Origin of the sequence: Sphingomonas sp. Ant20 (assembly GCF_000783375.1) — a bacterium.
In the GTDB taxonomy this organism is placed as follows: Bacteria; Pseudomonadota; Alphaproteobacteria; order Sphingomonadales; family Sphingomonadaceae; genus Sphingomonas; species Sphingomonas aerolata.
Map to the genome: position 1 here is coordinate 1 of NZ_JRVI01000299.1, position 56,450 is coordinate 56,450.

The 56,450-nt window shown below is 62.1% G+C and carries 53 protein-coding genes, 11 pseudogenes and 1 other annotated feature; of the genes and pseudogenes, 29 read left to right on the forward strand and 35 right to left on the reverse strand.

The features are described from left to right. The first annotated feature begins 613 nt into the window (after positions 1-613). From NI18_RS21275 to NI18_RS21280, 3 genes and pseudogenes are all read left to right on the forward strand, one after another. Entirely contained in the window at positions 614-1,630 is a 1,017-nt protein-coding gene (locus tag NI18_RS21275) for an IS110 family transposase (protein ID WP_037533488.1), read from the forward strand. A gap of 282 nt (positions 1,631-1,912) precedes the next feature. Next, positions 1,913-2,131 (forward strand): annotated as a pseudogene (locus tag NI18_RS23925) (molybdopterin-dependent oxidoreductase); the annotation flags it as partial. Positions 2,132-2,378: 247 nt separating this feature from the next. Further along, positions 2,379-2,672, forward strand: coding sequence for a hypothetical protein (locus NI18_RS21280; RefSeq protein WP_037533342.1), 294 nt, complete (start codon positions 2,379-2,381; stop codon positions 2,670-2,672). 172 nt (positions 2,673-2,844) lie between these two features. Here the strand turns inward: NI18_RS21280 and NI18_RS27615 are convergent, their stop codons facing one another. The 11 genes and pseudogenes from NI18_RS27615 to NI18_RS21325 all read right to left on the reverse strand — a co-directional run. Further along, on the reverse strand, positions 2,845-3,684 hold the full coding sequence (locus tag NI18_RS27615) for a type IV secretory system conjugative DNA transfer family protein (protein WP_306286586.1): 840 nt from the start codon (positions 3,682-3,684) through the stop codon (positions 2,845-2,847). 56 nt (positions 3,685-3,740) lie between these two features. Further along, positions 3,741-4,760, reverse strand: a pseudogene (locus tag NI18_RS28205) (type IV secretory system conjugative DNA transfer family protein); the annotation flags it as partial. A 13-nt stretch (positions 4,761-4,773) separates the two neighbouring features. Continuing rightward, positions 4,774-5,796, reverse strand: coding sequence for a P-type DNA transfer ATPase VirB11 (virB11, locus tag NI18_RS21290; protein WP_037533344.1), 1,023 nt, complete (start codon positions 5,794-5,796; stop codon positions 4,774-4,776). Positions 5,797-5,800: 4 nt separating this feature from the next. Next, entirely contained in the window at positions 5,801-7,111 is a 1,311-nt protein-coding gene (gene virB10, locus NI18_RS21295; RefSeq protein ID WP_037533346.1) for a type IV secretion system protein VirB10, read from the reverse strand. 1 nt (position 7,112) lies between these two features. Next, entirely contained in the window at positions 7,113-7,430 is a 318-nt protein-coding gene (locus NI18_RS27625) for a TrbG/VirB9 family P-type conjugative transfer protein (protein WP_306286587.1), read from the reverse strand. After that, positions 7,427-8,119, reverse strand: a complete 693-nt coding sequence (locus NI18_RS21300; protein WP_306286588.1) for a TrbG/VirB9 family P-type conjugative transfer protein — start codon at positions 8,117-8,119, stop codon at positions 7,427-7,429. Before NI18_RS21300 ends, NI18_RS27625 begins: the two co-directional genes overlap by 4 nt. Position 8,120: 1 nt before the next feature. Next, the gene (locus NI18_RS21305; protein WP_037533349.1) at positions 8,121-8,798 is read right to left on the reverse strand and encodes a type IV secretion system protein; all 678 of its coding nucleotides are present in this window, start codon (positions 8,796-8,798) and stop codon (positions 8,121-8,123) included. Between the two features lie 436 nt (positions 8,799-9,234). Beyond that, positions 9,235-10,299: a type IV secretion system protein gene (locus tag NI18_RS21310; RefSeq protein ID WP_306286589.1), complete on the reverse strand. Its 1,065-nt coding sequence runs from the start codon at positions 10,297-10,299 to the stop codon at positions 9,235-9,237. 45 nt (positions 10,300-10,344) lie between these two features. After that, positions 10,345-10,617, reverse strand: coding sequence for a hypothetical protein (locus tag NI18_RS21315; RefSeq protein ID WP_037533493.1), 273 nt, complete (start codon positions 10,615-10,617; stop codon positions 10,345-10,347). 2 nt (positions 10,618-10,619) lie between these two features. Next, entirely contained in the window at positions 10,620-11,414 is a 795-nt protein-coding gene (locus tag NI18_RS21320) for a type IV secretion system protein (protein WP_306286590.1), read from the reverse strand. After that, positions 11,347-13,151, reverse strand: a pseudogene (locus NI18_RS21325) (transporter); the annotation flags it as partial. The gene NI18_RS21320 and the pseudogene NI18_RS21325, both read right to left, overlap by 68 nt. A 71-nt stretch (positions 13,152-13,222) precedes the next feature. Between NI18_RS21325 and NI18_RS21330 the strand changes: the two are divergent. Then, a pseudogene (locus NI18_RS21330) lies at positions 13,223-14,379 on the forward strand (IS110 family transposase). Positions 14,380-14,990: 611 nt separating this feature from the next. Here the strand turns inward: NI18_RS21330 and NI18_RS21335 are convergent. From NI18_RS21335 to NI18_RS21365, 7 genes are read right to left on the reverse strand one after another with little or no spacing between them, the layout of a single operon-like run. Next, the gene (locus NI18_RS21335) at positions 14,991-15,746 is read right to left on the reverse strand and encodes a VirB4 family type IV secretion system protein (protein ID WP_037533354.1); all 756 of its coding nucleotides are present in this window, start codon (positions 15,744-15,746) and stop codon (positions 14,991-14,993) included. Then, a complete protein-coding gene (locus tag NI18_RS21340; protein ID WP_037533357.1) occupies positions 15,739-16,074 on the reverse strand; it encodes a VirB3 family type IV secretion system protein in 336 nt (111 codons plus the stop codon). The genes NI18_RS21335 and NI18_RS21340 overlap by 8 nt, the downstream gene beginning before the upstream one ends. Before the next feature lies 1 nt (position 16,075). Beyond that, positions 16,076-16,396: a TrbC/VirB2 family protein gene (locus NI18_RS21345; protein WP_037533360.1), complete on the reverse strand. Its 321-nt coding sequence runs from the start codon at positions 16,394-16,396 to the stop codon at positions 16,076-16,078. A gap of 22 nt (positions 16,397-16,418) precedes the next feature. Further along, positions 16,419-17,747 carry an LPD7 domain-containing protein gene (locus tag NI18_RS22750; protein WP_052149417.1) on the reverse strand — a complete coding sequence of 443 codons (1,329 nt, stop codon included), beginning with the start codon at positions 17,745-17,747 and terminating at the stop codon, positions 16,419-16,421. Next, entirely contained in the window at positions 17,744-18,343 is a 600-nt protein-coding gene (locus tag NI18_RS21355) for a lytic transglycosylase domain-containing protein (protein ID WP_037533363.1), read from the reverse strand. Before NI18_RS21355 ends, NI18_RS22750 begins: the two co-directional genes overlap by 4 nt. Continuing rightward, complete coding sequence (locus tag NI18_RS21360; protein WP_037533367.1) at positions 18,340-18,693, reverse strand: hypothetical protein; 354 nt, start codon at positions 18,691-18,693, stop codon at positions 18,340-18,342. The genes NI18_RS21355 and NI18_RS21360 overlap by 4 nt, the downstream gene beginning before the upstream one ends. Beyond that, positions 18,690-19,346 carry a muramidase gene (locus NI18_RS21365; RefSeq protein ID WP_306286591.1) on the reverse strand — a complete coding sequence of 219 codons (657 nt, stop codon included), beginning with the start codon at positions 19,344-19,346 and terminating at the stop codon, positions 18,690-18,692. Before NI18_RS21365 ends, NI18_RS21360 begins: the two co-directional genes overlap by 4 nt. 330 nt (positions 19,347-19,676) lie before the next feature. Between NI18_RS21365 and NI18_RS27630 the strand changes: the two genes are divergently transcribed. From NI18_RS27630 to NI18_RS21380, 3 genes are all read left to right on the forward strand, one after another. Further along, positions 19,677-20,453 carry a hypothetical protein gene (locus NI18_RS27630; RefSeq protein WP_306286592.1) on the forward strand — a complete coding sequence of 259 codons (777 nt, stop codon included), beginning with the start codon at positions 19,677-19,679 and terminating at the stop codon, positions 20,451-20,453. Between the two features lie 51 nt (positions 20,454-20,504). Then, the gene (locus NI18_RS21375; RefSeq protein ID WP_037533373.1) at positions 20,505-20,828 is read left to right on the forward strand and encodes a single-stranded DNA-binding protein; all 324 of its coding nucleotides are present in this window, start codon (positions 20,505-20,507) and stop codon (positions 20,826-20,828) included. 252 nt (positions 20,829-21,080) lie between these two features. Then, the gene (locus NI18_RS21380; RefSeq protein WP_037533503.1) at positions 21,081-21,950 is read left to right on the forward strand and encodes a toprim domain-containing protein; all 870 of its coding nucleotides are present in this window, start codon (positions 21,081-21,083) and stop codon (positions 21,948-21,950) included. 42 nt (positions 21,951-21,992) lie between these two features. Here NI18_RS21380 and NI18_RS21385 read toward each other — a convergent pair whose 3' ends face one another. Further along, positions 21,993-22,616 (reverse strand): SOS response-associated peptidase family protein, encoded by a 624-nt coding sequence (locus tag NI18_RS21385; protein WP_084215403.1) that lies wholly within the window; start codon positions 22,614-22,616, stop codon positions 21,993-21,995. A 51-nt stretch (positions 22,617-22,667) separates the two neighbouring features. Further along, a complete protein-coding gene (locus NI18_RS21390) occupies positions 22,668-22,937 on the reverse strand; it encodes an HU family DNA-binding protein (protein ID WP_037533376.1) in 270 nt (89 codons plus the stop codon). A 61-nt stretch (positions 22,938-22,998) separates the two neighbouring features. On the opposite strand from NI18_RS21390, the gene NI18_RS25375 reads away from it, so the two are divergent. Beyond that, positions 22,999-23,154: a hypothetical protein gene (locus NI18_RS25375; RefSeq protein WP_198527091.1), complete on the forward strand. Its 156-nt coding sequence runs from the start codon at positions 22,999-23,001 to the stop codon at positions 23,152-23,154. Here the strand turns inward: NI18_RS25375 and NI18_RS21395 are convergent. Continuing rightward, complete coding sequence (locus NI18_RS21395; protein ID WP_037533379.1) at positions 23,151-23,594, reverse strand: hypothetical protein; 444 nt, start codon at positions 23,592-23,594, stop codon at positions 23,151-23,153. The genes NI18_RS25375 and NI18_RS21395 overlap by 4 nt on opposite strands. A 301-nt stretch (positions 23,595-23,895) precedes the next feature. Here NI18_RS21395 and NI18_RS21400 point away from each other — a divergent pair, with 301 nt between their 5' ends. The 4 genes and pseudogenes from NI18_RS21400 (at position 23,896) to NI18_RS21415 (ending at position 29,909) form a co-directional block, all read left to right on the forward strand. Further along, positions 23,896-24,657: a protein ImuA gene (locus tag NI18_RS21400; protein ID WP_306286593.1), complete on the forward strand. Its 762-nt coding sequence runs from the start codon at positions 23,896-23,898 to the stop codon at positions 24,655-24,657. Further along, the gene (locus NI18_RS21405; protein WP_347574900.1) at positions 24,572-26,356 is read left to right on the forward strand and encodes a DNA polymerase Y family protein; all 1,785 of its coding nucleotides are present in this window, start codon (positions 24,572-24,574) and stop codon (positions 26,354-26,356) included. The genes NI18_RS21400 and NI18_RS21405 overlap by 86 nt, the downstream gene beginning before the upstream one ends. Next, a pseudogene (locus NI18_RS21410) lies at positions 26,353-29,618 on the forward strand (error-prone DNA polymerase). Before NI18_RS21405 ends, NI18_RS21410 begins: the two are co-directional and overlap by 4 nt. A gap of 3 nt (positions 29,619-29,621) precedes the next feature. Further along, the gene (locus tag NI18_RS21415; protein WP_037533385.1) at positions 29,622-29,909 is read left to right on the forward strand and encodes a hypothetical protein; all 288 of its coding nucleotides are present in this window, start codon (positions 29,622-29,624) and stop codon (positions 29,907-29,909) included. Between the two features lie 98 nt (positions 29,910-30,007). Here the strand turns inward: NI18_RS21415 and NI18_RS21420 are convergent, their stop codons facing one another. The 3 genes from NI18_RS21420 to NI18_RS21430 form a co-directional block, all read right to left on the reverse strand. After that, the gene (locus NI18_RS21420) at positions 30,008-30,298 is read right to left on the reverse strand and encodes a DUF1488 family protein (protein ID WP_037533388.1); all 291 of its coding nucleotides are present in this window, start codon (positions 30,296-30,298) and stop codon (positions 30,008-30,010) included. 6 nt (positions 30,299-30,304) lie between these two features. Next, the gene (locus tag NI18_RS21425) at positions 30,305-30,592 is read right to left on the reverse strand and encodes a hypothetical protein (protein WP_037533391.1); all 288 of its coding nucleotides are present in this window, start codon (positions 30,590-30,592) and stop codon (positions 30,305-30,307) included. A 93-nt stretch (positions 30,593-30,685) separates the two neighbouring features. Continuing rightward, positions 30,686-30,892: a hypothetical protein gene (locus NI18_RS21430; RefSeq protein ID WP_037533394.1), complete on the reverse strand. Its 207-nt coding sequence runs from the start codon at positions 30,890-30,892 to the stop codon at positions 30,686-30,688. A gap of 335 nt (positions 30,893-31,227) precedes the next feature. Between NI18_RS21430 and NI18_RS21435 the strand changes: the two genes are divergently transcribed. The 9 genes and pseudogenes from NI18_RS21435 (at position 31,228) to NI18_RS21465 (ending at position 38,335) form a co-directional block, all read left to right on the forward strand. After that, positions 31,228-31,512, forward strand: a complete 285-nt coding sequence (locus NI18_RS21435) for a helix-turn-helix transcriptional regulator (protein WP_198527092.1) — start codon at positions 31,228-31,230, stop codon at positions 31,510-31,512. Between the two features lie 41 nt (positions 31,513-31,553). Then, a complete protein-coding gene (locus NI18_RS21440) occupies positions 31,554-32,795 on the forward strand; it encodes a type II toxin-antitoxin system HipA family toxin (protein ID WP_306286594.1) in 1,242 nt (413 codons plus the stop codon). A 122-nt stretch (positions 32,796-32,917) separates the two neighbouring features. After that, positions 32,918-33,025, forward strand: a pseudogene (locus NI18_RS27635) (integrase); the annotation flags it as partial. Next, positions 33,022-34,431, forward strand: a complete 1,410-nt coding sequence (locus NI18_RS21445; protein WP_128082377.1) for a hypothetical protein — start codon at positions 33,022-33,024, stop codon at positions 34,429-34,431. The pseudogene NI18_RS27635 and the gene NI18_RS21445, both read left to right, overlap by 4 nt. A gap of 267 nt (positions 34,432-34,698) precedes the next feature. Further along, on the forward strand, positions 34,699-35,364 hold the full coding sequence (locus NI18_RS21450; RefSeq protein ID WP_052149418.1) for a GIY-YIG nuclease family protein: 666 nt from the start codon (positions 34,699-34,701) through the stop codon (positions 35,362-35,364). Beyond that, a complete protein-coding gene (locus tag NI18_RS26015; protein ID WP_198527093.1) occupies positions 35,357-35,542 on the forward strand; it encodes a hypothetical protein in 186 nt (61 codons plus the stop codon). The genes NI18_RS21450 and NI18_RS26015 overlap by 8 nt, the downstream gene beginning before the upstream one ends. 89 nt (positions 35,543-35,631) lie before the next feature. After that, positions 35,632-37,155 (forward strand): IS21 family transposase, encoded by a 1,524-nt coding sequence (gene istA, locus NI18_RS21455; RefSeq protein WP_037533405.1) that lies wholly within the window; start codon positions 35,632-35,634, stop codon positions 37,153-37,155. After that, complete coding sequence (gene istB, locus NI18_RS21460) at positions 37,145-37,924, forward strand: IS21-like element helper ATPase IstB (RefSeq protein WP_037533408.1); 780 nt, start codon at positions 37,145-37,147, stop codon at positions 37,922-37,924. Before istA ends, istB begins: the two co-directional genes overlap by 11 nt. Before the next feature lie 51 nt (positions 37,925-37,975). Then, entirely contained in the window at positions 37,976-38,335 is a 360-nt protein-coding gene (locus tag NI18_RS21465) for an alpha/beta hydrolase (RefSeq protein WP_306286595.1), read from the forward strand. A gap of 230 nt (positions 38,336-38,565) precedes the next feature. On the opposite strand, the gene NI18_RS28210 is transcribed toward NI18_RS21465, so the two are convergent. Beyond that, the gene (locus NI18_RS28210; protein ID WP_347574901.1) at positions 38,566-38,754 is read right to left on the reverse strand and encodes a hypothetical protein; all 189 of its coding nucleotides are present in this window, start codon (positions 38,752-38,754) and stop codon (positions 38,566-38,568) included. Positions 38,755-39,558: 804 nt separating this feature from the next. Between NI18_RS28210 and NI18_RS26020 the strand changes: the two genes are divergently transcribed. The 4 genes from NI18_RS26020 (at position 39,559) to NI18_RS23935 (ending at position 41,734) form a co-directional block, all read left to right on the forward strand. After that, positions 39,559-39,822: a hypothetical protein gene (locus NI18_RS26020; RefSeq protein WP_198527094.1), complete on the forward strand. Its 264-nt coding sequence runs from the start codon at positions 39,559-39,561 to the stop codon at positions 39,820-39,822. Between the two features lie 16 nt (positions 39,823-39,838). After that, the gene (locus tag NI18_RS26025) at positions 39,839-40,306 is read left to right on the forward strand and encodes a cytochrome P450 (protein WP_198527095.1); all 468 of its coding nucleotides are present in this window, start codon (positions 39,839-39,841) and stop codon (positions 40,304-40,306) included. Next, positions 40,294-40,803, forward strand: a complete 510-nt coding sequence (locus NI18_RS26030) for a cytochrome P450 (protein ID WP_198527096.1) — start codon at positions 40,294-40,296, stop codon at positions 40,801-40,803. Before NI18_RS26025 ends, NI18_RS26030 begins: the two co-directional genes overlap by 13 nt. A gap of 196 nt (positions 40,804-40,999) precedes the next feature. Further along, the gene (locus NI18_RS23935; protein WP_306286596.1) at positions 41,000-41,734 is read left to right on the forward strand and encodes a fumarylacetoacetate hydrolase family protein; all 735 of its coding nucleotides are present in this window, start codon (positions 41,000-41,002) and stop codon (positions 41,732-41,734) included. A gap of 977 nt (positions 41,735-42,711) precedes the next feature. On the opposite strand, the pseudogene NI18_RS23950 reads toward NI18_RS23935, so the two are convergent. From NI18_RS23950 to NI18_RS21480, 3 pseudogenes are all read right to left on the reverse strand, one after another. Beyond that, positions 42,712-43,086: pseudogene (locus NI18_RS23950) on the reverse strand (transposase); the annotation flags it as partial. Further along, positions 43,059-44,632, reverse strand: a pseudogene (locus tag NI18_RS21475) (IS66 family transposase). The pseudogenes NI18_RS21475 and NI18_RS23950, both read right to left, overlap by 28 nt. A gap of 35 nt (positions 44,633-44,667) precedes the next feature. Beyond that, positions 44,668-45,024, reverse strand: a pseudogene (locus tag NI18_RS21480) (integrase core domain-containing protein); the annotation flags it as partial. Positions 45,025-45,178: 154 nt separating this feature from the next. On the opposite strand from NI18_RS21480, the pseudogene NI18_RS21485 reads away from it, so the two are divergent. Beyond that, positions 45,179-46,439 (forward strand): annotated as a pseudogene (locus NI18_RS21485) (IS110 family transposase). Between the two features lie 246 nt (positions 46,440-46,685). On the opposite strand, the pseudogene NI18_RS23960 reads toward NI18_RS21485, so the two are convergent. The 3 genes and pseudogenes from NI18_RS23960 to NI18_RS24855 form a co-directional block, all read right to left on the reverse strand. After that, positions 46,686-47,490: pseudogene (locus tag NI18_RS23960) on the reverse strand (transposase); the annotation flags it as partial. Between the two features lie 149 nt (positions 47,491-47,639). Next, positions 47,640-47,981: a hypothetical protein gene (locus NI18_RS24850; protein WP_128082378.1), complete on the reverse strand. Its 342-nt coding sequence runs from the start codon at positions 47,979-47,981 to the stop codon at positions 47,640-47,642. Further along, positions 47,978-48,415: a hypothetical protein gene (locus tag NI18_RS24855; protein WP_198527098.1), complete on the reverse strand. Its 438-nt coding sequence runs from the start codon at positions 48,413-48,415 to the stop codon at positions 47,978-47,980. The genes NI18_RS24850 and NI18_RS24855 overlap by 4 nt, the downstream gene beginning before the upstream one ends. A gap of 745 nt (positions 48,416-49,160) precedes the next feature. On the opposite strand from NI18_RS24855, the gene NI18_RS21500 reads away from it, so the two are divergent. Continuing rightward, positions 49,161-50,855 (forward strand): hypothetical protein, encoded by a 1,695-nt coding sequence (locus NI18_RS21500; protein WP_306286597.1) that lies wholly within the window; start codon positions 49,161-49,163, stop codon positions 50,853-50,855. Continuing rightward, positions 50,852-51,961: a hypothetical protein gene (locus NI18_RS21505; protein ID WP_198527099.1), complete on the forward strand. Its 1,110-nt coding sequence runs from the start codon at positions 50,852-50,854 to the stop codon at positions 51,959-51,961. Before NI18_RS21500 ends, NI18_RS21505 begins: the two co-directional genes overlap by 4 nt. 64 nt (positions 51,962-52,025) lie before the next feature. Here NI18_RS21505 and NI18_RS21510 read toward each other — a convergent pair whose 3' ends face one another. From NI18_RS21510 to NI18_RS21530, 4 genes are all read right to left on the reverse strand, one after another. After that, entirely contained in the window at positions 52,026-52,241 is a 216-nt protein-coding gene (locus NI18_RS21510) for a hypothetical protein (RefSeq protein ID WP_052149421.1), read from the reverse strand. Positions 52,242-52,900: 659 nt separating this feature from the next. After that, positions 52,901-54,139, reverse strand: a complete 1,239-nt coding sequence (locus NI18_RS21520; RefSeq protein ID WP_037533416.1) for a type II toxin-antitoxin system HipA family toxin — start codon at positions 54,137-54,139, stop codon at positions 52,901-52,903. Positions 54,140-54,149: 10 nt separating this feature from the next. Further along, positions 54,150-54,467 carry a helix-turn-helix transcriptional regulator gene (locus NI18_RS21525; protein ID WP_052149422.1) on the reverse strand — a complete coding sequence of 106 codons (318 nt, stop codon included), beginning with the start codon at positions 54,465-54,467 and terminating at the stop codon, positions 54,150-54,152. Positions 54,468-54,748: 281 nt separating this feature from the next. Next, a complete protein-coding gene (locus NI18_RS21530; RefSeq protein WP_128082380.1) occupies positions 54,749-54,979 on the reverse strand; it encodes a hypothetical protein in 231 nt (76 codons plus the stop codon). A gap of 62 nt (positions 54,980-55,041) precedes the next feature. On the opposite strand from NI18_RS21530, the gene NI18_RS21540 reads away from it, so the two are divergent. After that, a protein-coding gene (locus NI18_RS21540; RefSeq protein ID WP_128082025.1) for an IS3 family transposase occupies positions 55,042-56,270 on the forward strand; the annotation gives its coding sequence in 2 pieces (ribosomal slippage) (positions 55,042-55,330 and positions 55,330-56,270; 1,230 coding nt in all). Next, positions 55,323-55,439: a sequence feature (AL1L pseudoknot), on the forward strand. Its footprint overlaps the gene before it by 117 nt. Positions 56,271-56,450 lie beyond the last annotated feature (180 nt).

The window sequence follows — 56,450 nt, forward strand, 5'->3', positions numbered from 1 at the left end:
CAACCGCGCCAGAGCTATTACCAGTATAGAAATTCGATTGTACAGCGTCGGTAGCTATCGACGATCCTGTACTAATTGAAAGGAAATCTTGCAAGAACAGCAGTTGGTGTGATCGATCGATCTAAGGCTCGGGACACTCTGGTCACTACATTGGCCGTCAAAGGCCGTTTTCGTGTTAAGAACCCGTGCTGCGGATACCAGCTTGGCCAGCGACCATATGTGGCCGCACCCAAAGGCCGTACATATGAACGCAAGCGATCAAAATACCGCCGCTCATATCTTGCAAGAGGGAGCCGTCCACATATGCAGTGACCCCATGCCGGCTCGGAAAGCTGCCCGGGCGCTAACCACCGCTTTTTGCCGTCCGTAAGCCAACGGATCAGCATTGCGCGTCGGTCGCACCGAATGTGGTTTCTGTCTCACGGAGCGTGCGTTCCCCGCATCGATCCGTCTCACGCAATGCGAGCCGAAAACCGCCCTATATTGCAGTTCCGGGCGATCATCATTGCGAGATGGGGTGGTTGCCGCCCTCCCAGACGGCATCGCGATGTGCCAGAAAAGTGGAGTTTGAGGCCACTGAGCAGAAAGGACGGCAACCGTGACAAACGATACGATGATCGGGGTGGATTTGGCAAAGTCCGTTTTCCAGGTGCACGGCGCCTCGATGACGGGCGAGCTCAGATTTCGCAAAAAGCTATCGCGACAGAACTTCCCCAAGTTCATGGCCGACCAACCCCCGGCAGTGGTCGTGATGGAGGCGTGTGGCAGCGCGCATCACTGGGCCAGGGAGATGGTCCGGCTTGGTCATGAGGTCAGGCTGATCGCGCCGCATTACGTGAAGCCGTTCGTCAAACGTCAGAAGAATGACGAGGCCGACGCGGAAGCGATCGTGATTGCCGCGCAGCGGCCGGAAATGCGCTTTGTTCAACCCAGGACCGCCGATCAGCAGAGCAGTGCCATCCTGTACCGCTCACGGCAGCGTCTCGTCCGCCAGCGTACCGAACTCGTGAACGCGCTCAGGGCCAGTCTTTACGAATATGGCCACGTCGTTCCGTTGGGCATCCAGCATATCAAGCGCATTCGCGAGATAGTGGAGGCCCCGAACAGTGATCTGCCCGCGCTGATGCGGGAGGAATGCGTGGAGATGCTCGATCAGATCAGCGAACAGACGGACCGGATCGCGGGCCGGACCGCAAAGATCAAGGCGTTGGCGGCCGCAACGGATAGTGCTCGACGCCTGCAGACCGTTCCGGGCGTTGGGCCACTAACGGCGATGGCGGTGGAAGCCTTTGCGCCACCAATGGAGAGCTTTCGCAAGGGCCGGGATTTTGCGGCTTGGCTCGGCCTGGTCCCTCGCCAGTTTTCCTCGGGCGGCAAGGAAAGGCTTGGTCGCATCACCAAGGCGGGACAGGCCGATATCCGACAGATGCTGATCATCGGAGCAATGTCGCGGCTGAACTGGATGGGGCGAAAATCGATCCCGGAAGGTTCGTGGCTCGCTGGCATGCTGGGTCGCAAGCCCAGAATGCTCGTGGCGATCGCCCTGGCCAACAAGATGGCTCGGCAAATCTGGGCCATGCTGACCAGAAATGAGAATTATCGAGATCCGGCGCTGGCTATGACTGCTTGATATCAGAGTAGTCCATGCCACGCGGATGAAGGGAGTGTGAGAAGGCGACGACCCGAATGGGCAAAATGATCGAACAGATCTAGATCAGGAAAACCAGTTAGCGGCTCCGAGCTTCAAGCTCTCTTGCGAGATTTGGACCTGATCTGCGGATCACCATACCGGCCAGCGGTCTTTCGAAAATGCCGCGCATACAGGCCTTACAGAAGACCGCGCTCGATCACTCGCACATTGGTGTAAAAACCCTCTTGCATCACGGGCGGCAACCACAGAAGCCGCTACACCTATCATCCCCAGACGATCCTTGCCTGGGGCATGAACGATCAACTGTTGAGCGTCAGACACGGTGCACCATTGCGACTGCGGGTCGAACGCCAGCTCGGCTATAAGCAGGCGAAATACGTCATGCGGGTCGAATTGGTCGACAGCCTCGCCAGAATCGGATCGGGAAAGGGCGGCTATTGGGAGGATTCAGCCGGATACCAGTGGTACGCCGGCATCTAGCGATAAGGGGTCCGTTCGGCCATCTGACGCGGTCACGGCTGCCATCGTCAGAACGGAGATGTCATGATTTGCGGGCTGGAGCGCGAGGCGGCGGCGACCCGCGACCTCGACCGAAGGCACGATCTTCACGCCAGCACCGGTCTCCTGACGCAATCTACATCCAAAGTGATGGCCCAACTCGCGCACATGCACATGCACCTGATCTTATCGTTCATTCGATAAAGATCGGTTCCGAAAGGATTATGAAATGGCCGTCGGCAGCGTCAATTATGCATCGCCGGTGCAGGTGAACGGCTACGCCTGCAAGAATTGCAGTGACGTCGATCTCGCCGCCAAGAACATCGATCCTGCGCACCCGCGTTCAGGTCCGCTCAATCGCGATGCCGTTCAGGATCCTACTCGGCAAGATACGGACCCGGTCAAAATCGCTGCCGCTCGTAAGACGGCGGAAGCTATCCAGGTTCAAGTCGTGGCTTATTCGCCAGCGGGCGTTCGCAATGCCAAAGTCTCGCCAGGGGCGATATTCTCGCTCGTTGCATAAGTCGCTTCGACTCGGCTTGGCTTTGATCGGAATGACCGCTCGCGGCGGAAGCTGCCGTTTGGCATCGCTTTCGCGGATGGCGGGTTTGTCCAATTCGACGCCATTGGGGACAAATCGCTCGTTCCCAAAAACGATTCTCGCTGGAAAATCGCCGAAAAGGCATTCTCAATAATTACGCAGCTTTGCCTCGCACCATGAGGACGCCTTCGAAGAGCTTGGCGACACGCTCGTTTGGCGGAACGGCCAAAGCCGCGCTGATCGCGGCCTGATTCAATCCACGCAGACCAGTTGCACGAGCGCCGTTGGTCGCAGCAGGTTCTGAGGGTGTCGCGGCGCCTCGCATCGACGAGGCGTCGTCGACGGGAGCCTGCGTGGCCTCGATCACCCGAAGGCTGTTAGCAGCGACGGCTGGGTCCACGCGGATCTGGGGCATCTCCGGGGCCGGTATCTTGGTTCGCGCAGAGAGCTTTTTCTCGGCATAGTAGCGGACCTTCTTTCCATAGGTCGCGTACATGCCCCGCCGGAAAACGATCAGATCGTTCTCCGGCAGCAACTCGACTTCCTGAGGGAGCATCAGCGGCCGGCGCTGATCGGAGTCCGAAGTGGAGCCGCCCCCGCCGCCCCACGTTCCCATCGAGCGCGACCTCGCCTTGAAGGTGTAACTGCCGAGCTGGTCGGAAATCTTCTTCGCCTCGGCCAAACCGGCCGGACGAAGAACAAGCCGCACCGCGCAGTTTCGCTCGATGTCGGCCGCCACCTTGTCTCCATAGACGCCCTGGATCTGTTCGAGCGACTGGAACGCCGGCAGCATCCGCAACCCGTAGCCGGCGACATAGCTGAAGGCGTTCGCGAGCACAGTGCATTTGCCGAGGCTCGCGAACTCGTCCAATGCAAGCAGCACCTTGATCTGATGCTTGTCGCCTTTCGGCAGCTCGCGGACGTTGCGATCGATGAGTTGCTGGAAGAGCAGGCCGTAGATCGGCGCAACCCGCTCCAGGTCATCCGGCGACACGCGAGATAGAGCGAGATCCGCTTGTCCCGGAAGTCGCTCAGATCGAAATCGCTCTCTGAGGTCGCCGCATCTACATACGGGTTCAGCCAGCCGTTGATCTTGGACGTAACCGACTGGCGCAATCCGGAGAACGTGTTCGCCGACGAGCCGGTATAATCCTTGATCGCCGAGACGCACCCTTCCGACAGGGGCTTTCCAGCTCTTTTGCGGTCGGCGATAATCTTCGGGAAACGCCTTTGCGCATCGCCGGCCGCGAACTGGCGGTACACCTCGCCGAGCGTGAAGGGGAGGGCGTCCTCTCCATCGTCGACGGTCGCGGCGATATAGGCGGTGATACCGAGGAACGCGGTTCGTGCGCCCTCGGCCCAGAACTTTTCGCCCGTGAGCGGATCGGGATAGAGCATTGCCGCGATCTTCTGAAGCTCGTTGATGACCTCCACCGGATCATGCCGGTTGATGTAGCTCAGCGGGTTCCACCGCACGGTGCGGCCCGTGGGATCGAGCGGGTTGAAGAGCAGCACCTGCTGCCCGAGCGCCTTCAGCCGATACCCCGCCGTGTTGTCGTAATTCTCCTGCTTGATGTCGAGCACCACGAGAGAATCGAGCCAGTCGAGCAGGTTCGGGATGATGACGCCCACCCCCTTGCCGGCGCGCGTCGGGGCTTCGAGCATCACATGTTCGGGCCCACCGAAGCGCATCACCTTGCCGCCGAACTTGCCCAGCACGATGCCGGCCGAGGCGAGCATCTTGCCATTGCGGACCTCGCCGACTCGCGCGAAGCGTGCCTCACCATGGAGCTTTTGCCGCGTGAACAGCGTCGAGACGATGATGACGACCGTCAGGACGACGCCGCTCCCGAAGCCGATCAGGAACGGCTGATAGACGATCGGATAGCCCTTCAGCGCCCACAGCGCGGCCGGCACCTTGCGCCACGGGGTATGGGCGTTGAGGAGGTGGGCACGCCACAGGACGGCGAGGGCGCCGATCGCGGCGCTGACGAACATGCCGATGACGCCGAGGAACGCGATCGCGCCCGGCTGCGACCCTTCGTCGCTTCGCACCCATTTTCCGTTCATGCCGGCACCCCCTTCAGTCGGTCGGCTTGCTCGCCGGATCGAACCATACTTCGGTCATGCGATAGCGCGCCGGCTGGCCCTCGCCGGGTGGCAGGCGGTGCATCTGCACGACGATATCGACCAGGGAGCGCAGCAGCGCCCGGATGTCGTGGCGGTCGAGATCGTTGCCCCCTTCCGATTCCTTCACCAGCAGCGTTAGCTGCTCGAGCGCGCCCTCGGCCGTATTGGCGTGGACCGTGGTGATCGAACCGGGATGGCCGCTGTTGACGTTGCGCAGGTAGAAGAAGGCGGTGCCGTCCCGCAGTTCCTGCAGAAGGATGCGATCGGGCCGCATCCTCAGCGCCGATTCCAGCAACTCCTTGGCGCCCGCCTTCTGGAGGCTCTTCCCATCCTTGGCGTACATCATGTGGACGTGGTTGCGCTGGGGAACGACGAGCTCGCGTGTGTCCTCGATCGTCAGGATCCGCTCATAGTCCGGGATCAGCTTGATGAGTCCCTTCGAGAAGCTCGTCTTGCCGGAGCCTGTCGCGCCGGAGATGAGAATGTTCTTGCGGGCCTCGACCGCCAGCTTGAAGAAGGCACGCCAGTCGCCCGCCTCGCGTAGTCGCAGCAGATCGGGGTCGACCTGCTCGTACAGGCCGTGCGCGCGGACCTCGCTGAACAGGCCGGCACGCTCGAAATCGTCGATGTTCATCGTCACGCCCGACGCTTTGCGGATCGTGATCGAGATGAAGCCTTGCTCGACCGCCGGGGGAACGACGACCTGTGCGCGCTCGCCGCCCGGCAGGACCGAGGAGCATATCGGATATTCGGAGTTGATGTCCTGCTTGGTCAGCCCCGCAATCAGCTTCGCCAGCGTCATGAGGGCCGCATTGTCGAGTGCGGGCTCCTCATGCCACTCCCAGCCACCCCGCGTCTCGAGGCCGATCATCCCCGGCTCGTTGATGACCAGTTCGGTCACATCGTCGCGCAGAAGGTGCCGTCGGATCGGCTCGGCATTATGCTCGTAGATCAGCGACGTCGGACTGGATGCCACGGCCTTAACGCCTCAATCCTACGTCATAGACCGAGCGGAAATCGAAGTCCTTGGCGACGAAGATCGCCGCGGTGTCGCCCTGGTTCTTCTTCAAGATCGGCTTGATGTTCATAGTTTGCTGAAGGACCGTCTGCCCGGTTTGGCCGGGGACCTGCGTGGTGTTGCTCCCCTCATTGGCAACCGCTCGACCAGCAATTTGCGAGGCATCCTCCAGCACCGAGATGACGAGCCCAACGCCGAAACGTGCCCAGAACTGGGTATCGACGCCGCCTGGCAACCCGGCCCGGCCAAGGCTATCCGCTGCCGGCGACCCGAGGTCGATCGCGACGCCACGCGGCGTCAGGGCGCGCGTCCACAGTACGAACAGGCGCGCTTGCCCCTGCGTGATGCCACCGGAATACTGCCCCAGCACCTTGGTCCCCTTGTCGAGCAGGACGATGCGGCCGTTCTCGGAATAGACGTCGTGATTGATGACGCAGGACACCAACCCGGCCTGCGTCGAGTTGATCGCCGTTTGGAGCGTGCAGGGGATGACCGTGCCGGCACTCAGCAAAAGGTTGCGGTCCGCGACCATCGTTGCCCGGACCGTCTGGATCGCGGCATGGCCGAGCTGATCGCTGAAGTCGGTCGAGCCCTTGCCCGCCTCGGCCGGACTGTCTTCACCCCGCGCTCCGAAGCCACTGGCACCGAGGCCCCGTCGCGCGACGGTGGATTGTCCGCCGCCGCGCGTCCGGTCATCGAGGTCCGTCCCCTGTTGTGCGTCCGCACCGGGCGCGGAGGCGGGAAGGGCGGCCGAGGCCAGCCCGGTGTTGCCAAAGGCCATGATCGGCGACCGCCGCGCCGCATCGGCCATGGCGCGTGCCTGCTCGGCACGTCGCTGCTCGGGAGATTGCTGCCCGTTCGCCGTCGGGGAGGTTGTCCCGCTCGTTGCCGGCACCGGATTTCCGTTGGCATCCGCGACCTGCGGCCCCGGGGCTGCGGCGATCGGCCGCCCGAAGATGTCGGTTTGCGCCGCGCCGGGCTGGCCGAGCTGACCCGCGAGCGCCGCTCGCTGCGCGTTCGGCGATCCCATCACGTCGTCCACGGCACGGTCACTGGCCTTTGCGGGCTGCGCGGCAGCCGCGGTACTGGCCGATTGGTGAAACGCACCATAGCCTATCACGATGCCGCCTATGGCACCGAGCAGTCCGATCCCCGCACCGATGAAGGCGAGGTTGCCCCACCCGCCGCTACGCGCGACCGGGTTATCGACCTCGCCTGGCGCAACGGTGTCGGCAGCGACATCGCCCCCGCGGTCAATCACGGTCCCGACCATGTTACTGCCCCTTCACTTTGCGTTCGACGACATTGGAGACGGTGCCCGTTCGATCGCCGCGATCGTTCCGCAGCGGCGCCTCGTTGTAGATGCACAGCACCGTCGCCCCGCGCCTGAGGCGCAGCTGCCGGTAGACCGCGTGGATCACGACGAAATCCTCGCGGACATCGTAGGGGACGATCGTCTCGGTCCCGTCGACATCGACCGCGAAGATCGAGGGAATGTCGGCGTGGCCTGGATAGCGCAGCACGGTGAACTCGCCGTTGTCCGAGATTTCGGTGGGTTGCAGCGCGCTGTCACCCTGCACGGTGTAATTCATATTCCGGGCGCCTCGATCACGGCATGGTCGAGCGCGGCGGTGGTGATGCTCGTCTCGATCGCCTTGGCAGCCTGGACCTGGGCAAGCTGCACCTGCAACGCCGCCATCGCCCGTTCCTCGCGCGGATAGCGGAACCGTACGCCGTACATCGTGGCGCTGGTCCCTAGTGCGAGGTTGAAATGATAGGTGCGCGGCACGCCGCCGGCGTTGGTGACGACGATCAGGTTGGTGCCGTCAGCCCTCTCGCGGGGTTTGAGGAAGACGATGTTTCCCACGGGCGCGATCTGCCAGGAGACGGTATCGCCCAGGGCGGCCTGCGTTACCGTTTCGCCGGGCCCGAACTGGATCTCGATCGCGTGCCGGAAACTGCCGACGATCGTCACCACCTGATCCGGATCGTAGTTGACGTTGCGAACGCGGGCGTCCTTGGCCCCGGGGACGGGGGTCTCCGAGGCGAACGCGGGTTGCGGCGCGAACGTGACTGCCGCGGCACCCAGAACCGAGAACGCGACGAGGCGGTGCCACACCGCCCCGACCCCGCGCCAGAAGCGGTTCCTGGCGCCATCCTCCGTCAGCACCAACGCCGTCGTCGGCGGTGACAGGCGCAGACCCAGCTTCTGGCGCAGCGCTGGCAGGAAGGGGACAGTGACACTGTCGCCATTGTCCAACGTATTTGGCTGGTCGATCATGTCACGCCTCCGGGTCAGAACGATAGTTCACGACCTGGAAGCCGAGCGGATTGAGATTCCGATCCTTCTCATGCTCCGGCGCTGTCGTATACCTGAAGGTCAGTATCGCGTTCCAATTTTGCGCGATCGGCGTGTTCTGCCCGAAGGTGATGATCTTCGTGAAGCGGACCTGCGCCACGGTAGGACTGAGGAAACTGATCGTCCGGATCGAGATCGAGACGAAGCCCTTGTCGCCGTAAATGTTGGAAGGCGCGTTCTTGTTGTTGGCCTGAACGCTGTTGAGGTAACGAGTGCTCTCGGCGGAATCGCTGGTGAGCATGACCGTATAGGCGTTCTCCCGCGCGGCATCGTTGAGCCAGCCTTCGCGCAACCGTACATATTGCGAGATGAAGTAGCGGTTGACCGCATCCTCATAGGTGCGCGGCTGCGGCCCCTTGAGCGCGGTCACGACCTGCGTCTCGCCCGAGCTCTTGTCGACCCTGATGACATAGGGCTCGACGGTCTTCAGCGGGCTGAGCATCGCGACTGCCGCAACTGACGCCACAGCGAGCGTGCACGCCGCCGCCGCAACGCCCCAGGCGAGCCGCTTGGACTGGATCGCCGCCCGCATACGATCATATTCCCACGTCCTCGATGTCTCGTAGTATTTCTCTTTATCTTCGGCCTTCACCGCGCCCATGGTGTCGATCCCTTCAGCAGGAGGAGTAGGTCGGCGCGACGTCCTGCGCGGACGTGCGTGGCGCCGATCGCGGGATATTCATGGCCCCAGGTCCGATGGGGTCGGCAGGCGTACCTCCGGCACCGGGCGTAGGGGTCGGTGCGGGAAGAGGCGCCGGTGCTAGCTCGCGTGATGGCGGCGCCACCATCGACTGCCCTGCGCCCTGCTGTGACGCCGGCAGTGGCACGGGCAAGCTCGGCAGGATCGACCCGTAGAGGTTGGCGGGACGCCGGTGTTTGCCGTCGCACACCGAGACAGGTCTGATATGAGTCCCGGTGCAGCCGCCAAGCACAAGCGTGCCGATCGCCACGATGGTCAGCCTTTTCATACGGTCTCCGTTCGTAAGGTCCCGCGCCCGGCGGTTCCGTGATTCATGGTCTTGGACTGGCCAGCCGACTTATGCGGACCGGGAAGCCGAGCCGCCCGTGGCGCCCCCTCCTGGCGGGGGACGGTTCGCCTGCGTCGCGCGCCGGAACATGAGCCGGTTGGTCAACATGTTCGCCCCGGTCTGCAGGAAGCCATGGCCGCCGGATGACGCACCCCCCGAGATACCCGCGGCGATGGCCGGCGATTGAAAGAAGAAGATCGTGCCGACAATGTAGATCGCCGCACAGGCGATCGTCGCGACGAGCATCACGGCAGCTTTCAGAACGATGTAGCCGTTCTGCGCCATGACGAAGGACGAGCCGTCTTCGGGGATCGATCCCATGATGCCGTCCATCGCGGCTTCCTGGAGGCCGGTGATGAACTTGGTCATGATCGCCATGACGACCATCAGCAGGATGAAATTGACGGTCTGCTTCAGCCACCCGTCGAACAGCCAGCGGGAGGAGTTGAACAGCAGACACGCCAGCGCGAGCGGCGCAAGCGCGACGCAGATCGCTACCGACAGCTTGGCAAAAATGACGATGCAAAACCCGATCGACGCCGACATAAACGCGAAGATGTAGAGGACGGCAACGCACAGATAGGTGATCAGCGTGGCGCTGAGCTGGATCACGGGTGTGCGAAAGTCAGTGATGCCCTTCTGCTCTTGCGACTGAACCTTCAGGTTCGCATTGACCAACTTTTCCGAGAGCTTGCCGGTATCGGCAACATAGGTATCGAAGGTCGTGCCCGGATTGGTGACGGGCGTGCCCGATCCAGCCGCGATGATCTCGCTCGGCAAGTTGGTGACCACGTTCACCACAAACGCCGAATAGCCAACCGCACTGGCAGCCGCGAGGGCGAACCCGACCTTGCCGGCCTGGAATACCAGCTCGCGAAGTGGAGCCTGAATAGCCCCTCGTAGCACGGCAAAGCCGAGCAGCAGGAAGTAGATGATCGCCGCCAGGGCCAAAGGCGCTGCAACGAAACTGACGAGCCCCGCCCCGAAGCTCGCAACCGAGGTCGCTATGGCGGTCTCCACATACGAATACATCGTCGTGAACAGCGTCATGATGTTGGGTGGGCCGGCAGCCATTGGGTGAGGTTCCGATCTTCGGCGATCAAGGCGCAGCGATTAAATCTACTTCTTGCGGATCGTGTTCTGTTTGAAGAAGTCCGCCTCTTCGTTGCCGGCCTTGGTCTGGGCGACCGAGATGGTCGCGTCGCCGGTCGTCGCGCACATCTTGGCCTTTTGATCCGCAGGGAGATGGCTGTACTCCCCCGCATCGCACTTCGCCTGCCACTGCGAGAGGAGTTGAGGACTGGCGATCAGCTCCTTGGCGGTAGGCACCACGACGTTCTGTTGGCATCCGCAGACGACGAGCAACGAGCAGAGGGATAGTATCTTGCGCATGATCACTTCCTGATCGTGTTGGCACTGAAGAATGCTGCTTCATCGCGACCGGCCGCCACTTGCGCTGCGCTGATCTGCATGTTCGCCTGACCGGCCTGCGCCATCTGGATCGCCTGCATCTTGAGCATATCGTTTTGAAGCTGTGCCTGTTCGACCGAGATTCGGGCTTGGAGGTCCATCACGTCCTTGGGATCTTTGGCATACGACAGTTGCTCGCGGAGCTGGTCGAGGCCTTGCATCCGGGTCTGGGCGATGCTGAGCGTATTCTCGCCCAGCGCGGCCGTGGCGGCCGATGAGCTGGTCGCATCCTTGAGCGCCTGGTTGTACGCTAGGTCTGCGTCGGAGGACGACGTTGCCGGCAGCGCGTAACGAGACTGGATGCTCGATGCGAGCGAACCGAGCGAACCAATCTTCGAGAGGTCCCCACTGAGCAACGTCGAGGCGTCGATCGTCGTGTTGGGCAGGATGTTGCGCACCTGCGCGTTGAGCAATTGCGGGGCGAGCGCGTTGACGTTGGTCAGCTTCTGAAGCGAGCTGAGCGTTGTCGTCGCCGTCTGGATCTGCTGCTCGCCCTGCTGGATCATTTTGATCGTGTTCTGGACCTGGGCGAGCGCTTGCACATAGGTAGAGGTGTCGAACACGGGGATGCCCTGTGCAGCGGCCGGCGACGTAAACGCGACGATCGCGACCGGCGCGGCTGCCACCGTGATGATGCGCTTGAGCGACATGTCAGCTTCTCCTTTGGTTGGCATAGAAATGCGGCAGCCACGCCGCAGGATCGTTGCCCGCCAGGGCAATGGCCTCCTCCATGGCGACGAGGGTTTCCTCGCGGCCGGAAAGCACTTTCAGCTCATTGGGCATCCCGCCGAGATCGAGCTTCGCAACGATCGAGGTATGCCCTTGCTTGACCAGAAAGGTCCGGCTCTCCGGCGTCAGGTCTTCACGGATCAGCCGATACTCCGCATCCGTCAGGCCGAGCCCGTCGCAATAATCCGATCGCTTGGCGTCCGAGTTTGGAAGCAGGATCTTGGTCGCGGTCTGCTCGATGATCGAGTGCGCGATCGGCGAGCGCAGCGCATCGGCCGGGGACTGCGTGCCAAATACCATGAAGGCGTTGCGCTTACGGAAGGTCTTGAGACCGTCCTGCGCGAACGCCCGAAAGGCTTCGTCCTGAAGCGCCTTCCAGAACTCGTCGACGTCGACCACGACACGCTGCCCGTCCAGCAGTTCGTCGACACGGTGGAAGAGGTACAACATCGTGGGAGTGCGGATTTCCGGGTTCTCGAGGAAGTCCGTCATGTCGAAGCCGATGAACCGCGCCGACATCGACACTTCGTCCTGCGGACCGTCAAAGGCCCAGCCGAGCGGGCCGCCCAGACACCAGCGCTCCAGCCGGGCGCCGATGCCTTCGGCATCGGCGTAGCCCAGCATCTCGCGCAACGCGCTGAACGAGCGCGACGGCGCCGGCAGCCGCATCACCGCCTCGATACCCTCGTCGATCAGTCGCTCTTCCGTGACGCTGAGCGGCCGGTTGTCCCGGCGTACCAGGACGCGGATGAATTGCCGCAGAAATGCTATGTCGCGCGGCGACGGTGTGAGACCCTTCAACGGCGCGAACCCGGTAGGCTCGCCGTCGCGCAGCGCCAGATAGGTGCCCCCACAGGCGCGGACGAAGATCTCGGCACCGCGGTCCTTGTCGAAGAACACCTGTTTCGCGCCGGTCTTTTCGAGCTGCGCTTGCAGGAAGTTCTGCAGCACCGTCTTGCCGCCACCGGTTGGCCCGATGATGAGCGTGTGGCCGATGTCGGCACGGTGAAAATTGAACCAGAAGGACGAGCCCGCGCGCGTCTTGAGCAGCGTTACCGCGTCGCCCCAGTGGTTTCCAGACTTGCGGCCTGCCGGGAAGGTGTAGAACGGGCTCAAGCCTGCGAAATTGCGCGTGTTGATGACCGCGGGGCGCGCGCGCATCCGAAAATTGCCGGGAAGCTGCGCCCAGAAGGCTGCCTCCAGCGCGACGTCCTCGCGCGCCATGACCATGCCTGTGTCGGCCGCTGCCGATCGTGCGATCGACAAGCGTTCCAGCAGCCGCTTCGGGTTCTCGTCGATTACCGCGATCGAGAGGTGATGCTCGCCCATGGCAAAGCGGTTCGCCATGAGATCGTCGACGCCGTCGAGCAGTTCCTCCGCCTGGCTGACGCCGGCATCGTCCGAGGAGACCATTTGCTTGTATTTTTTGGTGAACCGCTCGCTCGCGACCGACTTCACCAACGGCGCGAAACTCTGGGTCAGCACGAACGGGAAGTCGAGCGTGAGCAGGCTGTTGAACTGACCGGTCCGCGTGCTGGCGACATACTCGCGCACGCCGAACATTCCGAGGAAATGCGACTTGTGCGGAAGCCGGATCTCGGCCGCCTCGCGACCGAACACCACGCGTGAGGCATACAGGCTTGGCCCAGCCTGCCGTCGAGCAGCGGCACGCGGATGCGGTCGCCGGTCAGGATGAAGTGCAGCACCTCCATCGGTCGTGAAAAAAGATCCCATGGGTGCGGGGCAGTGCCGTTTAGGGCAAACTGATCTTCCCGTTTTGTCGTGAAGGAGGTTGCCCATGTCCGTGCCATCTCATGCTGCTGTCAGCACGCAGTTGAACGCCATATTCGTATCTCTGGAACTAAGCCGCTCCACGTGGCTGGTGACGTCGCTGTCACCAGGGCGGGGCGAGCGTATCTCGCGACATCAGGTCAAGGGGGGCGACGTTCCGGCGCTGCTTGAGCGTTTCGAGCAATTACAGGCGAAAGCGCGGACTCGGACAGGCGAACAGTATCCGCTAGTTGTCATCCAGGAGGCTGGCCTCGACGGCTTCTGGATACATCGTTGCCTGGTCCAGGAACGCGTTGAAAGTTACGTCGTAGATGCTGCCTCTATCGCGGCCTCCAGACGCAGTCGGCGAGCCAAGACCGACAAGCTTGATGGCGAAGCTCTGGTACGTACGTTGCTGGCCTACAAACGCGGCGAGCCGCGGGTTTGTGCTATGGTGGCAGTGCCAAGCGTGGAGGACGAAGATCGCGTCGCGTTTGCCGCGAGCGGCGCTCGTTGGTCGCCGAACGGGTTCGCCACGTCAACCGGATCAAGGGCCTGCTGTTCGCTCAGGGCGTCGGCGACTTCGAGCCGCTACACGCTAACCGCCGAACTCGGCTGGACGAGCTTGTTACCGGCGACAATCGTCCTCTCCCAAAACACGTTCGTCGCGAGATAGAGCGTGAACTCGACCGGCTGGAACTGGTTATGGGACAGATCAAGGAGGTTGAACGCGAACGGGACGCCTTGCTTGAAACGAAGACGGCAGATGGGGACGAGAAAGCAGGAAGCGCCCGGCTCCTTGAACTGCGCGGCATCGGTCCTGAGTTCGCTTCGGTCCTGCAGGGGGAGGGCTTCTTCCGTAGCTTCAGTAACAGGCGGCAGGTAGCGGCCTACGCCGGCCTTGCTCCCTCGCCTTGGCAAAGCGGCGCCATGGACCGCGAGCAGGGTGTCTCCAAGGCGGGCAACAAGAGGTTGCGCACGATGATGATTCAGGTCGCATGGCTATGGCTTCGACACCAGCCCGAGTCCGAATTGACCCTCTGGTACGCGGATCGGGTCCAAGCAAATGGCGGTCGCATCAGGCGTGTGATGATCGTGGCGCTCGCCCGCAAATTGCTGATCGCGTTGTGGCAGTTTTCCTCGGCCGGCGTCGTGCCCAAGGGGGCGCTGCTCAAAGCTGCTTGAACAAACCAGTTATACGAGTTCCTGCAGGGCATCGTCCCTGCCGGATGCAAGGTGGACGGACCGTTCGCGTCTCTTGGCTTGAAATGCCGAAAAAGTGGTTCCGGTCCTTCTGAGCCAGACCCGACGCAAGCGGGATTGTGGTGCAGCCGTGACTGAGCGGCGACCGGATGTGAGGTTAGAGCGGACCGGTCAGCGGGACGCTTATTGCAACAGGCTCAGACCAGCTATCCGTCATCGAAAGGGCAACGGTTCATGATCTAAAGATCCGGATGTTTTGCCGAGATAAGTAGCAGACATTGCCGAGTGATCGCGACTTGGGCATCATCGGACTATGAAACCCTTGATCTTCCCGATCGTGGCAGCGGCTTTTCTGATCGCTACGCTGGGATGTGCAAGTCACACCGCCGTGACGCCGTTCAATGTGGTCGTCCGCGGATCCTCATCGTCATGCACCCTCGCGGTGGATGACCGCATAGTCACGACTGCAGAGCTGCTCGAAATTGCGCGTCCGGAAGCGAAATCAAGGCGAAGAGCCCAGATCAACTGGGCTACGGAAGAGACACCCTACCGATGCGTAGGGGGCGCTATTTACGCCTTACAGCTGGCCGGGTTCAAAGATGTTGCGACGCCGGCGGAACCGCTTCAGTAACTGCGACCGCAGGCTCAACAGTAGCTGACAAAAAGATGTTGCGACGCCGGCGGAACCGCTTCAGTAACTGCGACCGCAGGCTCAACAGTAGCTGACAAAAAGAAAGCGACCGTGCCAAGTATTGCACGATCGCTTGACTAAGTAATCCCCATGTGAGGACGCCGTTGTGCTCATACAGGGAGAGCGGCTCCGGCGCGACATCGGCGAGCAGCGTTTCGAAGTCGCGGCATTTGTCCGCCATGATCGTGAGCGCGCGATCGTCGATCTCGGCGTTGGCTTTCCGCTTCGAGAAAAGCCGCGTCACTTGCTCGCCGGCCATGCTCGACGGCCGGACGATGATCGTGACGTAGAACTCGTTGTGGTAGAGGACCTTCTCCTTCAGCGTGTCGGCGTATTTTTCCTGCAAGGCTCGCGCGAAGTCGGAATGGAAGTCGCCCCCAAGAACGGGGTCGGTGGCTGTCCGCACGAGGTGGGTCCACAGCGCGACGCGATCGTCACCGATCGAGCGCCACGCGATGTTTAGCTTGTTATGCCAGGTGTTGAGGTCGCCGATGTCGCTGGTCTCGAACGGCCGCCCATCGACGCGATACATGCGCATGAGCGAGCCGTCTTCGAGAGCAACCAGCGTGTCGTCGATGTGCCGCGTGTAGGGAATGAACTTGATGTCATCCGTCTCGCGAACCGCGATCTTCTTATGCTTCAGCCTGGAATCAGTCATTGCCGAAATGCTTCCGCTTCACGCCTTTGGCGAGGCGGACGGGAGAGTAGCTCCCGCCCCCCCAGAACTTGCGGTTCTTGGATAGGAAGCCGGTCTGGAACCACAGGCCCCACAGCCGGAACGCATTGAAATCGTAGTGACAGATCATGCGCGCCGGGAAGTAAAGCGCGCCGAACAAGGCCAGGGGGTAAAACGGATTGTGGAAAATCCCCCAGATCACCATGCAGACCATGATGATCGGCAGGATCGCCTCGAGCGGCAATCCCATGAACACCGACGGTCTGGTCAGGGCGAGGAACACCTTATCCTCGGTGAGCTTGTCTTCCATGCTACGCCGATCCGCCCATCCAGCCGACGATTGTCGCTGCCGAGAAGATGATGCCGATGCCGATCAGCACCGTGACCGCTTTTCCCCAATCCATCCGACCGGTCAGCTTGGCATAGCCGACCGCCATGACGGCGATGACGCCGACCACCGACGCGACGGTGGTCATCCACGTCTTGATGGTGTTGAGGCCACCTTCGATCGCGGTTCCATCGGCAAAGGCCGGCTGCGCGATCGAAATGAGGGCAAGCGCACCGACAAAGCCGATGACCTGCCGCGCGCGGGCGTCGGACAACATCCGGCCCATGCCTTGAGTGAACTTCATACGGGTCTCCATGGCTTGGGGTTTACCTCTCGAGATCGTGGGTGGGGCGGATCGGCTCGACCTGCCGAACAGGCGTCGGCTCGCGGACCGAAACATCCAGGCCGCGCCGCAGCACGTCCGAGATCATGTGGCGGCTCTCCAAGCTCGCGGACGTCATCCGTTCCGCGTCGCCATCGAACGCCGCACCAAGGTGCTGATCCATCGCCGCCTGCGCCTGCAGCGCGTTGGCGAGGCGCGGTTCGGCGGCGATCCGTTCCGCCCCGCCATGCAGGAACAGTTCGGCCAGCTCGTCATTTTCGTGACGTCGCTCAGGCGCGGCCTGATGAAGGCGCTCCTCCCGAACGATATGGGGTTCCTGTTCGGGCTGTCGCTCGGGCGCAGCCGTCGCTTCGCCGGCCAGGCGGTCTGCGGGCGTGGCGGCGAGCGCGCCGCCGAGCGGCACGTTCGCACCGGATTCGCGCGCGACTTCGTGCCGGTTGAGCCCGGAGCGGACGATGTAGACCGCATCGGCGACCTCGCTGTCCCACGCGCCGTCGCGCGCCATCTGGCGCAGACCGTCGGGTTCATAACCGGACCTTGAGAAGGCGCTGACCAGCGTCGGGCTTTCCAAGGCCCGCTCCAGCGCCCCGTTCAGCGCATCCCTGTTCAGATCGATACGTTCGGCCTGAACCTCCCTCCGCAAGGGGTCCATGTCCTCGCTGACGGCCGCGTAGAGCGCCTTGCGATCCTGCGTGTGGACGCTCACCGTCAACAGGAGGCGCTTGTCTGCGTCGGACAATTCGGTGCTGCGTCCGCTTGGCAACGGCTGAGGCGCGCCGTTCCTCTCCGCGTCGGCCGACGGCGCGAGGACTGTCGCCTCCGTCGCCCCGACAGCCGCCGTCGGAGCGACGGGTTCGACAGTCGGGGCCGGCTTCTCCGCCACCTCACGGTCGCGTCGTGCAGCATCGGCGCGACGCAGCTCTTCCATTCGCGCCTGTTCGTCGAAGCTCGGCTCATAGCCGCGCACGGTCAGGCCTTCGCGCGAGGCCGCCGTCCACACGGCCTGACGAAACTCAGGCGAACCTTCGACGTCGATCCCCGCCCAGCCATTGTGCTTGGCGATCGTGACCAGGGCCGAGACGGTGTCGGGATCCTCGTTTCGAGCAATGATGCGATCGCCGGCAATCTCGATCGACGGGTTCTCACGATCTGTCGGCAGGAACATGCCGACGCGGCGCTCGCTGCCGTCGGACGGCTCGATGATCCGCACCTCATAACGTGTCGCCAGCTCAGGCGGGATCTGGAACGCAGCCTGTTCGGCTTGCGTCTGCGCGTCGAGGCCGCCCCGCGCAACGCTGTTATCCGCGCTCATTTGAAGACCTGAACCGCGCTGGGATCGATCTGCCCCACCACCCAGCTAGCTTCGGCGATCCCTTGCTTTGCCGAGGCGGGCGTGGCGGTCGGCGCCGACGCCGAGCCCGGGATGGGCGGGGGTGTCTGGATCGTCCCCATGCCGCTCGCGGCCGACCAAACGCGACCGACATAACCATTGTGGAAACCGCGCGTCAGCGTGCCGGTGTTGTAGAGCGAATAGGTCGCTGAGATCGCGTCCAGCCCCGTATAATGCTGGATCGCGAGGCCATATCCCGCCCGAAGGATCGAGGATGCGAGGCGCAGGTTCGTACAGGGGTCGAAGGCCTGTTCGACGGTAACGCCCAACCGCGCGAAATTGGCGGAGTTCACCTGAGCCAACCCGACATCGACCGTATAGCCGGCCGCCATGTACCGCCGCACCAGCGCGGCACCGTCGGCGATCGACGCGGCGCGGACACGCGGCCCCTTGTTGATATTGATCGCCAGATCGTCGCCGCCGCTTTCGGTCACGACCAGGGGAACAACCGCCTCGGTCGCGATCTCAGGCGCGCATTGCTGCGCGAGCATGGTGATCGCGGCGATGGCGTGGATCATTGCTGCGTCACCGTCTGGTAGCGGGTGTCGAGCGCGTACCGCGACGTTCCGCCATCGGCCTGCGTCACGGTCAGGTCGTAGCCGTGCTTGGCCTTTTTCATTTTGACGCCGACCCCGGTGCAGGTCGGGAACGAGCCGCCGATAGCGAGGGCGTTCCAGAGTTTCGTGATCGGCGGGACGCACTCGACATATTTCGTCGGCGAACCGGGTGTCGCAAGGCAGAGGACCACCTGACACCCCCAGTCCGACGCGTAGGCGGGTTGTGGGGCCGCGACCGCCACGACGCCGGCCACGCACAGCGCGATGGCGCCAGTAGTGCCGCCCAGCTTGGTCGTCAGGTATCGGATCATGAGCCACCTCCATGAACTGCGCGCCACTCTTCGGTTGCGAACACGTCCCACTGCGCCGGTGCATTGGCGGCAAGGGCGAGGGCCGAGGCCGGCGCGGTCGGTGCGGGGGCCGCCTCAACTCCGGCGGGCGTCGGTGGGGACGGCGCGTCGCCCTGTGCGACGGTGATGATCCAGTCCTCGTCGCCTTCGATCGGTCGGGTCCGGTCGATGACCTGTCCGGGTCGCGCGAACGCCACATGCCAGTGGTTCGCGTGACCGCGATCCCCCGGCCCGAGCAGCTCTATGATACGGATACCGCTCTGTGCCATGAGGGCCCGGATCTTCTCGCGGTCGATCGCGTGGACGCCGCCTGCGGGAACGAAATCAACCGCCTGGCCGAACTTGTGCCAGCTATACCGCGCGCCGTAGCTGGCGTTCATTGGGCGGATCGTATCGGTGATCCGCGAGCCAAAGGCGCGACGAACGAGGGCTGCGACGTTCGACGCCGAGAGCGCGCCCACGGAGCCGATAGAAGACCGGTCGTCGTCGATATGCGATAGCGCGCAGGCATCAAAAACCGTTGCCGGCGTGATACCGTAAGTTGCGAAATCACGGCCTCGGATCGCCAGCGGCCCCGCCTCGAAGTCCGCGCCCAACGCGATCAGATCACGCACCGTCGCCTCTGCGTCAGCTGCGTTGCCGGGCTGCCTAGCGAGGACCGCACCCGAACGAACGGAGATTGCGAGCGACGCGGGAGATGGCGTTCCGGCCACGGCTAGCCCGGCGGCACAGAGTTGAATTGCCTTCGCTAGGATACTCGCCGGAAGCACATCAATGCACCAATGCTAAATTGAACCCAGGCAGATGTCAGCGACTAGAGGACATCGATATCAAAAGGTTAAACCTGAAGCGGAAGGCAAACAACAACACATCTGGAGCGATCCATTCGCGATTATGGAGTGATACGGCGTAATCTATTGCGACTAGAGGCACGGTATTGCACCATGACCATGGGAGATGTGTTTCAAACCGCTTTAGGAAATTGTCAGCTAGGCCAGCACCTAGCTGATTCAGTTGTCGAGTGGTTTCGAGTTGACTGGGACGACGGTGGATATACGGGCCATTCGCTCTTGAAGCTGCAAGCTATATCGGGCGGGTTGGCGCTCTTGATCGCCATCGGCTTCTGGTATCGGCCGTTCGATGACAAGCGGGCTGGGAGGCGAGGGGAGGTTTCGGCCTGCAGCGTCGCTGCGACGCATGACTTCTGCGATGCCGTTGCCGGCCTATCGACGGCGCTCCGCAATCCCTTCTTGCGGGTGGACCGAACCGGCATCTTGCCGCCCCGCGACACGCCAGGGGCCGTCGATCCCTCTATTACTCAGGCGAACATCGGCACGACGATCTGCCGACCCGGCTATGCCCGATCGGTCCGCCCCGCCTTCGCGGTTACCGCGCCCGTCAAACGGCGCTTGATGGATGCGCAGCATCCGGGCGAGTCCTTCGCCAATTACGAACTCGACCATCTGATCCCGATCTCGCTTGGCGGCGCGCCGCTCGACCTACGCGATCTGTGGCTCCAGCCCCGGCGCGGCCACGCGAACGCGGCCGACAAGAATGCCTTGGCCTATGTCTTGTGGCGACTGGTTTGCGAGCGCCGCGTGCCACTTCGGACGGCGCAGCAGGCTATCCGGCGCGACTGGACAACGGCCTACGACACATACGCGACGCCCGAGAATTTGGCGCGCTACCACTTTCGGCACCGCCAAGAGGAGCGCGACTAGGCTCGCACAGGCCCGCCGGATCCGACCCCAACATCAACCAAGGAGGAAATCATGCCACAGAATATTGCCGAGTTCCGGATCATCGGTCGCATCGGCAAAATCACGGCGCGCGAGAAAGTCACCTATGTGAGCGTCGCCGCCAATTATAACCGGCGCGACGGCGACGACTGGAAGACCGACACGCTGTGGAACAGCGTCGTGTGCTTCTCCAATGTCGGACCCCAAGTCGAAGCAGCCGGGAAGGGCGATCTGGTGCATGTCACCGGCCGGGTCCGCGAGAGCAACCACGGCGAAGGCAACGAGGTTTCTTACCGCACCGAACTGATTGCCGACACCTTCTCGATCCTGACCAAGGCGGAAGCCGAGCATAGCTGATGAGAGGCGGGAGCGACCTGGCCGCACGGCTCTACCTTACGCTGCGCTGTGGCCGAGCCCGCTTGGCGGTCTCGACCCGGTCGGGTGACGATCCTCGCTCGGGGCGACACCTGGACGAAGGAGATCGTCGCGCCGCGCGCGGCCAATCGTCTCCTGCCGACCATCCAGAGTGGAGGATGCCGCCTGGCCTTCGGTGATATTTTCCGGAGGCCAAAAGTGACCGAAACCTATCAGCTTCACAGGACGTGGCCGATGGCGAGACTACCGCTCGATGCCGAAGTTCGAGCCAGGAACATTGTCGAACAGCTCGGCGGGGTATGGCGTGGCACCCGCGGCGAATGCCGCTGCCCAGCCCATGATGATGGCTCACCCAGCCTGTCCGTCCGCCTCGGCGATTCCGCGATCCTCTTCCACTGTTTTGCCGGCTGTACAGCGCTCGAGGTGCTGAAGGCGCTTCAGCGCCAAAAGCTCCATGACCGTTCTGCGGTGGCAATGCCGGAGGGAAAACCAAAGCGCGACATGGGCGCGCTCGCCCTGCGTCTCTGGAATGCCAGCGTGCCGGTCGCGGGCACGCTCGCCGAAGCCTATCTCGTCGCCCGCGGCCTCGCCGCGCCCCATCCCAAGGCTTTGCGCTTCAACCCGGCGACCATATTCGGCTCCGGTGCCGACAGACGCGTAATGCCCGCGATGATCGCCGCAGTCGAAAACGACCTCGGACTGGTTGCCGTCCAGCGGACCTTCCTCGATCCTGTCGATGTGCTGCGCAAGCCCATCCCAAAGCCGAAGGTTGCGCTCGGACTGCTCGGCACAGCTGCGATCCGTCTTGCGCCTGCGACCGACGAGCTGGGCCTTGCCGAAGGGATCGAGGACGCCCGGTCGGCGACCGAATGGTTCGGGACGCCGACATGGGCGCTGGGCGGTGTCGAACGGCTAGCCTTCGTCGCGATCCCGGAGAAGGTCCGCCGTGTGATCGTTTACGGTGACCGGGGCCGTGCGGCCGACCGCCTGCTCGAAAAGGCACGCGATCACCTGACAGCGAACGGGCGCGAACTCATCAGCCGCGTGCCCGAGCATCACGACGACTGGAATGATGCCTGGCGCGCGCACCGGCGAAGTGCATGAAAGCGCAGCAGCGGATGCTGGATCGTGGGGATTATGAGCGTGTCAGCCGAGCCGCATCAACTGGGAAGGGTAGGGGGCGACGAGCCCCTTCAGATCGTCCCATGGTGCCGATAGCCAGCGATCATAGTCGTCGTCGTGAAGGATCACCGGCATCGCCTTTGGATGGATCGGCGCGACGATCGCATTCGGCTCGGTGGTCAGGAATCCGTAAGCATTCCCGCGCTCGGTCGGTCGCCAGATTCCGGCAAAGGCAAAAATCGGGCGGCTAGGCACGTCGAACCAGTGCAGCGGCTTCTTTCCGTCCTCGCCAGGCGCGATCCCGAACTCGGAGAACGCCGTTACCGGCACCAGGCAACGGCGCGCCGGCGTTGTCAGCATCGACCGCCAGAAGCTCGAGTTGAGATTGCGCACGTTGGTCACGTATTTGGTGAGCTTTACGCTTGGGTCGCGCTTGCTCGGCACCTGGGTCGGTACACCCCACTCCATCCGTTCGATCTTCCGGTCGGTGCCGTCCTCGATGACCACTTGGCCGAAGAAGGGCGTCTTCTTGCCCGTCGGAAAGATGTCGGGAGCCGGGTACGTCTCGTCGGGCTCGTAAGGCGGGCGGATGCCGAATGTCGCGGCTATCTCCGCCTGTTTCGCCGTCAGCCTGTATCGATTGCACATCCGAGCACCCTATCGTGGTGCCGGCAAGCTTCGCCCGCCGGCACTCTGGTCTTAGAGCTTGTCCTTCAGGCCCTTGGCGGGCGTGAACGAGACCTTCTTCGATGCAGCGATGGTCATGGCCTCGCCGGTCGACGGATTGCGGCCCTGGCGCTCGGGACGATCCTTGACCGAGAACTTGCCGAAGCCGGCGATCGAGACTTCTTCGCCTTTTGCGGCCGCGCTTGCGATCTGGTCGAACACGGCGGCGATTGCGGCCTTGGCCTCTGCCTCGCTCGTGCCTGTCGTCCCAGCGACGCCCTTGGCCAGTTCACCGATGTTCATGCTACTTACTCTCCCTAGTGGATCTGGCCGGACCTTAGCCGTGCCGAGCGCCGATACAATGATGCTGCTCGACGATGTGCATGTCGCGGGCGCCCGCCTGATGGTCCACAAACTGGCTAATCATGACGTGGTCGAGGTGTATCAGCCCGGGTGCGGGCAGGGGGCGATCGCCGAGCTGGCGCCCGAGCCAACGCAAAGCCTTCGGCCGGGTTTCTAATGCGCGCTGCGCTCTCGCGTGACGCGCGGATCTTCATACAGGTCGCGGATTGCGCGCAGGCGAAAGACGTTCCACCAGCGCTGCCATCGATGCTCGGCCGCATCGTGGATCATATGGCAACGCTGGCAGAGCGCCGCGAGATTGCCGGGCATGCTGTTGCCTGGATCGTGATCGAGATGCGCACAAGCCAGCACGACATAAGTCGTTCGTACCGACGCCAGAATGAAGCCGCCCTTAAGCGCGATCCGCTTGCCACGGCCGGAGCGCCAACACACGGCATCGGCATCCCACCAGCGACCATCGCCAAGATGTGCGACCCGACGCATATGCGGTCTCGAGCAGTGCTCGCAGCGCGCGCCGGCCCGATCGAACCGGATCACGTCCGACAGCTGGCGCCAGTCGATCGGGTAAAGCCAGCGGTTTTCGGGGCGGATCGGCATCTCGATTCTATGAGTCAGCCGATGGCAGAACGAAAGCGAAATCTTCTTGGTTTGTTTTTGGTCTGTTGTGTACCCGTTCCACGCAACACGTACTGCCAGTTTTCGTGCCGATGCCCGCGATCATGCGCGGCGATACTGACAACTCACTCGAATCACGCTGTAGAGCGCGTGTCGTTACGACGCCGTACCGTCCGGCCCTCGGCTGCGGTCAAGCGCAAAGACTCGATCCGGGAGACATAAATCCGTTGACCAAGCGTCGGCGGTGACGGAACATAAGGCGAACATGTAGAGTCTAACCACCATGTCAGCCGCCCTCGATTCGCTTCCTCAGAGCATCGCCCATCTGCGAAGCATTGCGATGCCGATCGCCGAATACCGGGTCCTGCCGTTCGGGGTTGGTGACCTGGACAATCGTCTGAACGGGGGAGGGCTCCGGGCTGGAGCGTTGCACGAGGTCGCCGCACGCACCTGTTCCTTGGTCGACGATGCGGCTGCCACGCTGTTTCTTGCCGGGGTTGCCGCGCGGGAAGCGCGAAACATGCGTGCCCCGGTGCTTTGGGCAAGCTGCCGGAACGATCTCTACGCGCCCGGCTTGGCGCAAGCCGGGTTGTGCTCGGCAAACGTGATCTACGCCCAGCCCAAGGACGACGCCGCGCTTCTGGCGGTCGTCGAGGACGCGATCCGGGATGGCACGCCGGCAGCGGTGGTGGCTGAGGCGGCAAAGGTTTCGATGGTCGCCACGCGCCGCCTGCAGCTTGTCGCGGCGGAAGCCGACATTCCCGTACTGCTCCTGCGCCGTTGGCGGGGCCGATCGCAAGACCCGCTCGGCGAGCCCTCCGCTGCCTGGACGCGCTGGCGGGTTGCCAGCGCCCCGTCGCAGCGGCTCACGGTTGCCGGGGTGGGACGCGCCCGTTGGTCGGTCGAGCTGGCGCGTCAACGCACCGGCGGGTCCTTCTCATTGATCGTGGAGGGGTGCGATGAGACGGGTTGTCTCGCTGTTCCTGCCGCACTTGGCCATCGAGCGGCTGAGACGGCTGGACCGGCACGCCACGCCGCGGCCTGAGCGCTTAGCGCTCCACCTCCCGATCGACGACGATCCGGGTGAATGCTCTGTCCCCAGGGGTGGCGGATGGCGGCCGGGTGCGCGCTGGGCGCGGGCGCAATCCTCGACCAAGGTCGAGGTTGCCGGCAAGATTGCGGCGCTTCCGGCGCATGCACAGCCGCCCATGCGCGAACTCGGGCGGCGATCGGAAGCCGCGAGCCATCCGTACAAGGCTGCGGCGGTCACGCGACCGGCCATGATCGTGACACGGCCCGCAACCGTTCACGCTCCGCTGGCGCTTGTCGGCAAGGTCGGGCGGCGTGAGGAAGTCGTGGCTGCATGCGCTGCGGCGGCCTCGCTCGGCATCCATGTCGGAATGGCCGCCACCCATGCCCGCGCTCTGGTGTCCGATCTCGACTTCCGGCCCGCCCAGCCAGAGGCGGACGCGGTCCTGCTCGACCGCCTGGCGCTGTTTGCCGTTCGGCGCTGGTCGCCCATTGCGGCCGCGACGCCGACCGACGGCCTGTGGCTGGACCTCGCCGGCTGCGATCACCTCTACGGGGGAGAAGAGCGTTTTTGCCGACGCCTGCGCACCTTCTGCCAGCGCGCCGGCTTCACCGCGCGCATTGCGGTCGCAGACACCCCTGGTGCCGCACACGCGCTCGCCCGGTTCGGCCGGGAGGATCTGATGATCGTGCCCGCGGGAGGTACGATACCAGCGATATCGCCGCTACCGATCGCCGCCTTGCGGCTGACCGGGACGGCACTCGGCGCCGCCAAGCGGTTCGGATTCGAGACCATCGCCGACCTTTTGCCGGTCGCGCGCGGCCCGCTCGCGCGGCGGCTGGGCCTGCCCGCCATCACTCGGCTCGATCAAGCGCTCGGCGGCGTGGCGGAGCCGATAACGCCGCGCGAAGATGTCACCCTTCCAGCCGTCGAGCGCCGCCTGCTCGAACCGATCAGCACGGCCGAGGCGATCACACAGGTGATGGAGGATTTGCTCGGCGATTTGGCCGAGGTGCTGCAGGCGAGCGGGCTCGGTGCGCGATCGCTCCGCCTGTCGGGACTTTGCGTCGATGGGACCGAACAGGTCGTGGCTGTCGGGACATCGCGGCCGACACGCGACGTCTCCCATCTCTTGCGCCTCATGAAGCTCAGGATCGAGCGCATCGATCCCGGAATGGGCCTTGAGCATTTCCTGCTGGTGGCACCGCATACCGAGCCGCTCGATGCAGTGGATCTCGGCGCAGTGCTAGCTGGCGAGGTTCTGGTGCGCGACCCCGCGCGCCTCGTCGATGTCGTCGCCGGCCGCATCGGCGCGAATGCGGTCTATCGGATCGCGCCGATCCCGAGCCATGTACCCGAGCGAGCGGTCGCGCACGCCGACCCGGTCGAAATGCCGGCAGGGTGGCCGACATGGCTGCGGCCGGTTCGGCTCTTCGCCAGGCCAGAGCCCTTATGGGGCGTCATTGCGCTGCTGCCCGACCAACCGCCGCGGCGCTTCGAGTGGCGTGGCGAAGCGCACAAGGTCGTCGCCGGCGATGGCCCCGAGCGGATCCACGGCGAATGGTGGCGCCGCGACGCCGAAACCTGGGCGGTACGGGACTATTACCGCGTCGAGGATGAGGCAGGCGGCCGTTTCTGGGTATTCCGGCGCGGCGACGGCACACATGATGATACCGGCGATCTCAGCTGGTGGATCCACGGCGTGTTCGCATGAGCGCGCCCTATGTCGAGCTTCAGGTGCTCACCCATTTCTCTCTGCTGCGCGGCGCGTCGAGCCCCGACGAGCTGTTCGCGGCGGCGGCACTGCTCGGGTGTTCCGCGATTGGGATCAGCGACATCGGTACGGTGGCGGGCGCGTGCGCGCCTGGGAGGCGCAAAAGGCGACCGGCGTCCGCTCGATCGCGGGTACGCGTGTCGATCTCTCCTGCGGGCGCCGCCTGATCCTCTATCCGACCGATCGCCCCGCCTGGTCACGGATCACACGGCTCCTGACCGTCGGGAAGAAGCGGGCGGGGAAGGGGGGCTGCCTGCTGCACTGGCACGACCTTGAGCCATGGTCGGAGGGAATCATCGCTATCCTGCTACCGGACGAGGCGGATCAGGCGAACCTTGCGGCACTTGCCGACCTGAAGACGGTTTACGGCCGACGCGGGTACATGGCGCTGTTCCAGCGACGGCGGCCGGACGACGCTGTCCGTATCGATACGCTGGCTAGGCAGGCTGGCGGCGCCGGGGTTCGCGCGGTCGCAACCGGTGACGTCCTCTACCATGCGCCCGAAGCCCGCCTTCTGCAGGACGTGGTTACGGCCGTGCGCGAGAAGTGCACCGTTGATGAGCTCGGCTACCGCCGTGAGATCAACGCTGATCGCGCGCTCAAATCACCGGAGGAAATGGTCCGGCGCTTTCGTGATTATCCCGATGCGCTGCGCGCCAGCGTCGATATCGCGCGGGCTTGCACCTTCGATCTTGGTGAGCTGTCCTATCAATATCCCCACGAGCGGCTGATCGACGGCCTGAGCGCGCAGGACGCGCTGCAGAAGCTGGCCACCGAGGCGGTCGAGCGGATGTTCGATGGCAACGTCCCGGCCGCCTATACCGACCAGATCGGTCACGAGATGCGGTTGATCGGCGAGCTGGGTTACGCGCCCTATTTCCTGACCGTCTATGCGATCGTGCGCGAAGCACGCCGCCGCGGCATCCTGTGCCAGGGGCGTGGCTCGGCTGCCAACTCGTGCGTGTGCTTCGTACTCGGCGTCACGTCGATCGATCCGATCAAGCACGAGCTTCTCTTCGAGCGCTTCGTGTCGGGGGAGCGGCGCGAACCACCCGACATCGACGTCGACTTCGAGCATGAGCGCCGCGAAGAGATCATCCAGTGGATCTACGAAACCTATGGGCGTGATCGATCCGCGCTGACCGCGGTGGTCCAGCGCTACCGCGCGCGCGGTGCGGTGCGTGATGTCGGCAAGGCGTTGGGGTTGCCCGAAGACCTGACGTCTTCGCTGGCGGGGCTGGTATGGGGCTGGTCCGCCGAAGGCGTGGGCGAGAAGCAGGTCGAGGAGCTGAACCTCGATATCGGCGATCGACGGCTGCGCCTGACCCTGGAACTGGCCCGCAAGCTGATCGGCGTGCCCCGCCACATGAGCCAGCACCCCGGCGGGTTCGTCCTGACCCATGATCGGCTCGACGATCTCGTGCCGATCGAGCCCGCCGCGATGGAAGATCGCCAGATCATCGAGTGGGACAAGGACGACATCGATGCGCTGAAGTTCATGAAGGTCGATGTGCTCGGCCTCGGCATGCTCGGCTGCATGAACCGCGCCTTCAACATGCTCGAGCACGACAAGGGCGTCCGCGTCGGCCTGGCCGACCTCCAGGACGACGATCCGGCGGTGTACGCGATGATCCAGAAGGCCGACACGCTCGGCACCTTCCAGATCGAAAGCCGCGCGCAGATGTCGATGCTGCCGCGGATGAAGCCGCGCCGGTTCTACGATCTCGTGATCCAGGTCGCGATCGTCCGACCGGGGCCGATCCAAGGCGACATGGTTCATCCCTATCTGCGTCGGCGCGAGGGGCTGGAGAAGCCCGAATATCCCCGGCCGGAGCTCCGCGCGGTGCTGGAAAAGACGCTCGGCGTGCCGCTGTTCCAGGAACAGGCGATGAAGGTCGCGATAGTCGGCGCGGGCTTTACCCCGGCCGAAGCGGATCAGCTGCGCCGCGCCATGGCGACCTTCAAGGTCACCGGCGGCGTCTCGCATTTCTCGGAGAAGCTGGTCGAGGGTATGGTTTCCCGCGGTTATCCCCGCGACTTCGCCGAACGCACCTTCCGCCAACTCGAGGGCTTCGGCTCTTATGGGTTTCCGGAAAGCCACGCGGCGAGCTTTGCGAAGATTTCGTACGCATCGAGCTGGATGAAGCATCACCATCCCGACGTCTTCTGTGCTTCGCTCATGAACGCGCAGCCGATGGGATTTTATGCGCCCGCGCAGATCGTGCGCGACGCTCAGGCGCACGATGTCCAGGTCCGGCCCCCGTGCATTAACGCGAGCCGGTGGGACTGCACGTTAGAGCCGACAGGCGGCCGCTACCTCGCGGTTCGGCTCGGGCTTCGCCAGGTGCGCGGGCTGTCGAACGCCGACGGGGCCGCGATCGTAGGGGCGCGCAGCACGACATTTTTCGATTCGATCGAGGACGTGTGGCGTCGATCCGGCGTCCAGCGCGCCGCGATCGAGAAGCTGGCGGATGCCGATGCGTTTCACGCATTCGGCGCCGACCGGCGGCAGGGCCTGTGGAAGGTGAGGGGCCTTGGCGAGGCACCGCTGCCGCTGTTCGCGGCTGCGGACCGCGCTGCGGAGACGATTAGCGCCGAAGGAATCGAACCGTCGGTCGACCTACGACCGCTGACGGACGGTCGCGAAGTGATCGAGGATTACCGTTCGCTGCAGCTCTCGCTGCGGGCGCATCCTCTGACGTTCGTTCGGGGTGAGCTCGCGCGACGTGGCGTGACCGAATGCGCTGAACTCGCGAACATTCGGGATGGCCGGCACGTCGAGGTCGCCGGCATCATCCTGGTGCGCCAGAAGCCCGGCTCGGCCAAGGGCGTGTTGTTCATCACGATCGAGGACGAAACGGGGATCGCCAACGGCATCCTGTGGCCGGATCGGTTCGAGCGGCAACGCCGCACGATCATGTCCGCGTCGATGATCGGCATGAAGGGCAGGGTGCAGAAAGAGGGCGAGGTGATCCACGTCATCTGCGACCGGATCATCGACCATGGTGACCTGCTGCACCGAGTGGGCGAGATGTCGTTCCCCCATCGGACCGGCCGCGGCGATGGGGCCAAGCATGCCGGATCGCCTGACCGCGGTGACGCGGGTTGGAAGCCGGAGCCGCGCAACTGCTACTGGCCGCCGCACGCTGAGGGCATGGATCCCGAGGACGCCGCACGCTTCAAATCGCATGACTTTCGTTGAGCGATGGCAAAGCTCGCTCGCCACCAGCGCGTCGTCATCGCGCTATCGGTCCATATCCTGCGGAGCGGCGTCGCCCGCTGCTCGGACACGCGCGTGGACGGCGTGGAGGTTCGCTTGGCGCTTCGGTGCCTGCTACCGCATTGCCCGGAGCGTTGGCCGCTCGAGCTTTATTGGGATGCGGCGCGCCAGGAAAATGAGATTGGCAGGGCGCAGGGGGTGACCGCCGCGTTCAACGGCATTGTCCGTCAGCTGCGCCGCGCAGGCCGATATGAGGAAGTGCTGGATCAGTGAGAAAGCGTGCCGCCCGCATCCTCAGCTGAGGCACCTCGGGGATGGTGCCCATCGGATGGCATGGATCGATCCGGATGGCGCTTCCTTCCGCCACGGCTTCAGCTTTCTACGTCGGCCGCAGTCAGCAGGATCGGGGGCTCCCCGCCGAGCCGCTTGACGAACTCGCGCTGTGCTATGCGGTGAATGTCGCTCTCGAACTCGATAAAGACCACGAGGGCAGTTTCGGAATCGAGCGTATCGCGATCGCGATCGAGGAGCTGCGTCAAAGCCTCGCTGGTGATGAGGAACTCGACGACTCCTAAGTTGGTGGCACCCGTGAACCCGACGCTCTCGCGTTCGGCAACCCAGTAATAGTCCCCCATCTCGAAACGGACGCTGGGATTGGCCATGCCGCCTTACTCCTCTGGTGTGCTGGAAGCCGGCAGGTGCTCCGCCAGTGCTGCGATACCCTCACCGGTAAAGGTCGTGCTGGAGGCGCCCTCGATCTGGACAGGATGCTCTACCGTTAAGACGGCCGCGGCTTGATGCTCGGGGTCCAGTTTCTGCCAATCGCGAACTGCCCGTTCGAGGTTGGCGACTTCGGCCACGTCGCTATCGCCGCGCGGGACGTTTTCGAGCGAGGCGCTCATCCGCCAGTTGATCTCGGGTGTCTTCGCGCTTTCACCCCAAGTCGCTTCGGTCATGATCGTCTACCTTCTCGCGTGTGGTTCTGGGCGCGATTTCGAATATAGCCCGACAGCGCGTCCGTGCCAGTCCGAAGCCACAATGCGGGAGCTTCAAGGGCCGCGAGGGGCGACCGCGATGATATCGAGCTTGCGCAAGGCTCGTGCCAGGCGTTTGGCATCGAGTAGCCCGATGCCATGGGCGCGAAAGGCGCTCGCGAGTTGTCTCTCGGTCAATGGCGCCGACACCTGATCGAGAACGGCAAGCGCGGCGGCGCGCACCTCAGGGGGTGCAGCCTTCAGGGCGTCTAGGGCTTTCATTCTGCCTCATGAAGGTTGCTCGGTCCGATCGGTAGACCAAAGACATAGCGCCGCGCCATGCGACTTGCACGTGCCACTCCCCGCGATGCCGGCGACCTGAAGAACAACCCGCCACGGCCGACGCTCCGTGTGAGATTACCGGTTCTGTCGATGCCGCCCGAGCAGTCAGTTGCATCCGCGCCTGTCGAACCCGGGCAACGCGTCTCGAACCGGCTATCTCGACTGCCAGCGTAAGGTCGTGTATAACGTACCGTATTAGCCTGATAGGCGCTTATATGAGACGCTAGATGCGATCGACTGTCGCTGATACTCTCCCGCCGCGCGTGAGGCGCAGCTTGACGAAGCTGGGCGCTGATATCGCGCTGGCGCGCAAGAAGCGCAGCCTCACAGTGGTCATGATGGCCGAACGCATCGGTGTGGCCAAGAGCACATATCTCAAGCTGGAGAAAGGCGATCCGACGGTCGCGCTGGGCACGTACGCCATGACGTTCTTCGTTCTGGGGTTCGGCGAAAGCCTCGGAGACATCCTCGACGCCAGGAACGACGAGCAGGGTCTGTTGCTCGACGTGGAGCGCATGCCGCAGCGCGTCCGCAGGCCCAAACCGCCGGTTTCGCTGTGAGGCGGACGATTGGCATTCAGATCGGCGACGAAGCCCGCGGCGTGGGATTGCTGCATTACAATCAGCAGGGGAGCCGGGAGAGCGCAGGCTTCGAATATGATGCCGGCTGGCTCGCCGATCCCGACCGCTTCGCTCTCGAGCCCGCGCTGCCGCTCGTTGCCGGCCCACAATTCCACCGCAAGGTGGGCACCGGTTCTGTTTTCCATGCCGCGATCGCGGACACCGAGCCAGACGGCTGGGGCAAGCGCGTCATTCAGCGCGACCATGCCAAGCGGCGGCAGGATGCCCGCCGCCGCGGTGAGGAGGTCGATGCTCGAGCACTGAATGGCCTCGATTATCTGTTGGCGGTGGACGATGTCAGCCGGGTGGGGGCGCTGCGTCTCGTCGACGAACAAGGGACTGCTCAGCGCGCGACCGAGGATGGTCGCCGCACCACGCCGCCCCTCATCGAGCTGGGTCACCTTCTGGCCGCCAGTCGCGCGGTCGAGACCAATACCGAGACCGCAGCCGATCTCGCCTATTTGCGCGGTCGCGGCACATCGCTTGGCGGCCTGCGCCCCAAATGCACCGTCGTCGATGACGAGGGGCGCTTGTCGATCGGCAAGTTTCCAAGCGTCGCCGACGAGCGCTCGGTTACGCGAGGGGAGGTGCTGGCGATGCGGCTGGCCCGCCGCGCCGGCATCGACGCCGCCGAAGCCCGACTGATCGAGAGCGATGGCGACGCGATCGCGCTGATCCGGCGATTCGATCGGCCCGCGGGGGGCGGACGGCTCATGTACGTCTCGGCGGCCACGATGATCGGTGCGGAGCCCGGCGACGCGCAGGAGCATGCCTATACCGAGATCGTCGATGCGCTTCGGATGAATGGCAGCGCCCCCACCGCCGACATCGAGGAGCTATGGCGCAGGATCGCTTTCTCTATCCTGATCACCAACGTCGACGACCATCTGATGAACCACGGCTTCCTGCACGTCGACCGTGGTCTGTGGCGGCTGGCACCGGCGTTCGATATCAATCCATTCCCTGAGCGAATGCGCGAGCTGAAGACCTGGGTCTCGGAAGAGGTTGGACCTGAAGCGACGATCGACGCGCTGATGTCGGTGCTGGCATACTTTCGCATCACTCTGCCACGCGCGAAAGAGATACTGGCGCAGGTCGAACAGGCCGTCGCTAGCTGGCAAGACGAGGGACGCGCGCTCGGCATGACCAGCGCCAACCTCGATAGCTTTGCCGAGGCGTTCGAGCACGAGGAGCGCGCGGCGGCTCGAGCAGCACTGGCATGATGCAACACTCGACGCCCCGAATGGCAGCTAACAAAAGGATCTGATGATGCGCCTGATCCACACTGCTGACTGGCAGCTCGGCAACTGGATCGAGCCGACGACTGCGCAGTAATGAATGTCTACTATCAGACGCGCTGAGATGGAAGTCACCACGTATGCCACTGGTCTACAATCGCAATCTTGCCGCTGAGGCCGGTGCTGTCGGCCGGCTTATGGGGAAAATGGAATGACGGGCGGGTGGAGGGCTGGCGACACCGTCGCTGGTGATGACGCTCGTAGGCTCGTCGCGGACCAGATCGAACAGCACAGCGCCGGGTTGCATGCCGCGCTTGCAAAGTTTGATCGGCAGTCGGCCTTCTCCGCCTGGTTTGAGACGATCCGCGCCGTTGAGGAGCTCATCAATCTCCCACGTTTCGGTCTGAAAGAGCCGTGGCTCTGGGAAGCGCTCCTGGACCTGCCGATCGACATGACCCGCGAGCCACGCCGATTTCGCGTTCTGCACCACCATATCGTTTACCAGTTCGGGGAGACGTTTGCGCAGAGGTTCACGACCCTGCTGCTGCAGGCCGCTGCGATTGGTATGTCGTTCGCAATGCATGATATCCAATCATCCCGGGGTGCATTCCGATCGATCGGAGCGGTGATCAATTATCTTCAGTCGCGGCGCAGGCACTTGGTGTCGCTCCTCTACACGATACCACAGGCGGCCAACGGGCAACAGGCCGTCCCGCAAATCGATACGCTGAATCAGTTTCTGCCTCTCGTCGAAATCAACGGCGCGACGCTTACGGGTCTCTACCAGAAGGCAATGCTGGTTGAGGTTTTCAAGGATTACACGCTGCACTTCCGGGACAACGACTTCTGCGGATCCCACGAATATCCGATGCTTGATCGGATGCACCTCGAGCCCGAACGGACGTCGATCATCGACATGCAGCCGCTTGAGCCCGCGCTCGTGGAGGCGGTCAACCTCGAGCCTGTGTCGTCCGCCCGCCTCTTCTCTGCAGCAGAGCTTCGAAACGATATCCGGCTTATGGAAGCAGCCTACGCCGAGTTCGATCTCGCTGGGTCCGAATTTCGGTTCGCTGCCGCGTTCGCCCGGCACATCGCTGATCTGGCTGAGGATGACTATTGGGTCAGGCTCTCGCGGCGCAAGTTCGAGCGTGTGGCGTCTGCGCTGCGCCTTCCGCAAGCTCTCCGGCAGGCGCTGGTGCATCGTGCGGGGAGCTATACCGAAAACACCAACAGCTATGCGCCGCTGATCGAGATCGATGGACAACTGACAGGCACCGTCGCTCTGCTGAGCCGCTTCCTCTACTACTGGCGCAACGTCTGTCTCTATAAAAACAGGCGCTATCAAATCAGGTCGGGGTACATTTTCGAAAAAGCGGTGTCGGAGGAGCTCGAGCAGCAGGGATTTTCCCTGACGCCGGTCAAACGCATCAACCATAAGGAGTTCGATGTCGTCACGATCCGTGATGGCATCATTTTCAATATTCAATGCAAAAACAACTTGGTGGACGTCACGAAGCTCGAAGCTACGTTCGCCTGTCGCCCGATACAACCGCGCGCGGTCGGCGAGCTACGAACGGGCGCTCCGAAAGGAAGTGAACCGCGAGAGCCTTCTCCTGAATGAACTCGGCCTAGCACGGGTTGAGCATCTTGTGGTGAGCCGCTTTCCCGTCGCAACCGATAATCCCCGCATCATCTCGTATAGTCAGATCGGAGATATCGGGGCGATCGCAGCGGCGTTGGCACACCGCCAGACCTGATCTCTCAGGATATCCCGGGATCCTACCACATCGTGGCGCAAGTGGGCGTTGATGGCGCTGTTCTTCGGGTTACACTCGCTCCCAACGGTGCTCTCCGAACCTTGGTTGTGGCGCCATCGCAAGCTGGACCGATGTTCGTGACGAATTGGATAACGACGCTCGAAGATGATCCGATCGCACAGGCGATCCTGAACCCCGCGCGGCTTTACGGGGCCGACGAGGCTGCGAAGGCTGCGCCGCGTAAGCCGGGACTCTATGGCTGGTATTTCGACGTAGTCCCGGCCGGTGTCGACGCAGCGGAATGCCATCGGCAGGGGGCGTGGACACTGCTCTACTGCGGGATCTCCCCCAAAAAGCCACCGACCAACGGTCGCCCGCCAAGCCGGTCCCATGTCCACCAGCGCCTGCGGACCCATTTTGGGGGAAACGCCGCAGGCTCGACGCTTCGCCTGACCCTTGGCTGCCTGCTCGAAACTGAAATCGGCACGATCCTGCGGCGGGTTGGGGCGACTGGTCGTCTCACCTTCACCAATCCTGGTGAACAGCTGCTCGACCGCTGGCTGCATGCCCACGCGCGAATTGTCTGGGTAGAGCATCCGACCCCCTGGGAAGCAGAACATGCTTTGCTGGCAAGCGGCCTGCCGTTGCCCCTGAACATCGAGGGCAATCCATGCGCAGCATTCACGGCACCGCTGTCGGCGTTGCGCAGTGCCGCCAAGCGGCGGGCGGAGGGAATGCCATTGATCGGTAACAGCGGTGGTCCCCGCCGCGCGCGACGCAGGTGCAGGGATGAGTAGTGATGTTTTCTGCTGCTACGCGTGCGTCGGCGACGCATTTCTGAAGGCGAGGATCAAGACTGAAGGGGGGATAGAAACCTGCGAGCATTGCGGTGAAGATCGGGAATCTGTCTCTGAATTCGACCTTGGCCAATGGATCGAGGAGGCGTTGGAAGTGTTGATTTCCACTGAGAGCTGACCCGGCGAAGGCAAAAGATTTCCACCGAGAAGTGACCCGTGTCTCAACCTCACCCCGGCGGGCTGTCGGGGGGTCAAGGAGTGATAGACATGGCGTTACTGAGCGTCATCCGGCGCTGGGCATTTCGTGATGGGATGTCGATCCGGGAGATAACTCGCCGCACGGGACTGTCGCGTAACACGATCCGCAAATACCTCCGGTCGGACGCGGTAGAGCCGAAGTTTGAGATAGTCGTCCGGCCAAGCAGGCTGGACCCGTATGCCGAGCGGCTATCGGGCTGGCTGAAGACGGAGACGGCCAAATCGCGCAAGCAACGGCGCACGGGCAAGCAGATTCACGCTGATCTGGTCGCGCTGGGCTATGACGGGTCCTACAGTCGGGTAGCGGCTTTCATCCGGGCGTGGAGAGCGAACCGTCAGATCCAGGAGCAGACGACGGGTCGGGGCACGTTCGTGCCGCTGGTGTTCATGCCTGGCGAAGCCTTTCAGTTTGATTGGAGCGAAGACTGGGCCGTTCTGGGCGGCGAACGGGTGAAGTTGCAGGCAGCGCATACCAAGCTGTCGCACAGCCGGGCGTTCATCGTACGGGCCTATCCGCTCCAGACGCACGAGATGCTGTTCGATGCGCACCAGCATGCCTTCCGGGTGCTCGGCGGGGTGCCGCAGCGCGGGATCTACGACAACATGAAGACGGCGGTCGACCGTATCGGCACGGGCAAGGCACGGCAGGTCAACGCGCGCTTCGCGGCGATGGCGAGCCACTATCTGTTCGAGCCGGAGTTCTGCAATCCGGCGTCTGGCTGGGAGAAGGGACAAGTCGAGAAGAACGTCCAAGATGCGCGTCGCCGTCTGTGGCAGCGGCTGCCGGCATTTCCTCATCTCGACGCCCTCAATGCATGGCTCGAGGAGCAGTGCATCGCCGAGTGGGCGCAGATCCCGCACGGCAACCTTCCCGGCACCGTCGCCGATATATGGGCGCAAGAAGTGCCGGACCTGATGAAACCGGGGCGCCCGTTCGACGGCTTCGTCGAGCATACCAAACGGGTGTCGCCAACCTGTCTCGTCCATTTCGACCGCAACCGCTACAGCGTCCCGGCTTCCTTCGCGAACCGGCCGGTGAGCCTGCGGATCTATCCCGACCGCATCGTCGTGGTCGCCGAGGGGCAAAGGGTGTGCGAGCACGCCCGGGTTATCGACCGGACGCACCGCTCGCCGGGGCGGACCATCTACGACTGGCGGCACTATCTGGCGGTGGTCCAGCGCAAGCCAGGTGCCATGCGAAACGGTGCGCCTTTTACCGAGTTGCCCGACGCCTTCCGACAATTGCGCCAGCAACTGCTCAGGCGAACAGGCGGCGACCGGGAAATGGTCGATATCCTGGCACTGGTGCTCCAGCACGACGAACAGGCGGTGCTGTGCGCTGTCGAACTCGCCCTTGAGGCCGGCGTCGCCACCAAGACCCACATTCTCAACATCCTGCACCGGCTGGTCGACGGCAAGACCGCCAGCGTCACGCCTATCGATGCGCCCCAGGCACTTGTCCTGCGCCGTGAGCCCCAGGCCGATGTCGGTCGATACGACACGCTGATGAAGGAGGTGCGCCATGCGTCATGACCCCGCCAGCGCCGCGGTTGTCGTCATGCTGCGCGACCTGCGGATGTACGGCATGGCCCAGGCCGTCGGCGACCTCATCGAACAGGGCGCACCTGCCTTCGATGCAGCCGTGCCCATCCTGTCCCAGCTGCTGAAAGCCGAGATGGCGGAACGCGAGGTGAGATCCATCGCCTACCAGATCAAGGCAGCGAAGCTGCCGGCGTACAAGGACCTGACCGGCTTCGATTTCACCTCCGCCGAGGTCGACGAGGCCATGGTCCGTCAGCTTCACCAGGGCGATTTCATTGACGGTGCCGACAACGTCGTCCTGATTGGCGGCCCGGGTACCGGCAAGACGCACATCGCCACCGCGCTCGCTGTGCAGGCCATCGAACACCGGCGCAGGAAGGCCCGCTTCTTTGCCACTGTCGACCTGGTCAACGCGCTCGAGCAGGAGAAGGCCATGAACAGGGCCGGGCAGCTCGCCGAGCGCCTGCTCCGCCTTGACCTCGTCGTCCTTGACGAGTTGGGCTACCTGCCGTTCAGCTCCTCGGGCGGCGCCATGCTGTTCCACCTGCTCAGCAAGCTCTACGAGCAGACCAGCGTCGTCATCACCACGAACCTCAGCTTCAGCGAGTGGGCCGGGGTCTTCGGCGACGCCAAGATGACTACCGCGCTCCTCGACCGCCTCACTCACCATTGCCACATCGTCGAGACCGGCAACGACAGCTTCCGGTTCCGCGTCCGGTCAGAGGCCGGCAAGTCCAAAAAGGAGAAGGCTGCGACTTGACCCGCAACTCCGCGGGCCTGACATTACCCCCACGACCCGGGTCACTTCTCGATGAAAACGCCGGGTCAACTCTCAGTGCAAATCAACACCTACCACTCACTTCGACGCGAAGGCGAAGCGTGGACCTGGAAGTTTTCGCCATCAGTGTTCAAGCGGGATAATGTGCCCAGCGAATGGCTTGAGATGGGCAGAACGCTGGTCGAGGCGCCAGGCCGCAAGGCGATAGTACACGGCGAGCAAAGCCTCCTTTTTACAAATGATTCCAGTGATTACGTGCGCGAGCTCGGCGGTATCGATATTCCGATCATCGCTGTACCCGAAGCTCGGCACCATCTGATGCTGGATCAGCCGCTGGCGTTCGTCGCTGCCTTGCGCGCGTTGCTGGCGGGTTGGAGCATCGAGCGCAATTAGTACGGTTTGATGCCGGGCTCGAACAGCAACGGGCGGGATTGACCCCGCCCGTTGCTTGACCTGCGCTCATGCGTGACAACACCGGTCGGTGTCTGGTTGCCGATGGATGAAAGATGCCGCGCCGGGTGATGCTACCGATCGGCTTTCGGGGCGCGGCGAGCAGCCGTGCGCGCCGGGTGTCGCGATCGACAGGCTCGCGGTGATGAAGTGGATCGCGGTGCGCAGCGCAATCATTGCTCGCGCCACTGTTCGACCAGCGCCACCATCGCGTCGCGGTAGCCCCAGGCATCGGGATAGACGGTCGGCTTTTGCGCGAGATACGCCATGACGATCAGCATATCCTCGGCAATGGTCGCGTCGCAATTGCAGAGGTGCAGAACCGGGAAATGGCCGTTGTCGCCACCATTCCACCACGCCAACAGGAAGTCGGCCGCGCGTCCGGCTTGGCCGGCGTCGGACCCGGCGACGACGATCAGGCGGGCGATAGCCTCGCCTACCCATCGAAGGCGACGGCGCGGATCGCGGGGCGGCGTTGGGGTGGTGACATAGCGGTGGCTCCTATCGGCATCTTGGCGCGGTCATGCGGGGAAGGGAACGGGGACCAACAGCGCGTTGTCGCGCGGGACGACTTGTACGGTCTTTTCGGCGCGTTCCGCGTCAATTAATTCGCCATAAACTTGGTTAGGGTCTGCAAGAACGGGGCGAGGGCGGCGAAAAGGCCGTTAACCCCTACTCAGCAATGCGCGGCCACTTTAGGAAGCGAACGATCCGACTAGGCGGAGGCGCTCCCAAACGCGGATCAGTCAAAAGGCCGGCGACGACCGCGGCTTTCCCGTTCTTGCTCAATGCGGGACGGCTGATACAAAATGACGCGCCCGGCCAGCGCGCGATCCGCGCAATTCTTGGACCGGCTCCGATTTTCGGTCCCTAACAGGATACGAGTCGGTTTGGCCCTACGCTTTGGGTCGGCTGCTTCGAATAGATCGTTGTGCACGCGCCGCGGACGCCGTTGGACATCGCCTACTCGGACCTTCCGAACGTTGGGTGCCCTGGATTAGGCGCTTCGAAGAGCGGTGCCTCTTTGGATTACCGGCTCTCTCCGGCTGCCCCATCACCGGTAGCGAGATTTCCAAGAGACAGTGGGACTCAGACGACTCCAAAATTGACAGCTTGCTTACGACTATCTAGAAGATGGGTCCAAACAATGGGCTTAGGAGGCTCGGATGGTCGTTGGTGCGGGAATAGACACGTTGTGCGCAGATGAGGCCCGCAAATTCAATCTTTTGGCACCGCCAGACGAATATTTTGATGATCCAAGCAAATACTTTAAGCTTTTGCGGGATCATGACCCAGTGCACAAGCAAGCGGACGGTACCGTTCTGCTCAGTCGTTATGAAGATGTGCGTCAGATTTGGCGCGACCTTACCGGTCTTGTGTTTAAAGGCGGTTATTTTAAAAGAACGCTTTGGAGAAGGCCCTCTTCTTGAGCACCACACGTCAACGATGCTGTTCCGCGATGATCCGGACCATGAGCGCCTACGTAATATCGTAAATCCCTTCTTCTCGCAGGCCTCGATAAAAGGACTTACCGGCTTCACAGAGCAGGTAGTCGAACACGAGATAGACAAGGTCAGAAAGATGGGCTCATTTGATTTTGTCCATGATTTCGCATTCCGCATTCCAGTAACGCTGATCTGTCGCGTTATTGGAGTCCCCTTGAATGATGCCGACTACATACAATCAGTGGGTCGAAAGGTGCTTTTCCCACTAAATCCGCAGGTTTCTACTGAGGCTATCGAACAAGGCCATAAGGCTGTTGCCGAGTTTAAGGACTATCTCCGGGTCCATCTTGACGAAGTAAAGTCACGTCTAGCAATCGATCGAGAGGAAAGTATACTTTGTGCAATGGCATCATCTCAGCGCGAAGGCGTCGAGGTTAGTGATGAGAGATTTTGCACATGTGCATCGTGACCTTAAATGGTGGGCATGAGACGACTACAAATTTGATCTCGCAATCAATCCATTTCCTAATGAATGATCCAGCCAGTATGCGTCAATTAAGAGAAGGCGAAGTGCCTTTGCAAACTGCCTTTGAAGAGTTGACCCGCTTTATAACCCCTCTTCAACTTCAGGGGCGCCGGACAACTCAGAATATCGAGTTGACCAGCGGCAACGGCACCATCCCAGCAGGCACCGAAGTCATACTTTCCCAAGCTTCCGCCAATAGGGATGAACGCGTCTTTGAGGACCCTGACAAGCTAGTTCTAGGACGTCGACCAAATAACCACGTAGCTTTTGGGGCTGGCATCCATGTATGTCTAGGCCGGCCACTCGCCCGCTTGGAAGCACCTATCGCAGTCGCTGCCGTGCTAAAAAAACTGCCAAACCTTACGCGTAACGGCGATGCAAAGTTTCATCGCAACACGCGATTTCGAGGTTTGGAGCAGTTTCCGGTCAAGCTGGTTTAACAGCAGCAACCACGTTCTGCCGCAAGCAGGATGACGGAGCTACAATAGGCTTTTGAATCGTTAGGAAGATGTTATGCAGATCTGCCGTTTCGAAAAATACAAAGTGGGTATAATTTTGGGTGATGAGGTCGTAGATGTTACGTCCGCACTAGGTATCCTTCCCGAGTCGAGGTATCCACTGCCGAGATACGACCTAATGATCGCAAATCTGGATCAACTCAAAACTAGTTTCGATGAAGCTGCTCAGTATGGCGAGCGAAAACCTGTCTCTAGCGTTGATTTCGACGCGCCCGTCGCCAATCCAGGTAAACTTGTCGCGGCTCCTGTTAATTACGTTAAACACTTAGAAGAAGCCCGCGAGCAAGTAGAGTTGCATCATAACAACTCGGCACAGATCCGTATGATACATGAGACGGGTTTATTTCTAAAAGCCACCAGCAGTCTTATTGGGCCTTCTGAGCCAGTGAGACTACGCTTTCCAGAGCGGCGAACTGATCACGAGATTGAACTTGCCGTTGTTATTGGTAAACGAGCTGATCGGGTTCCGGCCAACCGAGCACTTGAGTATGTAGCTGGGTACTCGATTGGGCTCGATATGACGGTCCGGGGTGCCGAGGAAAGAAGTATGCGTAAGTCGATTGATAGCTATTCTGTTTTAGGTCCATGGTTTGTGACTTCGGACGAGCTTTCGGATCCATCCAATCTCGACTTTGAACTTAAGGTTGATGGGGTGACCAAACAGAAGGCAAATACTCGCGATCTTGTTTTAAGCGTTCCCGAACTCATCGAAATGGCAAGTCGCTTTTATTGTCTTGAGCCCGGAGACGTAATATTTACCGGGACGCCTGAGGGTGTTGGAGAGGTTAAGGCGGGAAACCGATTAACTGCGTGCGTCGAGGGCATCGGATGCATGACAGTAAATATAGCCTAAGTCATCATTTTATCAAATTTGCAATGGCGAGTGGATCTAAAGTATCAGCTATAAGATCAATCCCGTTAATACATTGTCGGAATTGAAGGACGTGTACGCTTGCCTGACGCCTTTACGAAGTTTTGAAGAGTAGAAATAACTGGTGATGCTCATTTGGGTTTAGGTCGTCTAATAACAACGACTTGAGCCTATCAACCCTCCCACTTGCTTCCTTATACAGTCTCTCACCTGTTGTCGTCAGCGTCAGAACTTTCAGACGTCCGTCGGCCTCGCTTTTTGCGATGCAAATCAAGTCGCGTTTCGCGAGTGCCGTAGCGGTCCTACCACAACTTGCTTTATCAACCCCTGCGCGACGAGCGATCTCTGTTACAGATTGCCCCGGAAAACTGTGAGTCGCAGCGATCGTTATCCAGCTTATAGGCGAAAGGTCTAAGCCACTCATCGCCTCATCGAAACAGTGTAGAAAAATCTGGTAACTGCGCCGTATCAGATGTGCGGGATGATTTATCAAGTCGCTAAAAGATATGTCGCTATTTGGCGAAAACGCACGCGGATTGACCATCGCAAGTTTTGTCAATTATTATATCCGATTCTTAATTTCTGAAGTGCAATGGACAAAGCCTTGCATCTGCGTTCGCTGCCGACGGCGACGAGCAATAGCACATCGCAGCCTGATCTTCCGTAAAAAAAACGACGCATCCAAGCCTTAGGCCTCGCTGCCCTGAAACGTTTGCACTCTCGTTTAGAGCAACGGCGATGACTGGCTAGGGAGCGTGGAGGGATTAGTTGACGCTGGATCGAACGGTTGATTCAGGGCTTCCCTTTAAAGGCGTGAGCGAGCTGGGGCGATCTGAGCGAGGCGGAGTGGCGGGCCTTGAAGGATCTGTTGCCGATCGATCCATCGATGCGTGGTCGCGGACGGCGTCCGGCCGAGAACCGAGCGGTTCTGAACGGTATCTCTGGCAGCGCTGTTGGGCGCCCCGACGCAGCAGTGCCCAGACGATACGCGCCACCTTGGCTGCCAGTGCCTCCACGGCGGTGTCGTGATGGAAACGTGAAATAAGGCCGCGCAGCTAGGCGCCAAGTCGTGGGTCGCTCTTGCCCATAGTCGGCAGCGATGCTCGGGCACCGTGGATCAGGTTTTTCCGCAGATAGCTGCCTCCGCGCTTGGCGATGCCGAGCAACCGCGGTTTACTCCCGGTCATCGCTTGACGCGGCACGAGCCTAAGCCAGGCGGCAAGATCCGTCCCCCGTCCGAAAACTCGAGGGTCGCCAACTGCAGCTACCAGCGCCGTCGCGTTCAGCGCGCCGATGCCAGGAATGGTCAGGAGGCGCTGCGTTCGCTCATCCGTAAGCGGTGTTCTCGCACCACGCCGGGGGCTCGCTTCCACGGCATAAGCGTGTCGATCTTGTTGGCCGGGTGACCGCCGGCGAGCCGGCATAGCGTGTCGGCGAGCCACGCCTGAGGGTTGATGCTGTTCAGTTTGCAGGTCTCGATCAGCGAGGCGATGACGGCCCAGTTGGCGGCACCATCATCGGAACCGGCAAAGAGCGCATGCTAGCAATTGAGCACCAGCGGCCGGATCGAACGCTCGACGATATTGGATCTCGATGCGACCGTCATCGAGGAACCGGGTCAACCCGGTCCAGCGGGTCAGGGTGTACCGGATCGCGTCGGCGAGCTTGCTCTTCCGGCTCGACCTAGCGAGGCTTGCGTCGAGGAACGTGCGCAGGTCGGAGACGATCGGCGCGTTCAGCTTCAGGCGCGTTGCCCGTCTGGCGTCAGGATCCAGGCCGCGGATATCCTGCTCGACCGCATAAAGCCGCGCGATGCGAGCCAGGCCCTCGGCGGCGACCGGGCCTCACGCGGCAAGTTCGAAGAAGCCGCGTCGCACGTGCGACCAGCAATAGGCGAGATGTACCTGGTTCGATCGAACAAGCGCGTTGTAGCCGGCATAGCGTCGACCTGCAGCACGCCGGCAAAGCCAGCGAGATGCTCGCGCGGACGCTCGCCTTTGCGGTCAGGCGCATAGACATAGGCAACGGCGGGCGGATCGCACCCGCCCCACGGTCTGTCGTCACGGGCGTCTGCCCGGAACTGCCCGGTCTTGGTCCGCTCTCGTCCGGGATCGAGCCCGGGGGCAGCCGTCTCGTCAGCGAACAGCTTCGTGCTGCGCTTGAGCTCGACGAGCAGGTGATCGCGCAAGGGTGTAAGCCACCAGGCGGCACGCCCCACCCAGTCGGCCAGCGTCGAACGATCGAGGTTTATGCCCTGCCGTGCGCAGATCTGCGCCTGACGGTAAAGCGGCAGATGGTCAGCATACTTGGACACCAGCACATGTGCGATGAGCGCTTCGGTCGGAAGGCCGCCTAAGACGGTACGCGGCGGGGCCGGTGCCTGGACGGGGGCCGCCTCGCAGTTCCGGGACCCGTAGCGCAGGCGGCGGGTGACCAGCACCCGGAACGTCGCAGAGACCATGTCGAGCCGCTCGAGACATCTTCGCCGATGACATGCAGCGCCCCGCCGCAACACGAACACGCCGTGTTCTCGAGCTGGATCACCTGTTCGATGCGTTCGAGGTGGGCAGGCTGGCGCCAGCGATTAGCGTTGCGCGGCGTCGACGCCCGCTCCGGCCGGGCGCTCTCGAGACCCGTTGCGACAGGAGCGAGCGCCACCTCGGTCTCTTCGAAGGCCAGGCTCAGTTGATCGTCGGAAAGCTGTTCCGAGCGGGTACCGAAGCGATGCGGGTTGAGGGCGGCAATGATACCACTCAGCCGTTCGATCTCGGCGTTGGCCTCGGCACTGACGGTCTGCAGGTTGGCGATCTGCTCGCGAGCCTCCACGAGCATCGCGATGAGCACGGCGGGATCGTCAGGGAGGTCCGCGTCGACCAGCATGGCATGAGTGGATCAGCTGACGTGACCCCCGTCTTTCATCCAGCGGCAACCAGAGACCGACCGGTGTTGTCGCGCATGAGCGCGGGTGAAGCAACGGGCGGGGTTAACCCCGCCCGTTGCTTTTCGAGTTCGGCGGCGAACGCCGCCGGGGTGGCGTAGCCGAGCGAAGAGTGTGGCCGCTCGGTGTTATAGTCATCGACCCAGCGGGCGAGAATCGCGCGGGCCTGCCCGATCGTGAAGAACAGCGTCTCGTTGAGCAGTTCGTCGCGCATGCGACCATTGAAGCTCTCGACGAACCCGTTCTGGGTCGGCTTGCCCGGCGCGATATAATGCCACTCAATCCCCACATCTCCACACCAGGCCAGCACCGCGTTCGATGTCAGCTCGGTCCCGTAGCACATTGGGAAGCGCCGGTTCGGGAGCCGCTATGGCCCTGATGGAGACAAGGCCGCGTAGCGGCCGCAGGGTTCATCAGGGCAAGCCATGGCCGGCCAGCGGGTGTCTAAAGTGAAGTTGTCGAGACAACACTTTGGAGGCCGACCGACCATGACCAAGCTCACCCCTACGCCTGCTGGCGCCGTGCTGGTAGCCATCGACATGTCCAAGAACCGGCAGGAAGTCCTGATCGAGCGACCGGAAGGCGGCCGGCGCCGGCGGCTGTCCGTCATGGCAACCAAGAAGGACTATGACGACTTCGCCGAACAGCTCGCTGCCATCGGCCGTCCCATCGTCGTCGGGTTCGAGGCGACGGGTAATTACCATCGCACGCTGGCACATCGGCTGCTGACGGCAGGGTTCGAGCTGCGCCTCATCTCGTCGGTCGCGCTCGCCAGAACGCGCGAGGCGCTGCACAATGGCTGGGACAAGAACGACCCCAAGGACGCGCAGGTCATCCTGCACATGCTGCGGATCGGGGCGACGCAGCGTTATGTCGATCCGCTGGCGGCCGGGATCAACGACCTGCAGGAACTGTCGAAGACCCACGAAACGATCTCCAAGGCCAAGACGCAAACCTGGCATCGGATCCTCACCCACTATTTGCCGCTCTACTTCCCTGAGATCGCCCGCTTCGCCGGCAACAGCAGATCCGACTGGTTTTTGCGCTCATCGAGCGGTTCCCCACTCCTGCCAGCATCACCGCGCTCGACGCCGAGACATTCTCGGCCGTGGCCTGGCCTCTCATCGGCCGCAAGGTTTCCAAAGCGCGTCTTATCAATGACATATACGAAACGGCCTGCGCTTCGGTGGCTCTGCCAGTCCCGGAGGATTCGGCAGCAATCACCATGTTCCGTATGGTCATTGCGCAGGGGCGCAGTCTCATCCAGCAGCGTGACGAGATAGAGCGGCTTGCCCATGCCAGGCTGGCCGAGCATGTCGATTACCAGCTGCTGCGCAAGATTCCCGGCATCGGCCCGATCAACGCGCTGACCATCCTGGCGGAAGCCGGTGATCTGCGCCGGTTCAATCATCATCGCCAATTTCTGAAATTCTGCGGCCTCGATCTCGCGACGTGTCAGTCAGGCACGTTCCGTGGCCGGACAAAGCTGTCCAAGTACGGCAACGCACGATTGCGCCGGACTTTCTGGATGGCTGCTCAAGTTGCCGCGCGTCAGCGCGACAATAGCTTCCGCGATAAGCTCGGACGATATGTCGCCGGGCACGCGGACGATGCCGACCGTCGCCGCAAGGCGATGACGGCGCTCACCGCCAAGATGGCGCGCGTGGCTCACGCCGTCATCAAGACGGGGGACAGAGTACCGGCCGTTCCTCGAACGGTCGGATGCCAGGTGGAAGGACCCCTCTCTGATGTGCCGTGAGGGCGCGAGAGCGACCCTGTAGATAATGTTCGGGCCTTCCACCTGGGTGCGTATCTCGTCTTAAGGATGGTGAGGACCACGGCCGCCTCGGCGCCGCTGGATCCTGTGTTTGCTATGGCAGGGAGCGATCCCGTTGACGGTGGGAGCCATCTGGCTCAGAATGCATGCCGCGCCGATGGTTGTCGGCGCATGGATATCTGCTGGCTGAAACCCGCCGCTGCTTCCCAACATAGGACGTTATCGCTGACAATGCAAGCCGGTTTGCCATAGAGCCGCACCAGCGTATCAAGTTCACGCGCCACTCGGGCGCCGAGATGCTGGTATCGCCGACCAGGCACAGGTTCTCCCGGCAGCAATCGTCATTGATGGCCAATATCCGGAATTTGCGCGACGCACCGAAGGTGTCCGACACAAAGTCCATCGACCAGCGTGCGCCCGGGATCAACGGCACGGGCATGGGGGTGCGACTACCACGCGCCCGTTTCCGACCCCGACGGCGACGAACCGACAGACCTTCCTCCCTGTAAATCCGATAGAGCTTCTTGTGATTCATGATCAGCCCCTGGCGTTCGAGCATGACGCCGATCCGGCGATAGCCAAAGCGGCGGCGCTTGCCCGCGACCTCACGCATGGCAACACGGATGGCACCATGGTCTGGCGGGCGTTCGCGCCGGACCGTCTTGGGATCGACACCAATCAGCACGCAGGCCCGGCGCTGGGAGATCTGAAAACCTCCCAGCACTTTGAGCACAGCATCACGCCGCTGGCTTGGCGTCGTCAGGCTTTTCCCAGCAGGTCCTTCAGGATGACGTTGTTGAGCATACTGTCCGCCAGCAAGCGTTTCAGCTTGCCGTTCTCGTCCTCAAGCTGACGCAGTCGGCGGGCATCGGACACCTCCATGCCGCCATACTTGCCCTTCAACTTGTAAAACGTCGCCGTGCTCAGCCCGTGCTTCCGGCAAATCTCGACCGTCGGCAGCCCGGCCTCCTGTTCCTTGATCATCCCGATAATCTGCGCTTCGGTAAAACGGCTCTTCCTCATACGTCTGCTCCTCTGTCGGCAGACTCTACATTAGAATGAGGGAACTCTCGGGGGGCAGGTCACAGCCACTATTGTATGTGATCCGAGTAATGGGTCCTAGGAACAAAGTTCACTTAACGGACCTGCGAGACAATATCTCATCGCTCAAATCAACCATTTACGGGAATCAACGGAAAGCCTATCGCAGCGTTGAATATACCTGCTGCTACTTCTAACCCCTTTGCGACCGCCAGCTTGGCCTTTAGACCAGATATTTCTTTATTGGTCTTGAAAAATAGTCGACCGGATTCCAGCAGTGCATCAACTTGAGCTGCCGCTGTTTCCTCACTGATTGTTCCAGCACCGGACATGGCATGAATAAGATCCAACCCGTGCGTCAGACGACTTGCCTCGATGTCCGCATAGGCTTGGCGTTCCTTAACAGTCTGACCGATCACCCCGTACATCGCACTTGCGATTGCCACGACATTGGCTTTGGAAAATATGCTCATTTTGCCAACTCCTTCCGTAACGACTGAAGCCTTACGAGATTATCGATCCCATCCTCAATGACGGTACTGTTCATCGCCGCCAGTTGCGGGGGAAGGCATTTAGCATTTTGCCCTATTTCCGGGGTAGGCGCTGGGTGAGCTTCCGCAGTCTGATAGGCAACTTCATAGAGCCGGAACGTCTCTTTTAGCTCATCTAGTGGGGCGACCATTATGGCGTCTTCCGGCCTTGCACGAACGCGATATCCAAGAACAAACAGCGCAGATTTTGACTTGGTCCAGAATGCGACGTTGTTACTGTATTCACAGCCCGCATCACCGGCATGGGCAATCACACTATCATAGAAAGCCACGGTATCTTCGCGCAGTGATCTTAACGAATCCTCGATGTAAGGCACAGGCATGGTTGCGTGGGCACAACCGGTGAGAAGCAGCACCAATACCGGAATTGCTCTTATCGTGATGACAAAACTCCTTTTGTAAGGAACTACTCAACGCGACTCAGTACAAGTTGTGTTTTAACATCATTGCAACGTGATCGAAAGTGCGCTGTTCGAGTACGATTACGGTACGCAGCCAACTACCTACCCTTGATGAAGCACGCCGCTCGCCCATCGCCGCGTCTAAAAGACAGCATTGAGCCAACTAATCAGAGGCACGTCAGCCGTTGTCCGCGTGACCTAGTTTTTTCAAGGTCCGGTGTGCGGGCGACGTCTCGACCAAGGGGGTGATTATGCCTTTTCCGACAATTTGTGTGACCGCTGCCTCTTCGGCTCTGATGGCAGTCGCCTTCCCTTCCGCGGCGTGTGCACAATCCACCGGTCTCGATGAGATGGTAGGCGCGCGAGCCGGGCAGGAGGGGCATTCGCGGCCGGTTGGCTCAGACTATTCGCCAAGTGGTCTGGCTGTGGATAGCGGCCTTGCACCGTATATTTAACCTTTCACGGCGAAATGAACGATCTGCACCTTGCGATCGGTTTCCGTTGCCTACCAGGCATGTTCGATTACAAGCCTGTGGAGGGCACAGGGGGGAACGGTTTGTCGGCACATTCTTCAACGTCGGCATGGGTACGTTTTCTACGTAACTACGGGCCCATCCCGACCAACGACAACATGTACGATGAGTCCATCCAGCGTGCGTTGAAGCGTCACAAGATTGCTCCGATAACGCTGCCAGCGCCCTTGGTTGACCGACTTGTCTCGAACTTCAAAGACGCGAACGCGATCTCCCACATTATTACGGGCACCGCAGGCGACGGCAAGACGTATCATTGCCGAGAAGTCTGGACTGCGCTGGGCGGCGATGCGGGTGTCTGGAATGCCGGTGACAAGGTGCAGACCCTTCGGACCGGCGCGCGGACGCTCGTCATCGTCAAGGATTTGAGCGAGCTTCGCGAGGACGAGAGCGCCGACATCATTGTCGCCTTCGCTCGCGACGTCGCCGATCCCGCGGCCAAAACTAGCTACCTTCTCGCAGCCAATCATGGGCAGCTTCTGGAGAAGCTCAAATCAGCGCCGCCAAGCCCCGAGGTCGAGCGCGTCACCGCCGTCGTCGAAGAGCTGCTGGTAACAGGCGGGAACCCCGACGCCGGAATATCCGTCGGGCTGGATGATCTCAGCCGATCGCCTGCTGCGGAGATGGCGATGCAGATCATCGAGGAGGTCACCTCGCATGATGGCTGGGAGGGTTGTGGAAGCTGCGCGGCCAATGCAGGCGATGGCGTCTGTCCGATCTTCGAAAACCGCCGGCGTCTGATGGGCGAGGGGGGCGACGATCCCTTCAGGCGGCGCATCACCGCGCTCATCGAGTTGAGCGAGCGGAACGGCAACCACTTCCCCGTCCGGCAGCTGCTAGCCCTGGTAGCGAACAGTATCCTTGGCCACCCCGACGCTCGTGACGGCCTGATGAGCTGCGCCGAGGTTCCAGCGATAGTCCAGAGCGGAAGGTCTGACCGCGCGAGCATCTATCGCAACATATTCGGCGAGAACCTTCGGCCGAGCAAGGCGGAGAAGACCGAACTCTTCCGCAAGCTGAACATGTTTGGCATCGGAGCCGAGACCAGCAATCGCGTCGACAACCTGCTCGTCTACGGTGCCGACGACCCCGCCTATGCGGACGACTATGCGCGGCTGGTGCTCGCCGATCCGATCTACGGTGCGACGCCCTCGTATGTCGGCGCTCAGCGCGTCTATCTTGAGGGTGCGGAGGGCACCGACCGGCGGGCGTTCCTCGGCGCCCTCCGCGCGCAGCGGCAGCGTCTGTTCTTCACCATGCCCGACGAACTGGCCTCTACGTACGATCTATGGGATCTGACCGTCTTCCGGTATGCCGGTCTCTACCTCGACGTGGCGGCGAAGGTTGCGGACAGGCAGGCGGTACCGCGACAGGCCGTGTCCATGGTCGTGCGCGGGTTGAACCGCATCTTCACGGGCATGCTGGCCCAGAACCAGGACGAGCTGGTTATCGCGACGTCGGGCAGCTACTCGCAGTCGAAGCGCAGCCCTCTCCTCGACGAGCTGATCTCGGTCCCCCGGCAGGGCGGCGAGGAGGTGTCGATCATAACTGATGGCGCGGGCGGCTTCTGCGTGTCGGTCAAACTCGTGCGTGGATCCGAGATCCCGCCTGTGACCCTGTCGCTGTCGCCCACCCGGTTCGAGTTCCTCGGCCGCGTTGCGGAAGGCGCGCTGCCGAGCAGCTTCTCACTCGAGTGTCACGAGGACCTCCTCGCCTTCAAGGCGCGGCTGCTCCGGGAGACGGAGAACCGGCGCAGGCTGGATGGTGACGACGAGATCAACGAGGGAGAGCTGATGCTCCGGTTCATCGACCTGGCCGGTGACGGTCGCGCGGTCGCGCGTCGCGTGGTGGTGCGGATATGACGATAGAGATCCTGCCGCGCCCGACGAGCTTCGACGATCGAAGCGGACCTGACTTCTGGATCGACGAGGCGATCTGGGGGCACCGCCTTTACGACGAGCAGACCCCGTGGTTGACCTTCCTGGAGTTCATGACGGTGCTGCTCGCGGAGCACCGGGAGGGGCGCGCGCTTCGCGAGGATGCTCTCAACAGCCTGTCCTATCGTCCGCAGCTGCAGCTCGGCCTGCGCAACCTTGTGTTCAACAACCCGCACATCATGACGGTGCTGGCGGAGAATCGTGCGGATGACGCGTCCTGGACGAGCTGGCTCGAAAAGATCACGGAGACGGCAGGTGGTCTCGACAAGCCGGATTTCACGTATCTCCGCGATCGCTTCGAGAGCTTCCAGGACTTCGCGGCCGTCATAGGTTTTCTCCAAGGGTCGGCCATCGAAGGGACCAGCAACAAGCGCTGGAGTTCGAAGTTCGTCTTTCCGTTCGGTCCGAACGCCCTCTACGAGGATGCGAACGTCAATCCGCGGGGCGGGGTGTCGAACGACCGCCGCTTCTTCGCCCGCACCGGCGAGCTCCTCTATCTGATGCTGTGCCGGAGCCGCGATGCGGATGCTCTGCGCGGACTGCTGGTCAGCCGGTTCCTTGAGAACGCGGCGCCCTATGACCGCATGGCGCGCGCCATCCAGGGGGACGTGCAGCTGGCGAAGTCGGAGCGCGGGGGGGCGTTTCTGCCATGCGCGTCCCACCCGCTGTTCGATCGTCTCGCCGAGGACTGGCTCGCGATCCTCAGTCTGCCGATCCCCGCCTATGACGCCATACCGCATCTGGTGGCGATGACGGGGCTGAACATGATGCTCTATCAGCTCGAACGCGCCCGTGATGTGCTGGATCAGGATCCGGTGCGACTGGTCTGCGAGATCGTCTCGCCGAGGAAGTCGGTGGTGCGCGACCTCTCGGCGGATTCGTATCAGCGAAACAATGGACTGCCCCAGCAGGCGGTCGACTGCTTCATCCGGCAGGTCACCGAGACCGAGGAGTGGCAGGCCGCGACGGCATCGGACGATCCCGTCCTGAACGCCGGCGACATTCTGCGAAAGCGATCGTCAAGCCACTGAATGGCTTGGGCCCCAGACTGCTTGATTGCTGTAAGGCGCATGTCGGTAGCTGGTTCGATCGCCGTCACCTGTAGTCCCATGGCTGCAGGGCCCGAGCGTCGCGACCGCTGCCAGCGCCTACATCGAGAACGGCGCTACCCGCGGGCGGGAGGAAAGGCGCAATTGCCCAATGAACGTCCTCGAAGGAAACCGAGTCATAGCGCGTGGCGAACAGCGCCGCGTCCCTGTCGTAGTAGTCGACCGGGTCGATCGCTGACGACCGGTCAACCGCGATGAGCATCGCCGGCTCCCTTAGTGAAATAGGCGCCCGGAGCGCGACTGGCGGCGAACGAGCCGACCGCGGTAAGTAGAAGCAGGAGCGTAAAGCAGGTAACGATTGTGTAGTTGGGCCCGATCACATCGCGTTTTATCATGTGCCCGAATCTGGTTTTGGATCCGCTGCATTACGTAACGCAATCGAAATAGTGCGATGATCATGATGATGTTTGCAAGAGTTGCGAATAGGAGTAGACGTGAGCGAGCCATTTCCGACATATCGAAGCTCGCAACCGCAAACCAAAGGCCGCCCGTCAGGGTCATAATTATCAATGGCGTCTGCCACAGGAAGCCGTTTAGCGAGCGGAAGTCGTTGCAAAGCTGCTCATAAATGACCTTAGGCTCAATAGGACTGGTCATACAATTCTCGTCACGCTCCGTTAGATGAGCAGCATAGACGCCCTCGGTCGCCGCGTCTCGCTCTAAAGCCATCCATTTGCGACGCGTTCGCGTTTAGGACCGCTGTCACACGGTGCCGATCGCCTCGGAAATTGCCTCTGCGCTACAGCTCCGCTGTTTTAGGAACGCGTGAAGCTTATCGCGGAAGGTATGAGCTAGCCGCCGGCGCCCGTGCTGCGACCCGTTGAACGGACTGCAAGCCCGACAACGCCGCGGCGGTTGCGGCTAGGCGACCGCCTTGAAAAGATCCTCGTGTTCGAAGGCACTTGCCATCCGTTCAATCTGAGAGCCGGTCAGACCATTCTCTGCTGCGACTTGTCGCCAGGCGAGTACAGCAACGCCGACTTCCGCCGCGATTGCCCTTGCTGCTTGCGGCTTAAGACCAAACTGGCCCGCAACAGAGAATGCTGTATCGATCGAACTCGCATCATCCGCCTCGTCGAGCGTCAGCGCGTGATGGCGAGGCTTCACGTCGACCGGCATGGGGTTGAGATCGTAGGCTGGCGCTAGCCGCCAGCCCCCGACGTCGCGCAAATAACCGTGATTGCGCAGATGGTCGTCGGTGTTGGAGATGAGAACGTTGAAAGCCATACGCCGCCAAAGCTGAGCTGCGTCATGGTCAGGAGTCGCACCGTCGGTTCGCAGAACGTCGAGGAGCTCAAGATAGCTGCGGGTATCACCGTCAGACGCGGCGAGGGCAGTCAGTGCCGAAATGAAGGGAATCCGGCCGCCTTCATTGTCGCGATCGAAACGGCGCATGACGAAGACGGGCCGATTCTGGATCTTGTGCAGCGCGAAGTCGGGCACATCAATGCCGGCAGCGCGCGCCAGCGTCATTGCGACCATCTCCCAACGCGGCACGGGCCAGTCGTCGGTCGGGCTGGGGAATTTTGCGATCGTCAGATGGCCGTCGTTATCGATTACTGCCGCTTTGGGGCGTGCGCCGCCAAGTGACGCGCCGGGAGCCAGCACCAGGCGCAAGTCGTCGTCGCTTTCCTTATCGTTGAGAATGCGGGTGGTCGCCGACAGGAGCTTGGAAAGCTTAATGATTGGCGGAATGGCTTGCTCGATCTCGGAAAGAAAACGGTCACCGCCCGCATCGGCGAAGCGCAGCGCGCCCAGGCGGTTGCTGTCCTCGACCATGGTTAGGAAGTCGATGTCGAGCAACGTTCGCGCGACCCGCCCCTCCGCCTTTGCCTGTTTGCGCTCGCGGCGCAGCAAAAGGTTGCGCCCCCAGCGGTCGGGTGCGGGATCGGTGAAAGCGTTGAACAAGCCCGCGGCATGGAAGGTGCCCGGGGTCAGCGGCAACTTTGGGTCGAGCGAAAACGCAGTCGGATGCGCGCGCCAGGCGCCGCTATACTCAAAGCTCGATGTCTCCTTATTGCCTTTGGATCGGGTCCACAGGTGTCCAACTTGGATGGTTTCGCCCTGCCAGGCGATATGGACGTCGAGGGCGCGCTCCATGGGTGCCTCGCTATGCGCTGCGCGCGCGCTGTGGGAGGCGTTCTGTCTCGAGCGACAGTCCAACGCTGTCGGTGAGCGGATCTGCGAGTTCGCCCACGCGCTCGGCCAATCCCAGGACGAAAAGGACAGTCGTGTAGATGCCGAGCGAGACAGCTGGATCACCGCGCTCGACGCGGGTCAGTGTGTTACGGCTAATAAACGCACGTTCAGCAATTATTGTCATGGTTAGCCGACGCCGCTTGCGCGCGATCTGGATATCAGCGCCCAGTTTGCGCAACGCTTTGCGCACCACCAGCGGCAGCGCATTCTGTGAGGGGGAGCTTCTCATATCTGCACCATAACGCGTGCGCTATCACGCTTAGCGCATAAGTTATAGGGCAAATATACTAAATGACTTGGTTATGCATTCTGGTGCCTCATAAGTTGTGCGTTAAAATCTATAATGCACGAGATATGATGCAGACTCGGCCGTTGTATGCCGGATATGAACGGCGTTTGCTATGTGATCTAACCTGAACAAACGGCCGGAGTTGGGGGGGGCGACAAGCCGACCGCCGGTGTCCGACTACTAGTCGTGCTCGACTTTGCCGACGTGCCACAGTCCGTATTTCATCCCGTTTTCCGGGATTGCACTGCCTTGAGCAACTTGGCATCCCGCAGGACACGCTCCACCTCGGCGACGTAGTCGACGATAAGCTTGGCCAAACGGCCGTCGTGCGCTGCGAGCCAGAACTCACGGTCGGTCTGCTGGTTGAGAGGGAAGAACCGATCGTTCGGCCCCACACGTTTCCAAACGGGCCAAGACGTATCGCCAGTCTTCGATCCGACAAGCGCCTGCATGGCTGCCTTTGAAGCGTCCCGGATTTCCTGGAGGCTCCCACTTGTGAGTAGGAGCATCGAGAATGAGCAAGACGACAAACAAGTTTTCGCCTGAGGTCCGCGAGCGGGCTGTTCGGATGGTGAGCGAGCACCGGGCGGATCACCGTTCGGAATGGGATGCGCTGGTGTCGATCGCGGGCAAGATCGGCTGCACGGCGGAGACGCTGCGGCGTTGGTGCCGCGACGATGCTGGCCGGCGTGCGGGGCCAGCAGCGCTGGCAGATGATGACCGTGCCAGATTGAAGCTGCTCGAGCGAGAAGTGAAGGAGCTCCGCCGGGCCAACGAGATCCTCAGGAAGGCGTCGGCATATTTTGCGATGGCGGAGCTCGACCGCCCCGGGCGATGAAGATGGCGTTCATCGACGCGCATCGGGAGGAGTTGGGAATCGAGCCGATCTGCCAGGAACTGGCGGTCGCCCCCTCCTCGTATCATCAACATGCGGCCCGGCGGGCAGATCCGGGCAAACGTTCCGCTCGCGCCCGGCATGACGACGAGCTGAAAGAGCATATCCGGCGTGTCCACGAGGACAGCTTTGGCCTGTACGGTTCGCGCAAGGTATGGCGGCAGCTGCTGCGCGATGGCGTCACCATCGCAAAATGCACGGTCGAGCGGCTGATGAAGGTGATGGGGCTGGCCGGTGTCCGGCGTGGCAAATCCTGCGTCACCACGGTTTCGGATCGCAAGGTCGTATGCCCGCTCGACAAGGTCAATCGGGAATTCAAGGTCCAGCGTCCGAATGCCTTGTGGGTCGTGGACTTTACCTACGTCCACACCTGGGCGGGGTTCGTCTACGTGGCGTTCGTCATCGATGCTTTCGCCCGCCGGATCGTCGGCTGGAAAGTCAGCAGCAGTGCTACCGCCGGCTTCGTGCTGGATGCGCTCGAGCAGGCCATCCATGCCCGTCGTCCTACCGCCGACGATCGTCTCATCCACCACTCGGACAGAGGCTCGCAATACCTCGCCATGAGCTACACCCAGCGCCTGGCGGAGGCAAAGCTGGTGCCGTCGGTCGGCAGCGTCGGAGATTCGTACGACAATGCCCTCGCCGAGACGATCAACGGCCTGTTCAAGGCTGAGGTCATCTGGCGCCAGCGCTCCTGGCCAAGCCTCGCCGCTGTCGAAATGGCGACGTTGCGGTGGGTGGACTGGTTCAACAACCAACGCCTCTTCGGCCCGATCGGCTACGTCACGCCCAGCGAGGCCGAAGCTGAATACTATGCCGCGCAATTGGAAACCGCTATCGCGGCATGACTCAAACCAAACTGCCTCCGGGAAATCCGGGACGCTTCAGTCCGCTAATAGGCGCCAGCGGTCCGGCCGCTTTTAAGTTGGGCGTCGCGCGCTGTCAGAAAACACATGATAACCGCCAATCAGGGTTGGCGACGGCGATTTTCGACAAATGTGGTTTTACCGTCCGAAACTGCCTGTTTG

Coding starts and splice junctions, on each gene's coding strand:
- istA (WP_037533405.1), top strand. CDS start 35,632: ATGGCGTTACTGAGCGTCATCCGGCGCTGGGCATTTCGTGATGGGATG.
- NI18_RS24850 (WP_128082378.1), bottom strand. CDS start 47,981: ATGAGCATATTTTCCAAAGCCAATGTCGTGGCAATCGCAAGTGCGATG.
- NI18_RS21420 (WP_037533388.1), bottom strand. CDS start 30,298: ATGGCCAATCCCAGCGTCCGTTTCGAGATGGGGGACTATTACTGGGTT.
- NI18_RS21300 (WP_306286588.1), bottom strand. CDS start 8,119: ATGATCGACCAGCCAAATACGTTGGACAATGGCGACAGTGTCACTGTC.
- NI18_RS21380 (WP_037533503.1), top strand. CDS start 21,081: ATGGCGAGACTACCGCTCGATGCCGAAGTTCGAGCCAGGAACATTGTC.
- NI18_RS26030 (WP_198527096.1), top strand. CDS start 40,294: ATGTGCATCGTGACCTTAAATGGTGGGCATGAGACGACTACAAATTTG.
- NI18_RS26025 (WP_198527095.1), top strand. CDS start 39,839: ATGCTGTTCCGCGATGATCCGGACCATGAGCGCCTACGTAATATCGTA.
- NI18_RS23935 (WP_306286596.1), top strand. CDS start 41,000: ATGATCGCAAATCTGGATCAACTCAAAACTAGTTTCGATGAAGCTGCT.
- virB10 (WP_037533346.1), bottom strand. CDS start 7,111: ATGGTCGGGACCGTGATTGACCGCGGGGGCGATGTCGCTGCCGACACC.
- NI18_RS21315 (WP_037533493.1), bottom strand. CDS start 10,617: ATGCGCAAGATACTATCCCTCTGCTCGTTGCTCGTCGTCTGCGGATGC.
- NI18_RS22750 (WP_052149417.1), bottom strand. CDS start 17,747: ATGAGCGCGGATAACAGCGTTGCGCGGGGCGGCCTCGACGCGCAGACG.
- NI18_RS21430 (WP_037533394.1), bottom strand. CDS start 30,892: ATGAAAGCCCTAGACGCCCTGAAGGCTGCACCCCCTGAGGTGCGCGCC.
- NI18_RS21465 (WP_306286595.1), top strand. CDS start 37,976: ATGAAAACGCCGGGTCAACTCTCAGTGCAAATCAACACCTACCACTCA.
- NI18_RS21305 (WP_037533349.1), bottom strand. CDS start 8,798: ATGGGCGCGGTGAAGGCCGAAGATAAAGAGAAATACTACGAGACATCG.
- NI18_RS21415 (WP_037533385.1), top strand. CDS start 29,622: ATGGCAAAGCTCGCTCGCCACCAGCGCGTCGTCATCGCGCTATCGGTC.
- NI18_RS21355 (WP_037533363.1), bottom strand. CDS start 18,343: ATGATCCACGCCATCGCCGCGATCACCATGCTCGCGCAGCAATGCGCG.
- NI18_RS21395 (WP_037533379.1), bottom strand. CDS start 23,594: ATGCCGATCCGCCCCGAAAACCGCTGGCTTTACCCGATCGACTGGCGC.
- NI18_RS21525 (WP_052149422.1), bottom strand. CDS start 54,467: ATGAGAAGCTCCCCCTCACAGAATGCGCTGCCGCTGGTGGTGCGCAAA.
- NI18_RS21530 (WP_128082380.1), bottom strand. CDS start 54,979: ATGCAGGCGCTTGTCGGATCGAAGACTGGCGATACGTCTTGGCCCGTT.
- NI18_RS21280 (WP_037533342.1), top strand. CDS start 2,379: ATGGCCGTCGGCAGCGTCAATTATGCATCGCCGGTGCAGGTGAACGGC.
- NI18_RS27625 (WP_306286587.1), bottom strand. CDS start 7,430: ATGAATTACACCGTGCAGGGTGACAGCGCGCTGCAACCCACCGAAATC.
- NI18_RS26015 (WP_198527093.1), top strand. CDS start 35,357: ATGAGTAGTGATGTTTTCTGCTGCTACGCGTGCGTCGGCGACGCATTT.
- NI18_RS21505 (WP_198527099.1), top strand. CDS start 50,852: ATGACGATAGAGATCCTGCCGCGCCCGACGAGCTTCGACGATCGAAGC.
- NI18_RS21400 (WP_306286593.1), top strand. CDS start 23,896: ATGTCAGCCGCCCTCGATTCGCTTCCTCAGAGCATCGCCCATCTGCGA.
- NI18_RS26020 (WP_198527094.1), top strand. CDS start 39,559: ATGGTCGTTGGTGCGGGAATAGACACGTTGTGCGCAGATGAGGCCCGC.
- NI18_RS21360 (WP_037533367.1), bottom strand. CDS start 18,693: ATGATCCGATACCTGACGACCAAGCTGGGCGGCACTACTGGCGCCATC.
- NI18_RS21425 (WP_037533391.1), bottom strand. CDS start 30,592: ATGACCGAAGCGACTTGGGGTGAAAGCGCGAAGACACCCGAGATCAAC.
- NI18_RS21450 (WP_052149418.1), top strand. CDS start 34,699: ATGTTCGTGACGAATTGGATAACGACGCTCGAAGATGATCCGATCGCA.
- NI18_RS21510 (WP_052149421.1), bottom strand. CDS start 52,241: ATGCTCATCGCGGTTGACCGGTCGTCAGCGATCGACCCGGTCGACTAC.
- NI18_RS21385 (WP_084215403.1), bottom strand. CDS start 22,616: ATGTGCAATCGATACAGGCTGACGGCGAAACAGGCGGAGATAGCCGCG.
- istB (WP_037533408.1), top strand. CDS start 37,145: ATGCGTCATGACCCCGCCAGCGCCGCGGTTGTCGTCATGCTGCGCGAC.
- NI18_RS21405 (WP_347574900.1), top strand. CDS start 24,572: ATGAGACGGGTTGTCTCGCTGTTCCTGCCGCACTTGGCCATCGAGCGG.
- NI18_RS21275 (WP_037533488.1), top strand. CDS start 614: ATGATCGGGGTGGATTTGGCAAAGTCCGTTTTCCAGGTGCACGGCGCC.
- NI18_RS21375 (WP_037533373.1), top strand. CDS start 20,505: ATGCCACAGAATATTGCCGAGTTCCGGATCATCGGTCGCATCGGCAAA.
- NI18_RS21335 (WP_037533354.1), bottom strand. CDS start 15,746: ATGACTGATTCCAGGCTGAAGCATAAGAAGATCGCGGTTCGCGAGACG.
- NI18_RS21520 (WP_037533416.1), bottom strand. CDS start 54,139: ATGGAGCGCGCCCTCGACGTCCATATCGCCTGGCAGGGCGAAACCATC.
- NI18_RS21310 (WP_306286589.1), bottom strand. CDS start 10,299: ATGGCTGCCGGCCCACCCAACATCATGACGCTGTTCACGACGATGTAT.
- NI18_RS21390 (WP_037533376.1), bottom strand. CDS start 22,937: ATGAACATCGGTGAACTGGCCAAGGGCGTCGCTGGGACGACAGGCACG.
- NI18_RS27630 (WP_306286592.1), top strand. CDS start 19,677: ATGACCATGGGAGATGTGTTTCAAACCGCTTTAGGAAATTGTCAGCTA.
- NI18_RS21445 (WP_128082377.1), top strand. CDS start 33,022: ATGACGGGCGGGTGGAGGGCTGGCGACACCGTCGCTGGTGATGACGCT.
- NI18_RS21345 (WP_037533360.1), bottom strand. CDS start 16,396: ATGAAGTTCACTCAAGGCATGGGCCGGATGTTGTCCGACGCCCGCGCG.
- NI18_RS25375 (WP_198527091.1), top strand. CDS start 22,999: ATGCTGCTCGACGATGTGCATGTCGCGGGCGCCCGCCTGATGGTCCAC.
- NI18_RS21340 (WP_037533357.1), bottom strand. CDS start 16,074: ATGGAAGACAAGCTCACCGAGGATAAGGTGTTCCTCGCCCTGACCAGA.